Annotated in this window: 52 protein-coding genes (2 of these 52 cut by a window edge); 12 read left to right on the top strand and 40 right to left on the bottom strand. The window is 44.3% G+C overall.

The window, feature by feature from the left end:
- Positions 1 to 601, top strand: the 3' portion of a protein-coding gene (locus tag LEP1GSC050_RS01485) for an EAL domain-containing protein (RefSeq protein WP_010569297.1). It extends 614 nt beyond the left edge of the window; only the last 601 of its 1,215 coding nucleotides appear in the window; its start codon lies beyond the left edge, outside the window; its stop codon occupies positions 599 to 601.
- 82 nt (positions 602 to 683) lie between these two features.
- Entirely contained in the window at positions 684 to 905 is a 222-nt protein-coding gene (locus LEP1GSC050_RS01480; protein WP_020987024.1) for a hypothetical protein, read from the top strand.
- Positions 906 to 939: 34 nt separating this feature from the next.
- Here the strand turns inward: LEP1GSC050_RS01480 and LEP1GSC050_RS01475 are convergent, their stop codons facing one another.
- The 9 genes from LEP1GSC050_RS01475 to LEP1GSC050_RS01435 form a co-directional block, all read right to left on the bottom strand.
- The gene (locus LEP1GSC050_RS01475; protein ID WP_010569295.1) at positions 940 to 1,851 is read right to left on the bottom strand and encodes a DMT family transporter; all 912 of its coding nucleotides are present in this window, start codon (positions 1,849 to 1,851) and stop codon (positions 940 to 942) included.
- 124 nt (positions 1,852 to 1,975) lie between these two features.
- On the bottom strand, positions 1,976 to 2,665 hold the full coding sequence (locus LEP1GSC050_RS01470; RefSeq protein ID WP_010569294.1) for a hypothetical protein: 690 nt from the start codon (positions 2,663 to 2,665) through the stop codon (positions 1,976 to 1,978).
- A gap of 136 nt (positions 2,666 to 2,801) precedes the next feature.
- Entirely contained in the window at positions 2,802 to 3,014 is a 213-nt protein-coding gene (locus LEP1GSC050_RS01465) for a hypothetical protein (RefSeq protein WP_010569293.1), read from the bottom strand.
- A 62-nt stretch (positions 3,015 to 3,076) separates the two neighbouring features.
- The gene (locus LEP1GSC050_RS01460; protein WP_010569292.1) at positions 3,077 to 4,141 is read right to left on the bottom strand and encodes a bile acid:sodium symporter family protein; all 1,065 of its coding nucleotides are present in this window, start codon (positions 4,139 to 4,141) and stop codon (positions 3,077 to 3,079) included.
- A complete protein-coding gene (locus LEP1GSC050_RS01455; RefSeq protein WP_010569291.1) occupies positions 4,138 to 4,830 on the bottom strand; it encodes a hypothetical protein in 693 nt (230 codons plus the stop codon). Before LEP1GSC050_RS01455 ends, LEP1GSC050_RS01460 begins: the two co-directional genes overlap by 4 nt.
- 83 nt (positions 4,831 to 4,913) lie before the next feature.
- On the bottom strand, positions 4,914 to 5,555 hold the full coding sequence (gene plsY, locus LEP1GSC050_RS01450; RefSeq protein WP_010569290.1) for a glycerol-3-phosphate 1-O-acyltransferase PlsY: 642 nt from the start codon (positions 5,553 to 5,555) through the stop codon (positions 4,914 to 4,916).
- Positions 5,552 to 6,931 carry a ribosome biogenesis GTPase Der gene (der, locus tag LEP1GSC050_RS01445; RefSeq protein ID WP_010569289.1) on the bottom strand — a complete coding sequence of 460 codons (1,380 nt, stop codon included), beginning with the start codon at positions 6,929 to 6,931 and terminating at the stop codon, positions 5,552 to 5,554. The genes plsY and der overlap by 4 nt, the downstream gene beginning before the upstream one ends.
- A gap of 1 nt (position 6,932) precedes the next feature.
- Entirely contained in the window at positions 6,933 to 7,412 is a 480-nt protein-coding gene (gene smpB, locus LEP1GSC050_RS01440; protein WP_010569288.1) for an SsrA-binding protein, read from the bottom strand.
- 36 nt (positions 7,413 to 7,448) lie between these two features.
- Positions 7,449 to 10,481: an AAA family ATPase gene (locus LEP1GSC050_RS01435; RefSeq protein WP_040910835.1), complete on the bottom strand. Its 3,033-nt coding sequence runs from the start codon at positions 10,479 to 10,481 to the stop codon at positions 7,449 to 7,451.
- Positions 10,482 to 10,641: 160 nt separating this feature from the next.
- Here LEP1GSC050_RS01435 and LEP1GSC050_RS01430 point away from each other — a divergent pair, with 160 nt between their 5' ends.
- Genes LEP1GSC050_RS01430 through pdxH form a run of 3 tightly spaced genes read left to right on the top strand, consistent with a single transcriptional unit; the run spans position 10,642 to position 13,283 of the window.
- Positions 10,642 to 11,760 carry a pyridoxal phosphate-dependent aminotransferase gene (locus LEP1GSC050_RS01430; protein WP_010569287.1) on the top strand — a complete coding sequence of 373 codons (1,119 nt, stop codon included), beginning with the start codon at positions 10,642 to 10,644 and terminating at the stop codon, positions 11,758 to 11,760.
- 7 nt (positions 11,761 to 11,767) lie between these two features.
- Positions 11,768 to 12,634: a prepilin peptidase gene (locus LEP1GSC050_RS01425; RefSeq protein WP_010569286.1), complete on the top strand. Its 867-nt coding sequence runs from the start codon at positions 11,768 to 11,770 to the stop codon at positions 12,632 to 12,634.
- Between the two features lie 7 nt (positions 12,635 to 12,641).
- A complete protein-coding gene (pdxH, locus tag LEP1GSC050_RS01420) occupies positions 12,642 to 13,283 on the top strand; it encodes a pyridoxamine 5'-phosphate oxidase (protein ID WP_010569285.1) in 642 nt (213 codons plus the stop codon).
- A 15-nt stretch (positions 13,284 to 13,298) separates the two neighbouring features.
- On the opposite strand, the gene LEP1GSC050_RS01415 is transcribed toward pdxH, so the two are convergent.
- The 22 genes from LEP1GSC050_RS01415 to rimP all read right to left on the bottom strand — a co-directional run bounded on the left by LEP1GSC050_RS01415 (position 13,299) and on the right by rimP (position 39,117).
- Positions 13,299 to 14,504, bottom strand: a complete 1,206-nt coding sequence (locus tag LEP1GSC050_RS01415; RefSeq protein WP_010569284.1) for a bifunctional 3,4-dihydroxy-2-butanone-4-phosphate synthase/GTP cyclohydrolase II — start codon at positions 14,502 to 14,504, stop codon at positions 13,299 to 13,301.
- Positions 14,505 to 14,648: 144 nt separating this feature from the next.
- The gene (locus LEP1GSC050_RS01410) at positions 14,649 to 15,260 is read right to left on the bottom strand and encodes a riboflavin synthase (protein ID WP_010569283.1); all 612 of its coding nucleotides are present in this window, start codon (positions 15,258 to 15,260) and stop codon (positions 14,649 to 14,651) included.
- Positions 15,245 to 16,519, bottom strand: a complete 1,275-nt coding sequence (locus LEP1GSC050_RS01405; RefSeq protein ID WP_040910833.1) for a bifunctional diaminohydroxyphosphoribosylaminopyrimidine deaminase/5-amino-6-(5-phosphoribosylamino)uracil reductase RibD — start codon at positions 16,517 to 16,519, stop codon at positions 15,245 to 15,247. Before LEP1GSC050_RS01405 ends, LEP1GSC050_RS01410 begins: the two co-directional genes overlap by 16 nt.
- Entirely contained in the window at positions 16,516 to 17,454 is a 939-nt protein-coding gene (gene secF, locus LEP1GSC050_RS01400; protein ID WP_010569282.1) for a protein translocase subunit SecF, read from the bottom strand. Before secF ends, LEP1GSC050_RS01405 begins: the two co-directional genes overlap by 4 nt.
- Positions 17,447 to 19,396 (bottom strand): protein translocase subunit SecD, encoded by a 1,950-nt coding sequence (gene secD, locus LEP1GSC050_RS01395; protein WP_010569281.1) that lies wholly within the window; start codon positions 19,394 to 19,396, stop codon positions 17,447 to 17,449. The genes secF and secD overlap by 8 nt, the downstream gene beginning before the upstream one ends.
- A gap of 9 nt (positions 19,397 to 19,405) precedes the next feature.
- Positions 19,406 to 20,119 (bottom strand): SRP-less Sec system protein, encoded by a 714-nt coding sequence (locus LEP1GSC050_RS01390; RefSeq protein ID WP_010569280.1) that lies wholly within the window; start codon positions 20,117 to 20,119, stop codon positions 19,406 to 19,408.
- 45 nt (positions 20,120 to 20,164) lie between these two features.
- The gene (yajC, locus tag LEP1GSC050_RS01385; protein WP_010569279.1) at positions 20,165 to 20,512 is read right to left on the bottom strand and encodes a preprotein translocase subunit YajC; all 348 of its coding nucleotides are present in this window, start codon (positions 20,510 to 20,512) and stop codon (positions 20,165 to 20,167) included.
- A gap of 58 nt (positions 20,513 to 20,570) precedes the next feature.
- Positions 20,571 to 21,581, bottom strand: coding sequence for an anthranilate phosphoribosyltransferase (gene trpD, locus LEP1GSC050_RS01380; protein WP_010569278.1), 1,011 nt, complete (start codon positions 21,579 to 21,581; stop codon positions 20,571 to 20,573).
- The gene (pgsA, locus tag LEP1GSC050_RS01375; RefSeq protein ID WP_010569277.1) at positions 21,571 to 22,305 is read right to left on the bottom strand and encodes a CDP-diacylglycerol--glycerol-3-phosphate 3-phosphatidyltransferase; all 735 of its coding nucleotides are present in this window, start codon (positions 22,303 to 22,305) and stop codon (positions 21,571 to 21,573) included. The genes trpD and pgsA overlap by 11 nt, the downstream gene beginning before the upstream one ends.
- Positions 22,302 to 23,627: a 30S ribosomal protein S12 methylthiotransferase RimO gene (gene rimO, locus LEP1GSC050_RS01370; protein ID WP_040910831.1), complete on the bottom strand. Its 1,326-nt coding sequence runs from the start codon at positions 23,625 to 23,627 to the stop codon at positions 22,302 to 22,304. The genes pgsA and rimO overlap by 4 nt, the downstream gene beginning before the upstream one ends.
- Before the next feature lie 8 nt (positions 23,628 to 23,635).
- The gene (locus LEP1GSC050_RS01365; RefSeq protein ID WP_010569275.1) at positions 23,636 to 24,772 is read right to left on the bottom strand and encodes a helix-turn-helix domain-containing protein; all 1,137 of its coding nucleotides are present in this window, start codon (positions 24,770 to 24,772) and stop codon (positions 23,636 to 23,638) included.
- Positions 24,773 to 24,798: 26 nt separating this feature from the next.
- On the bottom strand, positions 24,799 to 25,533 hold the full coding sequence (locus LEP1GSC050_RS01360; protein WP_040910902.1) for a LolA family protein: 735 nt from the start codon (positions 25,531 to 25,533) through the stop codon (positions 24,799 to 24,801).
- A 110-nt stretch (positions 25,534 to 25,643) separates the two neighbouring features.
- On the bottom strand, positions 25,644 to 28,445 hold the full coding sequence (locus tag LEP1GSC050_RS01355; protein ID WP_010569273.1) for a DNA translocase FtsK: 2,802 nt from the start codon (positions 28,443 to 28,445) through the stop codon (positions 25,644 to 25,646).
- A 605-nt stretch (positions 28,446 to 29,050) separates the two neighbouring features.
- Complete coding sequence (gene dut, locus LEP1GSC050_RS01345) at positions 29,051 to 29,485, bottom strand: dUTP diphosphatase (RefSeq protein ID WP_010569271.1); 435 nt, start codon at positions 29,483 to 29,485, stop codon at positions 29,051 to 29,053.
- A gap of 8 nt (positions 29,486 to 29,493) precedes the next feature.
- Entirely contained in the window at positions 29,494 to 30,792 is a 1,299-nt protein-coding gene (locus tag LEP1GSC050_RS01340; RefSeq protein ID WP_020987015.1) for a M16 family metallopeptidase, read from the bottom strand.
- Between the two features lie 42 nt (positions 30,793 to 30,834).
- Complete coding sequence (pnp, locus tag LEP1GSC050_RS01335; protein WP_010569269.1) at positions 30,835 to 32,922, bottom strand: polyribonucleotide nucleotidyltransferase; 2,088 nt, start codon at positions 32,920 to 32,922, stop codon at positions 30,835 to 30,837.
- Between the two features lie 10 nt (positions 32,923 to 32,932).
- Positions 32,933 to 33,199, bottom strand: a complete 267-nt coding sequence (gene rpsO / locus LEP1GSC050_RS01330; RefSeq protein WP_010418154.1) for a 30S ribosomal protein S15 — start codon at positions 33,197 to 33,199, stop codon at positions 32,933 to 32,935.
- A gap of 52 nt (positions 33,200 to 33,251) precedes the next feature.
- Positions 33,252 to 34,178 (bottom strand): tRNA pseudouridine(55) synthase TruB, encoded by a 927-nt coding sequence (truB, locus tag LEP1GSC050_RS01325; protein WP_040910828.1) that lies wholly within the window; start codon positions 34,176 to 34,178, stop codon positions 33,252 to 33,254.
- Entirely contained in the window at positions 34,135 to 34,488 is a 354-nt protein-coding gene (gene rbfA, locus LEP1GSC050_RS01320; protein WP_010418149.1) for a 30S ribosome-binding factor RbfA, read from the bottom strand. The genes truB and rbfA overlap by 44 nt, the downstream gene beginning before the upstream one ends.
- 10 nt (positions 34,489 to 34,498) lie before the next feature.
- Positions 34,499 to 37,255: a translation initiation factor IF-2 gene (gene infB / locus LEP1GSC050_RS01315; RefSeq protein ID WP_020987010.1), complete on the bottom strand. Its 2,757-nt coding sequence runs from the start codon at positions 37,253 to 37,255 to the stop codon at positions 34,499 to 34,501.
- Between the two features lie 69 nt (positions 37,256 to 37,324).
- Positions 37,325 to 38,686 (bottom strand): transcription termination factor NusA, encoded by a 1,362-nt coding sequence (gene nusA, locus LEP1GSC050_RS01310; RefSeq protein ID WP_010569266.1) that lies wholly within the window; start codon positions 38,684 to 38,686, stop codon positions 37,325 to 37,327.
- A gap of 2 nt (positions 38,687 to 38,688) precedes the next feature.
- Positions 38,689 to 39,117 (bottom strand): ribosome maturation factor RimP, encoded by a 429-nt coding sequence (rimP, locus tag LEP1GSC050_RS01305; RefSeq protein WP_232225643.1) that lies wholly within the window; start codon positions 39,115 to 39,117, stop codon positions 38,689 to 38,691.
- 364 nt (positions 39,118 to 39,481) lie between these two features.
- On the opposite strand from rimP, the gene LEP1GSC050_RS01300 reads away from it, so the two are divergent.
- Genes LEP1GSC050_RS01300 through LEP1GSC050_RS01285 form a run of 4 tightly spaced genes read left to right on the top strand, consistent with a single transcriptional unit; the run spans position 39,482 to position 42,936 of the window.
- Positions 39,482 to 40,642: an LIC_12708 family protein gene (locus LEP1GSC050_RS01300; RefSeq protein ID WP_051184828.1), complete on the top strand. Its 1,161-nt coding sequence runs from the start codon at positions 39,482 to 39,484 to the stop codon at positions 40,640 to 40,642.
- Between the two features lie 6 nt (positions 40,643 to 40,648).
- Positions 40,649 to 42,103 (top strand): bifunctional ADP-dependent NAD(P)H-hydrate dehydratase/NAD(P)H-hydrate epimerase, encoded by a 1,455-nt coding sequence (locus LEP1GSC050_RS01295; protein WP_010569264.1) that lies wholly within the window; start codon positions 40,649 to 40,651, stop codon positions 42,101 to 42,103.
- Entirely contained in the window at positions 42,096 to 42,692 is a 597-nt protein-coding gene (locus LEP1GSC050_RS01290; protein ID WP_010569263.1) for a hypothetical protein, read from the top strand. The genes LEP1GSC050_RS01295 and LEP1GSC050_RS01290 overlap by 8 nt, the downstream gene beginning before the upstream one ends.
- Positions 42,693 to 42,699: 7 nt before the next feature.
- Positions 42,700 to 42,936 (top strand): hypothetical protein, encoded by a 237-nt coding sequence (locus tag LEP1GSC050_RS01285; RefSeq protein ID WP_010569262.1) that lies wholly within the window; start codon positions 42,700 to 42,702, stop codon positions 42,934 to 42,936.
- Positions 42,937 to 43,229: 293 nt separating this feature from the next.
- Here LEP1GSC050_RS01285 and LEP1GSC050_RS01280 read toward each other — a convergent pair whose 3' ends face one another.
- Positions 43,230 to 44,369 (bottom strand): DUF1343 domain-containing protein, encoded by a 1,140-nt coding sequence (locus LEP1GSC050_RS01280; RefSeq protein WP_020987017.1) that lies wholly within the window; start codon positions 44,367 to 44,369, stop codon positions 43,230 to 43,232.
- 210 nt (positions 44,370 to 44,579) lie between these two features.
- Here LEP1GSC050_RS01280 and LEP1GSC050_RS01275 point away from each other — a divergent pair, with 210 nt between their 5' ends.
- Entirely contained in the window at positions 44,580 to 47,111 is a 2,532-nt protein-coding gene (locus LEP1GSC050_RS01275; protein ID WP_010569260.1) for a Crp/Fnr family transcriptional regulator, read from the top strand.
- A 283-nt stretch (positions 47,112 to 47,394) separates the two neighbouring features.
- On the opposite strand, the gene LEP1GSC050_RS01270 is transcribed toward LEP1GSC050_RS01275, so the two are convergent.
- Entirely contained in the window at positions 47,395 to 48,081 is a 687-nt protein-coding gene (locus LEP1GSC050_RS01270) for a hypothetical protein (RefSeq protein ID WP_010418117.1), read from the bottom strand.
- A 167-nt stretch (positions 48,082 to 48,248) separates the two neighbouring features.
- Between LEP1GSC050_RS01270 and LEP1GSC050_RS01265 the strand changes: the two genes are divergently transcribed.
- Entirely contained in the window at positions 48,249 to 48,746 is a 498-nt protein-coding gene (locus LEP1GSC050_RS01265) for a hypothetical protein (RefSeq protein WP_010569259.1), read from the top strand.
- Positions 48,727 to 49,227: a hypothetical protein gene (locus tag LEP1GSC050_RS01260; protein ID WP_010569258.1), complete on the top strand. Its 501-nt coding sequence runs from the start codon at positions 48,727 to 48,729 to the stop codon at positions 49,225 to 49,227. Before LEP1GSC050_RS01265 ends, LEP1GSC050_RS01260 begins: the two co-directional genes overlap by 20 nt.
- Positions 49,228 to 49,305: 78 nt before the next feature.
- Here the strand turns inward: LEP1GSC050_RS01260 and LEP1GSC050_RS01255 are convergent, their stop codons facing one another.
- The 7 genes from LEP1GSC050_RS01255 to trpA all read right to left on the bottom strand — a co-directional run.
- Positions 49,306 to 50,364, bottom strand: coding sequence for an alcohol dehydrogenase (locus tag LEP1GSC050_RS01255; protein ID WP_010569257.1), 1,059 nt, complete (start codon positions 50,362 to 50,364; stop codon positions 49,306 to 49,308).
- Positions 50,361 to 51,341, bottom strand: coding sequence for an alpha/beta hydrolase (locus tag LEP1GSC050_RS01250; RefSeq protein ID WP_010569256.1), 981 nt, complete (start codon positions 51,339 to 51,341; stop codon positions 50,361 to 50,363). Before LEP1GSC050_RS01250 ends, LEP1GSC050_RS01255 begins: the two co-directional genes overlap by 4 nt.
- A 537-nt stretch (positions 51,342 to 51,878) precedes the next feature.
- Positions 51,879 to 52,352: a hypothetical protein gene (locus tag LEP1GSC050_RS01245; RefSeq protein ID WP_010569255.1), complete on the bottom strand. Its 474-nt coding sequence runs from the start codon at positions 52,350 to 52,352 to the stop codon at positions 51,879 to 51,881.
- Positions 52,353 to 52,522: 170 nt separating this feature from the next.
- Entirely contained in the window at positions 52,523 to 52,993 is a 471-nt protein-coding gene (locus LEP1GSC050_RS01240; protein WP_010569254.1) for a tetratricopeptide repeat protein, read from the bottom strand.
- A 46-nt stretch (positions 52,994 to 53,039) separates the two neighbouring features.
- Positions 53,040 to 54,953 (bottom strand): 1-deoxy-D-xylulose-5-phosphate synthase, encoded by a 1,914-nt coding sequence (gene dxs / locus LEP1GSC050_RS01235; RefSeq protein WP_010569253.1) that lies wholly within the window; start codon positions 54,951 to 54,953, stop codon positions 53,040 to 53,042.
- A gap of 22 nt (positions 54,954 to 54,975) precedes the next feature.
- On the bottom strand, positions 54,976 to 57,303 hold the full coding sequence (locus LEP1GSC050_RS01230) for an adenylate/guanylate cyclase domain-containing protein (RefSeq protein ID WP_010569252.1): 2,328 nt from the start codon (positions 57,301 to 57,303) through the stop codon (positions 54,976 to 54,978).
- A 205-nt stretch (positions 57,304 to 57,508) separates the two neighbouring features.
- On the bottom strand, positions 57,509 to 57,671 hold the final stretch of the coding sequence (trpA, locus tag LEP1GSC050_RS01225; RefSeq protein WP_010569251.1) for a tryptophan synthase subunit alpha. The gene runs 653 nt beyond the window's last position; only the last 163 of its 816 coding nucleotides appear in the window; its start codon lies beyond the right edge, outside the window; its stop codon occupies positions 57,509 to 57,511.

The raw sequence follows: 57,671 nt of genomic DNA, 5'->3' as shown, positions 1-57,671 counted from the left end.
CTCCGTCTTATACGAAGGTTTGGAAACTCGGGAAGAAATGTATTTTGCTTTGGAAGGAGGAGCTCGGTTTTTGCAAGGATATCTTTTACAAAAACCTTCGCCGGAACTTTCGAATAATAAAAACACTCCCTCCTTAATTAGGGAAATGGTCGATTTTTTTCATGAGAAAAAGACCGAGCAGATTTCGGCAGAAATCGCATTCGAAAAAAAGATACAAAATATACTTCGAGAAATTCTAAATCCGTTTCCGATAATTAAAATCGCAAGTAGGTATATTATCGACGCATATACTATCTTTATGACCTCGAAGGAGATCCACCGCGCATACGTTACTGACTCGAAAGGAACACAACTCTCTCCGTATTACGTTCGAACCGGAGAAAATTCATTTAGGGAAAATAGCCAAGGAATCGGAAAAAACTGGTCCTATCTGCCCTACTTTTATAAACAACTTAGGGACTCGTTCAGAAAACCGGAAGATTGGGGAGTTAGCGATCGTTATTACGATAATGAAGCGGTCAAAGATCTGATCGTTTTTAGCAAAGAAGTCGAACCGGGTGCCTACGTTTTCTTAGATATAACCGCCCCGAAAATTCATTAGATGCGAAAATAGTCTAACCTTCGGGTAAATATTGATTTGCGCACCTGCCTTGAAAAATTTGTCCCAGAAGGATCTCTCTTTTATGGACCCGTTATCCACGCAACTGCTACAAGATATATACTCCTCCACGCAAACCGGAGGATTTCTTACCATGCGAGAACTGGAAGTTGAAACCGCCGTATCTGAATGGAAGCTACGTCCTTTCTTAGAGGATTTGAAAGAAGGGCGATTTATTCATGAGCATCCCGAAGGATTTCAAGTCGCCCCGAAAGGCAGACAGTTCTATGAAAGTCGATGGGGATAATCTTATTCGATTAAACAATTGTTAAGCGAAATAGTCAGGATTCTGCCTGTATTTCCGTCTTTTTAGTCCGATTCCCGTTCAAAATCAAAACCGCGCTCACTGCGAGGCTACCTCCGAAGAGGGTCGTAAGACTCGGGACTTCTCCCAGGAAAATCCAACTACCCAGCACCGCCGTGGCAGGAACGAGGAAGATAAAGGAACTCGCAATGCGGGAACCTAGTTTAGTGGACGCGAAAAAATAGACGGTCGTTCCGAAAGTCGTGGAGATTACGGAAAGATAAAAGATCTGTCCCCAAAACATCCAATCCAGGGAAAATACGTTCGATAAACCGTAGGGAAGAGCGAATATAAAATCAAAAATCGTTCCTATAGTAAATACGTAAAAGCTATAAACCAGTGGAGAAATCTTTTGACCCGTGCTATGACTATTCATACTTAAAATGGCCCAACTAAATGCGCATAACAAAAAGAAAATATTTCCGGACTGAAAGACTCCCTCGGTCGGTTTGTCCCAGATATGCAATAATACGAGACCGCCCGATAAACCAAGCAGCAGGCCGAACGCATCCTTCTTTCCCGGATACTGCTTTTGCAACAAATGACCTAATATGTATGTAAAGATGGGATTCATCGTGGTTACGAGTACCCCTCCTGCACCCGCGAATCCGCTGCTTAAGCCCAGCAAAAAAAATTGGTTATACGCAGTATACAATACTCCACCGACGCATACTTGGAAAAAAGATTTTATATCCGGAAGTCGTAGGGACTCTTTTCTCCAAAGGAGAATCGGAAGTATCGAAATCGCAGTCGCTAAAAATCTCCAAAAGATAATCACATTCGGATTCTCCAATCCAACGATGCTCTTTGCAGAGGGCCAAGCGAAACCCCACGAAATCATTGCAATAACAAGAAGAATGTAAAATTTTACGGAAGAAGTAATTTGCATCGAGTTACGAGGACTCCGGATACCAGCTTTTATAATGAAATGGGTCGTTCAATCGAATTTGTCGAAAGCGAAAAAAGAGGCCCCGGTTCGAATCCTATCGATTCGGGTTTCGTCAAACTAAGCACTACAGTTTATTAGCAAGAATGTAATTCCTGAGCGATTCTAGATTAATTCGCTCCTTCTGAAATTGCAGACTATTTAACGTCAGCGACAGATTATTTTCCCGATCCTTGTAATTATTGATTTTCATAACCGGATTAATGATACTTAGTACGATATCCCTTTCTACCAATGCCCCGGCGACCGAAACATAAACGGAATTGTCTCCGTAAGTTTGCATATTCTTCGGTACTTCAAATCGATGAATCAGAGATTCCTTGCGCGAAGTTTTAAGAACTACGTAAAACGGATCGATCGGATACAGCAAACCGTTCTTTTCCTGGTATTCTTTTTGCCAGAGATAATGAAATCCTAGAATCATCTTAACCGAATTCTTCATTCCTTTTTCGGTTAAGAATTCGCTCTTTTTAGTGAAGACAAATTGCGTGGCCTTATCTCCGGTACTGAAAACATATTGTCCTTTAAAATCGTTAAAATTCTCAACTTTGCCGGCAAGAATCGTGATAAAGCTTAAATCCCCCCGATTGATTCCGAGTACGGTCAGCTTCTCATTCGTGGCGATCAAGATATTAGGGTCTAATTGTCCGTATTGAAAGACAGAATTCGGCGGTAAGGGAACTGTTGAATTACCAGAGCCGGAGGAGCAGCCTATTAAAAGTAATAAGCCGCAAATTAAGACAAATCTTTTTTTCATCGCGCCTCCGCAAAAGAACGAACGTCTTAAAAATCCGCTTTATAGTTCTTTCATATAGCTATCTCAATGAAGAGACGTTCCAGTCGATGCGCTTGGGAAAAGCCCGGGAAACCGCCGAGCATTCGGTCATCAAAATTTATGCATTTAGATCTATGAGATAGCCACGCCTGAGCATCTGATCGTCAGTGTTTACTCCAACCTTTGCGATCGATCTCGGTCCGGTAACGACGGAATCCATATTTGACAACGGGTGAAGGCGATCAGGCATATTTCGAATCGTGAATTCGGATTGGGAGAATTGGCGTGCCGCCCGATTATTGCTCCCGGCTGCGTTAATTTCTTGTAGCATTCTGCGAATTTCCTTTTTTTTCTAACTATATCCTTTCCGAAAAACCTTGTAAAGCTGGAAAATTAGGGATTAGTCAACTTCTTATCAACGTATCCCGCGACAATATGCTGAATCAAATTATAAAAAATAATCGGTAGCATTACCGAGGGGTGGTCTACTAAACTTAAAGAAGCTAGCACCAGACCGGTTCCGTTATTATTCATCCCAAGCCCGAAGACCAAAGAAGAACGTTCCGAATCGGAACTTTTAAATATCCGAGAAAGTACGAACCCCGTAAAAAAAGCGAAGGCACATAATCCGCCGGTAATTAAGACGATTATGAATAGAAAATCCCAGTCCGGCTCTCGGAATACGCCAGGCAGAACAACCGAGGCATTCGAATAATTCAAAATCAATAAATTAAGCAAATTCACGTCCTTGATCGGTTTCTTTGCGGCTTCGATAGAAGTCTTTGGTAGTAAAAAGTGAAGGCCGATACCTGCGACCGTCGGAACCAGAACGGATAGAAACAAAAAGGCGCCGATGCCATCGTCCGCAATTTCGTGCAAATCGTCGGAGTAATCTCCGGTCGTAATGAACCCGATCGAATGCAAACCGATAGGAGTAGTCACCGGACTTAGGATCGTTGAAAAAACGACAAGCCCTAAACTCAATGCAAGATTCCCGTTGGATTTTTGCGACCATGCCGTAGAAGACGCAGCTATCGGCATGGAAGCGATGAGCGCAAGTCCGACTAGAATGTTCTGCACTTCGTCCGGATTATGCCAGAATATCATCAACAAAGAAACGAAATACGTAAATGCGATCGGAATCGATAAATTGGAGAATAATCCGACGATCAGGAGAGTCGGCTTCTTAAATAAATTCATCAATTCCGATCTATGAATTCCTAATCCCGCATTAAAGAGCAGCAAGGAGAGAAGAACCAAAGATAATGAAACCTTAATGTTTCCTCCTCCAAATAGGTGAAATTGTCCGAAATCGGTATCTCGAATAAGCAATCCTAATTGCGGGAAAGCTCCTCCGACAAGATAAGAAAAGATGATACAATAAAAGAAATATTTGTGAATGAATTGAAAAAAAGATTCGATCGATTCTGAAATCCTATTCCGAAAGCCTTGATTCATAGAGCTTCTCCTTCCCACCGAGGATAAATAATTTCTTCGTCCTCGTTCGATTCGGCATGTTGCACCATCGGAACATCCTCCAATAAATGAAACCCTCGAGGCTCCTGTGCAAACTCCGGAAAATATTCGAAAAATAATTTGGTCGCCACGATTCTATAGGATGCGGGATAATAAACCTTAAACGAATCGGTAAAATCCAGCTCCGGGAGTTGATGGAATTGGATTTTATCTTCGAAGTTAATAAAATCCTGCTTTGAAAAACCGATACTCCTTGATACGATTTCGTCCTTGAGCATAATCCAGTCCAACTTAAATCGCATTCGATATCCTTGAAAAGCGGAAGAGCGTTGCATTAAATTAACGATTCGCATTAAAGGATATTCTAATTGGGAATACGGAGTCAGATATACCATCAAATACCTCTGACTAAAACCGAGGGGCTCCCAAACTCTCTCGGGTATCATTTTTAGTTTTGAATCCGCTTTTAGGCCTTCCAGCATGGAATGAAGAGTAGGGGCGTTTTTTTTCTCGGTGAAGAATTCCTGTATTGCGATCTCGCCGAATTCGCCGAAATACAGCCATTTATAAAAATCCTGAATTTCGAGACTCGGATGTCCAACCAGGAACTGGTTTATGCTAGATATCTTTTCTTCTCTAGTTCTATTTTCGTCGATTTCCCTGTGAATCATGCACGAGCGACCGGCCCAATCCTAACATTCGACTCCGGCGATTTCAACCTTAAAATTAAAGATGAAATCGTTTCAAACTTAGGTCAGTCTTCGGTCTGTTTTCTGTATTTTTCTTTGTCGGAAGAGAACTCGCTTCCCCTTATTAAACGAAGTAAGTTTGTACGATGCAATATCAAAATCGCGGTACTGATACTGCAAATCGCCCAAAAAGTGGGAGTATGGAAATCCAAACCTTCTATACGAGATAGTAAGACGTAGCTGATCGGTAAGGAAATCGCTCCACCTATCGAACCTAAGGAGACGAAACCGAAAACTTTCTTCAGAAATAAGAATACTACCAGGCTGAAAAAAACCGATCCCGGAGCCAAGACTAAGAAGACTCCGAAACTCGTCGCAACGCCCTTCCCTCCCTTCATTTTTAGAAACGGGGAAAAAACGTGGCCGGCTACGGCTGCAATTCCGCATAATAAAAGGGTTAACTCGGAATTTATATGTAGCGCGTATTTCGCAAATACTATCGGTAAAATGCCTTTAGAGATATCTAATAACAATACGGGTAATCCGACTTTCCAGCCTAATAGGCGAGTAACGTTTGTTGCCCCTATGTTTCCGCTACCTTTCTCGCGAATGTCCACCCCTCCGATATACTTCGCTATAAGAAATCCGAACGGAATCGAACCTAAAAAAAACGATCCGAAAGCAAGGAAAATAGAAGCAAGGTTCATTTTCGATCGGACCTCAACTCAAGTCGGATCGGAATTCCCTGAAGGGAGTATTTCTCGGTCAGTCTTTTTTTTAGAAAGCTCAGTAGGTTCGGTTTGAAATAATCTATATGGTTTACGAACAAAATTAGATGAAAGGGCGAGACGGAAACCTGCGTGCAATAAAGCATCTTAGGAGGTCGATTCGCGGAAAAGGAACGTCCAGCTTCCGACATCCAAGCTCTCAACGATTGGTTCAATTCTGACGTAGTGATTTTTCGTCTAGACCGTGCCGCTAAATCCACGGTCATTTCCATGAGTTTGTGAATTCGTTGCTTCTCTTTCGCACTCAAGGTGATAATTTGGATCTCTTTTAAGAGCGGAAAACGGGAATACAATTTATCCTTATAGATATCAAAGGATTTCGTATCCTTGTCTTCGACCGCGTCCCATTTATTTACCGCTAACAAAAAAGGTTTACCGGCTTCCTGCAATAATGAGACGATTTTTTTATCGAATTCCCCGAATCCTTTTAACGCATCCATCAAGTGAATTACGACGTCCGATGCCTCTATCGATCGTTTTGTCCTTTGATAAGAATAAAATTCCAAGGCTTCGGCTTTGTCGGCTTTTCGTCTAATGCCGGCCGTATCGGTAATTAATATCTGCTTCCCTTCGAATACGAGCGACGTATCGACTGAATCGCGTGTCGTTCCCGCAACTTCGCTTACCACTGCACGCTCATATCCGCATAGTGCATTCAATAAACTTGATTTTCCAGCATTCGGCTTTCCAACGATTGCCAAACGAAAATCGTAGGAAATATCCTTTGCGCCTTCTTCGGCTTCGATTTTGGCCACGTATCGTTTCGCGTCGGGAAGTAAAAATGCGATTTTTTCGAGTAACAGGCTGAGATTTCTACGTCCGATCGCGGAGATGGGAAGAATTTCGGATAATCCTAAACGATAAAATTGATCCAAGTCCTCCTCGTCTTCCGGATTATCCACTTTGTTTACGCAGTAAAGAACCGGAATTTGATTTAGCTCCGGATCTTTTCTGAATCTTTCTATGAGTCTTGAATCGTACGGAGTCATTTCTCTTAAATCCAGAAGAAACAGAATTAGATCCGATTGAGCCAACTGCCTAAACGCGTTTTCTAAAATGGCTTCGTCTAATCCGTCCGGCTTTTCGATGTCCAGACCCGGAGTATCGCAGAGATGAAAATCCAATCCTCTCTCGGGGTTTAGAACGCGAGCTTGTAGAACGTCCCTAGTCACTCCCGGATAATCTTCGGTGATCGCTAATTTCTTTTTAAGTAACGAATTGAATAAAGTCGACTTACCGACATTCTGGCGTCCGACGATGCTAACCATCGGTACATTACGTTTTTTTGATGCCATTTTATGAGTAGTTCTTAGCCTTAATAGCGCGAGCGATTTCCATTTTTGCGTCGCTCTTTTTCAAGTCTTCCCGTTTATCGTAAAGCTTCTTAGGTTTGGCCAAGGCAAGCTCCACTTTGGCCCAACGATTATCTTTGAAATAAACCTTTGTAGCGATGAGAACGAGCCCCTTCTCTTTCATTTGTCGATCCAGCTTATCGATCTCTTTTTTTTTGAGGAGAAGTTTACGAGGACGGATCTCCGGGTGATTTGCGTATCCGCCGTTTTTATACGGAGTGATGGAAAAACTATCTAGATAAACTTCTCCGTTTTTGATTTTTGCGAATGCATCGGTTAGATTCGCTTTCTTCTCGCGTAGACTCTTCACTTCGGATCCGGACAAAACGATCCCCGCTTCGATAAAAGAGATCAGTTCGAAGTTAAATCTGGCTTTTTTATTTACCAGCGGCTGCGGGCCGGATGTTTCCTTTTTCTTTCCCATTTCCAATCGTTTTGACGGCCGACGGCCGTCCCCAAATTAATTTCGGGTCGAATGGTGGGTGAGAATAATCCGTCCCAATTCCGCCCCGATTAAGTTGGGCATATTATAAAAGTTTTCCGAGGTTATCTGGATCGAGTCCGGAAAAATATGCTCGGCAATGTAGCGCCTTCCCAGACCGACTCCGAGGAAAACGTAGTTTTTATTCGAATGTTTCAAAATCTCGGCTTTAAGTCGGCGATTGTCCCGAGATTGAATTTCCTGCTCGATCTCCGCTTTTCCCCTTTGTCCACGAAAATCGGATATCATGACCAGGATCCTAGTTTGGGCTTCAGGCGAAAAGTAGGATTCGATCTTCTCGAGCAATTGATACTCTTCAATCGAGTCACCCTGCCAATCGCTCCTTAGAGAATCGAACATTTCCTCTTCTTTTTTTGCGTCGTACGGCTCTTCGATTCTCTTAATCTCTACTAAATCGATTCGATCCTTCCTATTTAATCGATCCGAATACGCCGTTACGGAAAAATTCACGTCGTGTTCGTCCAGAATATGAGCCGAAGAAAGCATGGCCGAAAGAGTAGCGACCGCATATTCGAAGTTGAAGATTCTCCTAGCCTTAGATACTAGAAAAGCGACTTCGACGCCCTTTAGTTTTTCCTCGTCCTTATCGATGGTAGTTTTATCGAAAACTTTGGAGTCGCCTTTTCCGGAAAGAAAAGAGATATATTTTCGAGTATCGATTCGATTTCCTTCGCTTCGATACATTCTATTGATATCGATCTCCGGATCAAAAAGCCTCTCTAAATTGAGTTCGACTTCTTCCAAGCTTCGCCCGAAGACTTCTTTAAATTCTTTCAGATTGGCTTGAACCGTATATTCCCAAAGGATACGTCGCTTTGCAAGGAAGGCCTTATAGAGTTCTTCCGTTCTGAAACCCCAGGCGCCTCCGCCTCCTGCAGGTTCGCCCTGGCCCATATTACCGCGGGTCTCTTGCCCATACCAAGCATCGGCGCCTTCTTTAACGGACCCGCCGGTAGGAGGCGTATTGATTTCCAATCCTTTACGAAGTTCCCCTCCCGAATTGAGAAGTTTAGCCTTTCCGGTAAGCGGCTCCCTTTTATGGAGTTCCGGATCCCACCAACGACTCTTTTCGATTGCGGTGGAAGGTGTCAGAGTTTTTTTTTTCTTGTCTTCGAGTTCCTTGAAGAACTCTGAGACGATCTCTACACCCGAAAGTTGCAATTCAAGAATTCTTTCCAATTCCTTACGCTCTCCCGGATCGGCGATCTGGTTGGAGTAGGCGATTTTTCCGCCTCGAAAGGCCACCTCTCGCAAGCCTTCCTTCCCTGCCTTTTTATCCGCATAGCGATGAATATGATCCTTCCACTGTAGTAAATTAGAAAGACCGAAAGTATAAGGCATTAAATTGGCCGAGCCGATCGTTCTTTTCTTGGATAGATCCTTGATCTTAGAATGGAAATCCGACATCTTATCGATCAAATCGCCTTCCGGCAGATAAAAGCTTAAGATTTCCTTAAGCGTTTCGATATCCTCTAAATCGGGAAACAATATGGAAGTGAATCGGTTTCTAAATGCCCTAGAAATCGTGGGAGTCGATTTGGTTTTACGATAAAGCTTCATCGCAAACACGCGCGAATCCTCTTTGAGTTCAACCGGTATAGTCTCTCCACTTTCCGGCGGTAAGACCAGGGAACGTGCATCGTCGGTCAGCATGTTCAGCTTTTCCACAAGCTCCGCGCCGGCGGCTTCCAAGTTGGTAATCAGAATATTTCCACCTTCGCGAATCCCTTTAGTCAAAGGCCCGTCCACCCAGCCTACTTCCGATCCTGTGGTTGGCTTCAACGCACCGATGATATCCGAAGTGTGAATTCCTTTACAAAGATGTACGGTTTCGAGCGGTAATCCGTTTGCTTCGGTGAACAGAGGTAGAATCAGTTGCGGATCCTGCTCCTCCGAATATTCGATTAGAATATTTTCCTTAAATTCCACGGCGGAATAGACTCTTTCGGCAAATTCCCGTAATTTTAGGGGCAAGGGAATGCTTGTGAGAATTTCCTTTGCCTTGGACTCATTCAAAACCGGAATTCGTTTATCATTACAGTATAAAAACCCCTTATGAACTTCGAACTTCGGTTCCGGCAATTGAGGAATCGCGGATAAACCGGTTTCCTTAAGGATAAGTTCGACTTGAGCCTGACGATCTTCGTTCTTACGAAACGGTTCTATATAAAAATTCCATAATTCTCTAAAGCGTAACTCCGGGCTATCCGCCTTGAGTCCTAAAATGCGGCTGCAAAGTTTCTTAAGATTTCGGATATTGAAATGGTATTTTTCCAGATCGCCTTTTCCTATCGCTCCCGAAACGACTCTGGTCTCCGTCTCGAGGGAAATCCGAATACAGGATTTAAGCAGTTCGCTTCCCATGTCCGGATATAATTTCTCTAATATAAACAGGATCTCATCGGGACTATGAGGGTCTACGTAGACGACGGAATAGTATCTAGTGATATCGAACGGAAGAGGCTTTCTACCTTCGAAACCTTCCGATGGATTTTGCGTACCGATAAAGTTGAATCCGTTCGACGCATGGATTCTGGCTCCGTTTCCTTCGATCAGTTCCAGGTAATTGGATTCGTAGATAGTGGAAAATCGCTTAATGATATGCGGGGGACAAAGGTTCATCTCATCGGCGACAAAGCTAGCCCCGGAACGAACCGCCGAAGTCAATGGTCCGTCGGCCCAAGCAAATCCTTTACCGTCCAGCAAAAGCCGATACGAACCGATTAAATCTTCCGGTAAAGTATCCTCGTTAAAGCTGAAACGAGCGGTCGGATGGTTTCGTTTGTGATTGATATAATAAATTAATGCGTTTTTTCCGACTCCTGCATCTCCGATCAATAATACCGGACGACCTTCTAATAAAGGATAAAGTATGTTCTGAAGATTGCGAACGGTCGAGTCCGTCTCTACAAGATCCGAACCGAGACTGCCCGAGTTGTTTCCGATTTTTGACACTGGGACTTTTAATCCTGCGATTTCAACGGCTTCCATGGCTCCAAAATGAAGGAGCCGGATCAAGAGGCAATCCGAATTCCCAAGCGAGAGTGGCAAGTATTGGTTGGGGTTGCCAACCGTTCCGGTCGAAAAATTTTCCGATCACTGATCGAATTTCCGTTTGTTACCCAAACCGCCTACCGAGTACCGTTCACTTATGAGCCAGTCGACACTCGAATACGCCCTCGCAAATAGAATTCGTGGTTTAAATTCCTCCGCTATTCGCAAGGCCTTTGAACTTGCAGGAACCTTGAAAGATCCGATTAATCTTTCCATCGGACAACCCCACTTTCCCTGTCCTGAAAATATCATCGAAGCGGGAGTCAAGGCGCTTCGAGACGGAAAGACTGCATATACTCTGACGGCAGGCATCCCCCAGCTACGGGAAGCCCTCTCTCTTAAATACAGAAAAGAGAACTCGATACCATATGCTACGCCGGAGCGGGTCTTAGTAACCTCGGGAATCAGCTCGGCCTTTTTGTTATTATTTAACGCTCTGTTAAACGAAGGAGATGAATGCTTAGTCGTTTCCCCGTATTTCCTTATGTATCCGGAATACATTAAGATTTACGGCGGCAAGATGCATACGATTTCCGAGAATTTCGGGCCGGACGACCTGAATCAGTTTCGGGATAAAAAACTGAAGATAATCATTTTCTCGTCTCCGTCCAATCCGACCGGAACAATTCTTAGCAAAGACCAACTAACGTCCTTAGCCGACTTAGCGGAGCGAACCGGCGCGTATTTAATTTCGGACGAAATCTACGAAAAGTTCGATTACGACAGGCAATTCCATTCGGTCGGTTCCTTTTATGAAAAAGCGATAACGTTATCGGGATTTTCAAAAACGTATAGTATGACCGGTCTTAGATTGGCCTCTATCTTAGCGCCGGAACCGATCATTAAAACTTTAACTACTTTACAGCAGTACACTTTAGTATGCGCACCCTCGGTCACCCAATGGATGGGAATTGAGGCGTTAAAAACCAATATGAGTTCGTACATCGCGGATTATCGCGAAAAGCGCGATTTTGTTTATGAAAATCTAAAAGACCATTATGAAGTCAAAAAAAGCCAAGGCGCTTTTTACTTCTTTTTAAAAATCAAAGATCGGGACGAAGACTTCATCGGACGCGCGGTAAAAGAAAAAGGACTCATCCTTGTACCCGGTTACATTTTCGTCGATTCTCCGAACTATATTCGAATCAGCTTCGCATCCGAATGGGATAATTTAAAGAGAGGCATAAAAGCTCTTAGAGAATTGGCAGGAGCATAAATAGAGATTGGATAATCATTTCAATTTTGAGTCCGAAATTCCGGGTCTCATTCCTATGATATGGGTCGGCGGATTTTTGATCTCTATTTCGCTCGGGAGTTTTTATTCCACCCTTGCTTATAGAATCCTGCGTTTCTTTTACGGATACGAACGAAAATCAGGAACATTCAGCCGGAGATTACTTCGTTTATTAACCGAACCATCCGCTTGCGAATCTTGCGGGGCCAAAATCCGAGGATTAGCGTTAGTACCGGTTTTAGGGTATTGGTTGGCGGGGAAAAAATGCGAGGCCTGCGGAGCAAAGATAAATCCGCTGTACTCGCTCTGCGAAGCCTCTTTCGGATTGCTATTTGCGCTCGCTTTTTTCCTTTCCGGAAAGTTCCTCGCATCGTTGGTATTCGTTGTTCTTTGCGGTCATTTGCTCGTATCCGCCGCGACGGATTGGAAAAAGTTTTCTTTAGATTACGAAAATCTGCCCTTCATTTTAGCGTGGGGAATTTTGCTAAACTTTCTAACCGACGGGAGTTTACCGACAAAATTAGATGCGATCGTGTTCGGTTGCTTTTTGGGAATCTTCTTTGCCGTCCATTTTTTGTTTCCTCATGGTATGGGGTTTGCCGACGCGATCTTTGCACCTTCCTTCGCGTTTCTTTCGGGTCATCCGTGGTGGATTCTTTTCGTAAACTCCTCCTATGTTCTTGCCCTTGCAATCACTATCGGGACTAGAAAGAAGGGGCAAAGTTTAAGGGGAGTTCCCATCCCGATGGGTGTTTATTTTTCTGCTTCGCTGGCATTGACATTTTTGGCTAAATTTGCCTGGAACTCCGGATTGCTTTCCGAGACGGGGATGAGATTCTTTCCCTACGGGGAATAATAAGCTTATGACGAAGAATATCAGCGATTTACGAAACGAGTATGCAAAAGCCGAACTGGACGAATCCCAAGTCGAAAAAAATCCGGTGGATTTTTTTTCCCGTTGGTTCGAGGAAGCCCTACACTCGGAAGTAAAGGAACCGAATGCGATGACCTTGGCGACCGTCGATGAGAAAAATCTTCCGAACGCTCGAATCGTTTTACTCAAGGGAATTTCAAACGGTAAATTTCGATTTTTTACGAACTATTCCAGTCGAAAGGGCGAAGAGTTGGAAAAGCATCCGATCGCATGCATCGTTTTCTTTTGGGCGGAATTGGAACGCCAGGTCCGTATCCGCGGAAATATCGCAAAAGTTTCCCGGGAAGTTTCGGAAAAGTATTTTAGAACCAGACCGTTTGCAAGTCAGATTGGTGCTCTCGCATCGGATCAAAGTAAATCAGTATCGGATCGGACCGAATTAGAAAAAAAATATAATGAATTGCTAATACATTACGAAGGAAAGGAAGTCCCTCTACCTCCGACTTGGGGAGGATACGAGCTAACTCCGACCGAATTCGAATTTTGGCAGGGAAGAAGGAACAGATTACACGACCGAGTGCAATTCCTGCTCCGAGGAGATATTTGGGAAAGGCTAAGATTGCAACCTTAGGTTGCTGACTGATTTTTAATTCAGCCCTAAAAGATGCCCCATTTTCATTTTTTTCGTAAAAAGATAATGATGATTGTTCCCGGTCGGTTTGATCTCTATCGGGACACGGTCTACGACTTCCAAACCGTAACCTTCAAGGCCTACGATCTTGCGCGGGTTATTGGTCAGTAATCTCATCTTTTCAATTCCGATATCTTTCAGAATTTGAGCGCCGACTCCGTATTCTCGCAGATCCGGGGCAAAACCCAATTTCTCATTCGCCTCAACAGTGTCCAGACCCTCGTCCTGCATGTTATAAGCTTTGAGTTTATTAATCAGTCCGATTCCGCGACCTTCCTGGCGCATGTATAAGAGTATTCCTTTTCCTTCCTGCGCAATCATCGAAAGCGCGGAATGCAATTGAGGACCGCAGTCGCATCTGCCGCTTCCGAAAATATCGCCCGTCAAGCATTCGGAATGAACCCTTACCATTACGGGATCATTCTTATGTATATCACCCTTAATTAAGGCCACGTGAATCTTATCATCGATTAAGGTCGAATATGCGCGAATTCTAAAATCGCCGTATTCGGTCGGAAGAGTGGTTTCCACTTCAAGACGAATCAGATTTTCCGTTTTTCTTCGATAACGAATCAAATCTTCGATCGTATAAATATTTAAACCGTGCTTGGCTGCAAAAATTTCCAGATCCGGCAATCGGGCCATACTTCCGTCGTCGTTCATAATTTCGCAGATTACGCCTGCAGGATAAAGTCCTGAGAGTTTACATAAATCGACGGAAGCTTCCGTATGCCCTGCACGACGGAGGACTCCACCGGCCACTGCCTGCAAAGGAAAAAGGTGACCCGGTTTCATTAAGTCGCCGGGAGTCGTTTTTGGATCTATAAGAACTTGAATCGTAGTCGCCCGGTCCTGAGCGGAAATTCCGGTGGTAGTTCCTTCCCTCGCATCGACGGAAACTGTAAACGCCGTCCCGTGCTTATCTCCAAGAGAATGATCGTCGACCATACGATTCAGACCGAGCTGACGGAGGCGGTCCCCTTCCATCGGAAAACAAATCAATCCTCGCCCGTAGGTGGCCATAAAATTGACCTTATCCTTGTCAGTAAACTGGGCGGCGCAAACTAGATCCCCTTCGTTTTCACGATCCTCGGAATCCACGAGAATAATCATTTTCCCCGATTTTATGTCTTCGATTGCTTGTTCGATGGGTCCGATCATAATTTAACTTCCACCTCATTTATTGGACTGGATTTTTACCAATCATAAATCCTAAACGGAACGAAAAACACTAAATCCGGTTTGGGCACCCAACCACCTGAACAGCTAAAGGCGAATTGCATTCGGTCGGCGAATGATATTCGGCTATTTCTGCTCCGATTTCAATAGCTGTTCCAAATACCTCGCGACCAGATCGATTTCCAAATTTACCGAGGCGCCGACTTTCCAAGAAACGCCCGCATTCGTTTTGGTCAGGGTTTCCGGAATTAAAACCAATTCAAATTCGCCCGGTTTCGAATCTACGATAGTAAGGGAGATCCCGTCGACGGTAATGCTTCCCCTTACAGCAAAATATTTAGTAAAAGCAGGATCGTGAGAAATCAAATACCGACGGACCTTACCATCGTCCCGATCTTCCGCTAAGGTGATTTTTCCGACCGCATCCACATGACCGGTTACAAAATGACCTCCCATTCTGGTATGAGGTTGAACTGATCTTTCAAGATTCACCTTGGTCCCGTTTCGAAAATCCCCGAAATTCGTGAGTTCAAGAGTTCGATAAGAGGAATAAAATTCGAAAGTGTTCCCTCGATTCTGGAAGGAAGTCACCGTATGACAGGCGCCGTTAACTGAAATCGAATCACCAAGTTTTAGATCCGGATCCTGCCAGTCCACTTTGAGGGAAAATATCTTACCTTCTCCGGTATCCTTAATGCTTTGAACTTCGCCGGTCGTTTCGATCAATCCTGTGAACATGCGGTAAAAACCTCCCATTTATCGGAGTCGATATCCCTTTCGAATTCTAGAGTCAGGTTCGTACCCCAATCCGGTGAATCTCCCTTCTCCAACGTAACTGTTTTCGATTGAATTCGTAAAATGGAATCCGAATTTTTCATTTCCTTTGAGAATTCACGATACAGTAGATTTCCCCCCTCGACCAAAGCGGTATTAATTCCCCAGTCAGCCAGATCCTTTAAAGTTCGACTGCCGAATGATTTCGATGAATACCGTTTCACCTTGCCGTCGGAAAGCTTCTCGATACGAAATAGCAGATCTTTTGAATACTCTTTTTCGCTTTCTAAAAAAAAGGCAGTGTTTCTTTTTTCTTGCCGACGGTTCAATTCTTCCTGAATCGTAAGAAACTCGGAAGGCAGTTTGATTTCGGCAGGAAGAAAAAAAACTCGAAGAGGTTGATAGAATTTTTCCATCTCTTGATGAATCCGCCTAACGCTTAGATCGGTAGAATAATGAAGGATTTCCGAAATGAGACCCGAGAATCCTTTTTTAACGACGGAAGAATCCGTAGAGATTTCCGGTTCTTGCAGCTTTTTTAAAGTATCCGAGTCGTCCTTCGGAGAACGAAAATCCAATTTGGGAGAATCTACTTCTATCGTCTTCGGTCCGACAAGAATCGCATCCATTTTAGATCTTAAATAAGAAAGAAAGAAATCGGACGTCTGCGAGGAAATTTTTTCTCTGAATTCTCCGCCGGAAGAATAAAATCCCTCGCGGCTTACGGATGATTTCAACAGCAACGCGGGTCTTCCTTTTTGGATTCTTTCCGCAAATCCGAAAAGAAAACTGGACGCTATGTCCCCGAGTTCGGGATTCTGAACGACTTGAATTCCTGCCCGTTGGAGTTCCTGTAAACTGTCCCGTTTCCGTACCAATGGATTCGGATCCTTCCAGCCATAAATCAATGCGAGCGGCTTCTCCTCTAAAAGTAGATCGAGGCAAGGAGGAGTTTTTCCAAAATGAGAGCAAGGTTCCAGTGTTACATACACTTTATGGGCAGGCAATGGTCCCATCTTATATTTTTCTCGTAGAGATTTGTACGCTTCACGCTCGGCGTGATTTCCACCGGTCATCTGTGTTCGGCCAGTTGCGAGAATTTCACCGGTAGATGCGGCGGTTAACACGCAAGCGACAGGAGGATTCGGAGAAGAATACCCCATGGACAAAAAGGACAGGCGGAGGAGTTCCTCCCGAATTTCTTTCGGGAGGTGCAAGCTCAAGACTTTTTGAACCTCTTATATACGGAATCATATATATCGATCAACGGAGCCGCGATAAAAATAGAAGAGAAAGTCCCAAGGATGATTCCGAACGTCAGAACGTAGGCAAAATCATATAGTTCTACCGCTCCGCCGATAATGATCGCGACGACTGAAATCAAAGTAGCGAAAGAGGTATTAATCGTTCTACTTAAAGTTTGATTGATGGAAATATTAATTACGTTTGAGAAAACATCCTTCATATTACCCGCGTTCTCTCGTATCCTGTCAAAGACCACGATCGTATCGTTGATGGAATATCCCAACAAAGTTAAAAGCGCGGCGATAATCGGAACGCTCGGTTTGATTTGAAAAAAACCGATAAAAGCGATCGTAATGATCAAATCGTGAATCAAGGCGAGACTTGCGCCCAGAGCGAACTTGAACTGGAAACGAAAACTTAAGTATCCTAAAATAATCAAGAGAGTTAAACCGAGAAGGGTAATTCCGGTAGTCGTCAATTCGGCTCCCACTACCGATCCCACTTGGTTTGCGGACAAGATCGCCTTCTTATCCAATTTAAAATCTTCCGTTAAGAGACCTATCAAAGCGTCGATCGCCGAAATCTGCTTTGCTTCGGGCGTAGACGTTCCTTTTTTTTGTAGATAAAGTTCCTTAATTCTGTCGGCAGATCCCAGACCGATATCGATTTGATAATGGTTCTTCTCTTTGTCCATGTGAACCAATACGGCTTCCAATCCTTTGGAGGAAAAATATTCCTCCAAAGTCTTACGTTCCACGGACTTATCGAATTCCACGACGGTTCTCAGACCTCCGTCAAAATCCAAGGACGTAGCAAATCCTCCGTATTTTCCGAAGGTAACTCCAAAACCGATAATAATTAAAATCGTAGAAACTACTATAGAAACGTATTTGTACTTTATAAAATCAAACATTCTTGGACTCCAGCCTCTTGAATCCGATTTGGAGTTTGGAGACTCCTAATTTATTAACTAGAATATCCATAATCATTCTACTTAGGAATAGCGAAGTAAACAGAGATGTGATAATCCCCCAACATAATGTTATCGCGAATCCTTTGATCGGTCCGTTCCCAAGTTTGATCATCAAAATTCCGGAAATCAACGTGGTCACGTTACTATCCACGATCGTCCAAAAGGCGTTATCAAACCCCTGAGCAACTGCGGAAGTTACGTGTTTACCCGCGCGGAGTTCCTCTTTTATCCTTTCATAGATAATGACATTCGCATCGACGGCCATACCGACTGTTAGAATAATTCCCGCAAATCCGGGAAGTGTCAGCGTAAAGCCCATTAAGGAAAGCAAAGCCATCAACACGATCACGTTCACTAATAAAGCGATATCGGCGACCAATCCTGACAGTCGGTAAACTAACAGCATGAAAATGATAACCAAACCGAAACCTAATAGAACGGCTTTCAAACCGACCTCAATGGATTCGATTCCCAAAGTGGGCCCGATAAATCTCATTTCCAGTACGCTTAACGGAATTGGGAGCGCGCCTTCGCTTATCACGTTGGATAAATCTACGGCTTCTTCCCGACTAAAATCTCCGTCTATTTGGGCGTTTCCTCCGGCAATCGGTCCTTTAATAACCGGGGCCGAGATTACTTTATCACCCCAAACGATAGCGAGCTGACGACCTACGTTTTTGGAAGTGATTTCAAAGAATTTTTCCGCGCCCGCCGAAGTAAGAGTAAAGGATACGAAATATCCAAGTCGGTTATTATCGTAAGAAGGTCTTGCATCCCTCATATCTTTTCCGTCCAGAGCGATAGCTCTTTCCAAAACGATGAATTCGCGAGGCAGCAGAGGCGCTTTAGGATTGGCGCCGCGAGCCCAGAGCGCGTATAATTTATACTTTTCCGGAATATTATATTTCTTTTCTAGGGAATTTAGGAATTTATCCTGCTCGTCCTTTCCGAGTTTTTGTTTTACGATATTCTGAAATTTGACGATGTCCGTGTCTTCTCGCCTTTCTTCGGCGACCAATCGATTTTCTTCCGTATCGATTTGAGTCTGGTAAATTCCGCGGTTGTCATTTTGACTCTTTGGATCGCGGGCAGGCTCTTTCAATCTGTATTCCACGGTCTCCGTATTTCGGATAATGTCCAAAATTTGCGAAGAGTTGCTGACCCCGGGAAGGGAGACCTCGATCGAATCCTGATCTTTCTGAATCCTAACCTGAGGTTCGGTCAAGTTTTGATTCGTAAGTCGGTTGTCTATGATCAGTTTCGCTTTTTCCAACTCGATCAGTTTGCGAGACGGGTTGAGGGAAAAATAACTTTCGATTTCGGTAAGCCGATCGCGGGCTTCCTTCTTTTCCTTATCGGAAAGTTTTGGATCTTCCGACTTCTTGGTAAGATTCTCGATTTCCTTGGCATAACTGTCCCTCAGTTTGGATGCGTAGTCCTCGAAGTCGCCTTTTAGAACGACTCGCATTCCACCTTGTAAGTCCAAACCGAGTTTGATCGTCAGAGGTCGTTCTCCAAAGACATATTCCTCGACCCAGGTAGGCCGAAGCTTGTTCTTAGGTTCTAGAATTAATTCTTGGTTTTCTTGCGAAAGCTGATTGATCTTTGCGGAAGTGATGAATCTCCCGCGAACTAGATAATAATCCTTTTCCGGTAAAACGGAAGGATCGGGTTCGATCGACCAAGCTGCCGTGGGATTATAATCTTTTTTCCAGCGTTCTGCGAATGTTTCGAGGGCTTTCTTCTTCTTTTCTTCCGGTAGTTCCCGAAATTCTTTTCGAATGGCAAGCTCCAATTCGCGAACAGCAAAGTTGGGATAAAGTAGCGTCAGCGAAGCGGCTACGACGAGTATGGGTACAATGATCCACTGAACCGATTTCAATTTTGGCTCCTAGTCTCTTCTCACTTTATTAATTGTCACCGGAGAACGCCGGGTGATACGGGGACCTCCCGCCCTTAGGCGATAGAGGGCAAATAGAACAATAAGTCCGAGTATAATAATCGGCTTTTTGTATTCGGAAAAGAAGGAGACAATCGTGCTCTGATCTTTTTGTTCGGCTGCCTTCCGTTTTTCTTCCTCTTTCTTTTTGTCTTGACCCATCTTTAAGATGTCGCCTAACTTATCTTTGAAAGAGATATCTTCCTTTGGCAAGGCGGCAGAAGTCTCTGCGTAACCCGGAAGATGTCGCGGAGTCAGAGCGGTTTCTTCATTTACCCAATACGGTTTTTGCAGATCCCCAGGCTCTTCTTTTTTTAAAGCTTTCTCCGAAGAAGCATTTTCAGAATTTTTAGAGTGTCCGTCGTCGCCCGGATGAGAATCGTTTTTAGCATCATCAGGAATTCCAGTGGCCTCGACTTTTTTCTTAGTCTCACCTTCTTTCTGCTCGACGCCGTCTTGACGAACTTCGCTTGACTTACGTTTCTTCGAGCCTTTCTTCGATTTCTTCTTTTTGGGAACCTTCGCGGCTTGAGCCTTCTTACTTGCAGAAGTCGTCGCCTTCTTAGGTTCTCCAACCTTGTCTAGAAAATCGATTTCTTCTCCATCCTGGCTAAAAACCGGGAAGGAGATTAAAAATGAGAGGAGGAGGCATAGGATCTTGTTCATAATCTCACCGTATTCACTACTATACCTATCGGAAGGACTGCGCTTTTACCCTTCCTTCTTCTTTATAATGGTGCTTGCATTAAAGGTCACGTTCGTATCTTTTGCGATAGCGAGAACGACAACCTCGTTGTTATCCTTAAACTCTACCACTTTACCGTGAATTCCGGAAGAAGTCACCACTGTGTCGCCTTTTTGTAGGCTTTCAATCATAGCTTTCCGTTTTTTTTCCTCGTTTCTTTGAGGGCGAATTACGAGGAAATACATGATCACGAACATTACCGCGATCATTCCATATGGGGACGTTAATAACGAAAGAGGATTGCTCGCGGAAGGTGCGGCTCCTCCATCTGCGGCTTGAGCTAGTATAAAAAGTGTGTTTAAGTCGAATTGCATAGTTATAACCCTAAATAAGATCTTTTTCTATTCGGTTTGGGACCAGTATTTTCCCAACCTACTGTTTGGTAATTAAATTTTGAAAGAACTGCTTGGTTTTTCCGCTAACAAGCTGTTCTAACGCGATTTTATATCCTTCTTCGATAGTGGGAACCTTGCCCATCACGAATAATCCGGCTCCTGCGTTCAGAGCTACTGCATAAGTTCCCGCTATTTTCTGACCATCCAGAATTTTACGCGCTAAATCTTCCGCCTGATCGGGACCGGCCGTAAAGACCTCCGCAGGGTTCAACTGCCCGAGGCCCAACGTTTTGGGATCAAAATCCTTCCGAGAAATTACCCCGTCTTCTAACAAAGTATAATCCGTGGTTTCAAAAATGGAGAACTCGTCGAGCCCGTCCCTGGAATGGCAAACGAGAGCTTTTCGTAAGCCCAATCCTTGAAGAACACGGATTAAAGTCTCCATAAGTTCCGGTTCATACACTCCTATGATTTGATACTGCGGAGAGAAAGGATTACTAAGCGGTCCGATCATATTAAATAAAGTACGAAAGCCTAGTTCTTTTCGTACCGGACCGGCGAATTTCATAGAAGGGTGCCACATGGGCGCAAATAGAAAAGTAAACCCGCTGGAAACCAGATGAGATTCCACTTCTTCCTGTGTCTTTTCGGTATTATAACCCAAGCGAGTCAGGATATCGCTGGAACCTGTATGAGAGGAAACGGATCGATTTCCGTGCTTTGCAACCTTCAATCCGAGGGAAGCCAAAACAATGGCGGATAAAGTGGAAATATTAACGGTCCCTTTTCCATCACCGCCGGTCCCGCAAGTATCCAGCATATCGAATGGAAAAACGGTTTTCGGTTTTAATGCGTTCTTGCGAAGGGCTAAGGAAAAACCCAAAAGCTCGTCCACGGTCTCGCCCTTTGAACGAATCGCCGTTAAAAACGATGCTAATAAAATTTCCGATACCTGACCTTTCATGACTTCGTTCATCACGATTTCAGCTTCTTGAACAGTCAGGGATTTGCGATCCAGAACTTTGAGTATTGCTTTTCTAATTTCCATTCTTGCCGAATGCCCTCCGGATTGCGCTAGGTCGTAGAACTTCCCTATTCGATACTAAATAACGAAGTCCGGATAAAACCGTAATCAATGTCGTAATCAGCATCCCGAAATAAGGAACGAATCCACCGAGACCGAAAACCAAATCACCCCAATTGGGAACACCTTGCTCCTTCCAACTGGCAAAAAATGCGGAGGCGTTCTCTGACGCGATTCCAAAGACGGTAAATCCGGCTTCCTTACCGCTATGATAAACTTCGTTGATCAAAATTCTTTTTTTGGAAGATACTAAAATAAAGAAAATCAATATTAGAATAATTGCACCCATTTGGAACGCCGTCTTGACTTTACCGAGCATAGTCGTGCGGATGGAACTACCTTGACGAATCGCCAAATAGCGAAGAGTGGTAATCAGCATGTCCCTACCTACGATTAGGAGAACCATCCACAATTCGATCTGTTCATGCAAAAAAATGAAAGTAGTAAAACATCCTACAACGATGATTTTGTCCGCAAGAGGATCCAAAAATTTGCCGAATTCGGTTTCCTGTTTCCATTTTCGCGCAAGATACCCGTCTATAAAATCGGTTACGGAGGCCGCGGCAAACAACAAAAGCGCTGCGACATGAAATACCGGTTCTTTCTGATATAAAAACCAGATAAAAAACGGTAGGGAAACCACTCGAAGTACCGTTAAAGTATTGGGAATATTAATATTAGAGTTCAAGCGTTCAACCAGGTTCCCATCATGTCGTATTCGTAAAAGGATTCGATTTTCACTTTTCCTATCGCGCCTATTTTGAGACTTTCATCTTCCACGTATACGATTTCGTCTATTTCCGGTGCGTCTTGCAATCGTCGAACGATTGCAGAACCGTCTTCGATTCCGTCGACGATCGCAGGATAGATTTTACCGATTCGAGACTCGTGAATCTCCTGCAAAATCTTTAGATGAGTTTCGCGAACCATATTGATTCGTTTTGCCTTTTCTTTTTCTGATACAGTTTGCTGTAATTCGGCTCCTTTGGTTCCTTCCTGAGGCGAATAAGAAAACAAATTCACTTTTTCAGGACGAGTTTCCTCGATGAATCTTAAAATTTCATCCACGTCTTCGCCGGTTTCTCCCGGATAGCCGAGAATGAAAGAGGTCCGAATTTCCAGATCCGGTCTAATTTCTCGAGCTAAAGAATACAAGTCTCTAAATGAGGAATAGTTCCCGCTTCGATTCATCGTTTTCAAGACACGCTCGGAAACATGTTGCAAAGGCGATTCCAAGTACGGAGCAATCTTAGGAATTTCACCCATCAGTCTTACGATTTTTTCCGTCTTCTTATCCGGATAGAGATACAGTAGTCTCAATATTTCCAAACCTTCCACTTCGGAAACGTTTCGGATCATCTCCAGAAGAAGGTCGCTGTCCTTTCCGTAGTAGACAGTATCCTGCGATACGAGACAAATCTCCTTCGCTCCGGCGGCGATCGCGCGTCTTGTGTCTCGGAGGATATCCTCCATCGGAGAATCCTGAAACTTTCCGCGTAGAGAAGGAATAATGCAAAACCCGCAACCGCGATTGCATCCGTCGGAAACTTTTACGTACGCATAGGGCTTGGAGTAGTTTTCGATATTGGGAGAAAGTTTCATTCTCTCGATAAGCTCTGCGTTAAATTCCGTATTCGGAACCGCATTAAGTTCCCTACGAAATGCCTCTCGAATGATCTTACCGGCTTGAGAATACTTTCCCGTCCCGAAGACAAGATCGACCTCGGGAATTTCTGCCGAAATATCTTTGGGGTATCTTTCGGCGAAGCATCCGACTACTACGAGTTTTTGACCTTCATGTTTCTTCGCGTGGGCTGCGCCTAAAATAGTTTGGATCGTTTCTTCGGTCGCCGATCGAATGAAAGTACAAGTATTGATCAAATGAAAATCGGATTCTTCCGGTTTTGCAGCCGGAACGAATCCTTCTTCCAAAAGAGAATGATGCATGCTCATGGAGTCCACGGTATTCTTTGGACACCCGAGCGTAGTGATGTAAAACTTCTTATCCAACAGGCCTACTACTCGCCCAGCTCCTTGATGATAAATTGAGTGCTATCGTAAGGATTTGGGGTTTTAACAAAAACTTTCTTTACCAATTTCCCGGGACGTCCTAAGACGACTTTCGTCTTTCCGTTTTGGATCATTTCCACTGCGGATCCGTCTCCGACTTTCAATTCTAATCGGTCTTTCGCTTCCAGAGATCTGGTTTCCCCATTTTGAACCAATCCTCTAAAACCCATTTGCCCATCGATGATGAACTCCGCGTAGCTAGGTTTGGAGAAAAATAACGTTACCTGTATCGGAACGTCCCCCAACGTTTTGGTGGAATTCGAATCTTCCGCTCCGGTTTTTTGAGATGTTCCGTTTCCGGGACGTTCCTCTTCATTGAGGGAAACCAACACTTTTGCCGAACTTCCAGTCACACTTTGCGCAGTGATTCTGATACTACGGCGTAAAGATGAAATTTCCGGAATGGAATAGCTTAGCACTTTTTCCTGGCCTTCGGCAAGTTTAAATTTATGAACGCTTAACTCCGGGTATACGTTAAACCCCAGTAAGGCAGTATTCGAGTCGTTACCTTGTTCGACTCCGGTGATAAACAATTTACATTGTTGATTCGATACGCTAAAGCTTACGCCCTGATTCGTGGTTAAAATAAAACTCTCGGGACGAGTTTCCGGCACCGAGCGATTCACAAAGTCGATATTTTCGGGAATTTCTAGTTTACGACGACCGTCTTCGGACACTTCATCGTCGCCAGATGAACCGTCAAAAACGAACGTAAACAATAGAAAACCTGCAATTACCAACATCAAAGCCGAAACCGCGGTTATGATCTTATTTTTATCTATATTAAAATCATAATAAAACGAGGAGGTAGGACGAGTTAACTCTTCCAAAGGGGCCTGAGACTCTTCGATTTTTTCCCCTCTATATAAGTTCACGAGCATTCCGGTGTCCAACTTAAGATAACTACCGTAGTTCTTTAAGAAGCCGATCGTAAACGTTTCACCTGGAAACTGAGCATAGTCTTCGGTTTCCAATGCAAGGATGTATTTAACCGAGATATTCGTATCCTTAGACACGTCCTTTACTGTAAGTTTTTTTTCCTCCCTAGCCTCCCTAAGGATCTGCCCTACACGCTTCTGATTCAATTCCGCTCTCCTTTTCCGGGGAAGTTTTATTCTTCCGACACCAAGGGGTTATTTACGATTTTTGCATTTCCATCCGGACGAAAATTGAACTGGCCGTCTTCAACGTCAGCGTTTCTATCCCAACCGGAAAATTCCACGGTGGTCGTCTTGCCTCTACCGTCGCTTGCTACAGCTCTCTTGATCAGAAAATTCTCCTCATCAACGTAGAGAGTCATCGTTTCGTATCCGCCGATTTTTTCCCGTTGCTCGAGAGCCAAGACGAAATATTTCCGATTGTCTTTGGGAGAAATCTGAGGTTGTTCGATCGAATCGAACTTATAATGGTACTTCCTAAAAATACGAGACAATCCTTCTTCCGTTACCGAAGCAAAAATCGGTCCCGACTTATTGGATTTATTCAGGGTTAAATCCTGTTTTCCGACCGCGTTTAAGCGCTTAATAAAAATCCATAAGGTTTTTCCGTCCGAAACGATTTCATCGCCTGCCGGATCGGAAAACTCATAACGGATCTTGCCGCCCTTCTTATAATAACAGACGCCCTTCATCGAACGGGTCTTTTTGTTAGATTCCGTTTGGATAACAAAATCGGCTTTATAGGATTTGATTTCAGAAAAGGTTTTCCGAACCTTCTTCACCACTTCCGAAGGAGAATTCCAACCGTGCTTGGCGGAAGATTGTGCCCCGAGTCCCCAAGCAGTCAGGAGCAAGGCAAGTCCCAAAACTGAAACGTTAAGAACTTGGAAAATTGTACGATCTTTCATTTTCAAGAAAAAAGCCGAGATTTTTTTTCCAGGATGGAGAGTATCGGCCCGCCTGTCACTTGGTTTCTTTTTTCCCGGGGAAAAACCCGGAAGCCTAAAATCCACTCAATCTATCTCAGAATTTCACGGCCTTTTGAGCCGAGGATAGGCGTAACATATCCCCGTTCTTCCATCAATTCCATGATTCTGGCTGCCCGGTTATATCCGATTTTTAACTTTCTCTGAAGATAGCTTGCGCTTGCTTTTCGTTCGATTCGAACGATATCCCAGGCTTTCCCGAACAACTCCTCGTCCATTTCGTCGGCGGAATCCGTTTCAGTTTCTTCCCCGAAATCCAATTCCACATATGTGGGTGAACCATATCTCTTCGCTTCTTCGACGATCTTTTCTATCTCTTCTTCGGAAATATAAGGCGCTTGGATTCTTGCCAAATCCGCCGAAGTCGGCGATTTATACAGCATATCCCCTTTTCCCAGAAGAGATTCGGCTCCGTTCATATCTAAAATAATTTTAGAATCAGTCTTTTGAGCCACATGAAAAGCGATTCGAGCAGGACAGTTAGCCTTAATTAAACCTGTTATGACGTCGACGGACGGCCTCTGAGTCGCCATCACTAAATGAATGCCTACTGCTCTGGATTTTTGGCTGATCCGCGTGATTGCATCCTCCAAGTCCTTCCCGGATACCATCATCAAGTCGGCCAACTCGTCTATGAATACGACTATGTAAGGCATTTTTGAATAGCCTTCTTTATGATAATAATCCTCCACTTTTTCGTTATAAGATCTAAAATCACGGCACTTCAATTGGGAGACCGCTTCATAGCGAGATTCCATTTCTTGGATTACCCAAGCCAATGCTTTTGTCGCCTTTCTCGCGTCTTTAATGACCGGCATTAATAGATGCGGAATATCTTCAAAGAGGGTTAACTCCACCATCTTGGGGTCTACCATGATAAAACGAACTTCCTCGGGAGAAAGATTCAATACAAGGGAGGCGATCATAGAGTTCAAACAAACCGATTTACCGGAGCCGGTCGTTCCTGCTACAAGGAGGTGCGGGAGTTTATTCAAATCGATAGAGACTAACTTACCTGAAATATCCTTTCCGATGATGATATTCAAATCCTTCTTCGCTTTTGGAACCAAAGAAGAGCGTAAAATATCCCCTAACAAAACGTCCTCGCGATGTTTATTCGGAACTTCGATCCCGATCGTGGATTTTCCTGGTATAGGCGCCACGATTCGAACATTCTTGACCGCAAGGTACATTCTGAGTTCATCCGTTAAGGACGTGATTCTACCTAGCTTCACCCCAGGTGGAGGAGTCAGTTCGTAGCGGGTAATAATCGGTCCTCTTTCCCAAGCGACGACTTTGGTTTCATATCCGTAAACTTTCAGAGCGTTCACAATTTCGAAAGCCACTTTCTCCGATTCGACTTTGAATAGAGCCTCATGGACTTTCGTCGGATTCGTATGTAATCTGTTTAAAGGAATGTGATATACGGATCTTTTCGAGCGAAATATCGGGACCATAGAAACGGGTGTAAACGGAAGCTCAGCCTGCTTAGGTTTACTAACGATGACTTCGGGAAGAAAAACTTTTTCCTTAACTACGGCGGGAATCACCTCTATCGGAGGAGCTACAGTAGAAGGTTCTGATATACTTGAATCGTTTTCTGCTTCTTCCTCGAAATCTTGGTCACCGTCATCTTCCAAGATATGTTCTTCGGAAAGATCTTCATCCTCCTCCCATTCCGTTTCAGACTCGGTAAAATCGGGAGGTTCCGACATATCGGAAGAAGCGGTCATCGTCGCGGGATTAGACTCGGTGACTTTCGACGGTTCTACCGAATCGGGCTCCACATCCTCGACTTCAGCCGGCACATTCGTCCTGAGATCAAGAAGTTCCCATCTGCCTCTATCACGGGATTCATCCTTTACCGGAGACCCATAAACTTTTTCTAATAAATCTGGGGAAGCGCTTCTGAACTGAAATACTTTTCTATCTTCCTCGAAAAATCCGTCCAAAAGACCCGAGTTTTTGTAACGAATTTTGGAATCGTAGGTAGATACCGAAGCGGTAGCTTCTCTTTGCAGTAAGGAATTCGCGCTTTTTCTTTCGGATGTTTCCGGGGAACGAGGAATGGAATATAAGGAGTTTCCGTTAGGAGAAACCGTTTCCCGTTTAAACCAAGGAGGGACTTCCGATTCAGAAAATTCGGAGCTCGGCCTTTTCCAGGTCTTCATGAGCTTAGTGATATTTTCCGCGATCGGGGACGAGGGGGCTTCCGGAAAGAGTCGTGTATAAGGTTCTCTTTCTTCCCCCAACGGTTGGCGATAACCCGCCAACCATTGCTTTTTCCAATCAGAGAGAGAAAATCCCCCCTGAGCCATGATTCTACCTAGAAAATGAATAGGAGATTCATTCAAATAAACGAGAATCCCGTAGAAATAAATAACGAAATGAATCAACAATCGTCCGGTCGCGCCAAGAATATACTCTAAGGCTACCGCAAGTGCTTGGCCGAGAACACCACCGTTAGCTGCGAAAGGAATCGTAGAAGGATTTCCGAAAACATTTAGGCTAACCGAAACCGCGAGCAGGAAGAGAGGAATCGTAAGAAGCTTTGTAGTCGCATCTTGGTTAGGCTGTACGAGAAGGATTCCTCCCGTCAAAATCAGCATGATTCCCGGTACGAAAGCCGCATTTCCAAATAAATACAGGATTCCCCAAGACAAATAATGTCCGGTTCGACCGAAGAGATTGGATTGAACACCGTTGTCGGCAATCGTGAATGAACCAAGCGAAAGGGTTAAGAAAATTCCCGTAAATAGCAACAGGTAAGGCAAAGCGGCTCGCCCCCTCTCCCAAATAATAATATTGCGGTCCATTCCTGCTTTTGGTTCCATACCACTTAAAAATCGGCATCTTAGTAAGAAAGGAAAAGAGACTTAATCATGGGGAATCGGTAGTTTTTTCAGGAAGGGAGAAGCGATTCCAATTTTGGGAGGACGTCGGTGGACTAAGCAGGAGTTTGGAGAGTGGAATTGGCTTAATGCACCCCACCCTTCCTGGGCGGGGGCCGGAGCGAAGCGGTGGAAAATTCCTTACCACAAAACTATTCCTCTGGCAAGAAGTTTTCAAAGGTGAATTCTGTGGGAGCTCATACAGAATTCGGAATCTGGAGTGGAGAGTGGAATTGGCTTAATGCACCCCACCCTTCCTGGGCGGGGGCCGGAGCGAAGCGGTGGAAAATTCCCTACCACAAAACTATTCCTCTGGCAAGAAGTTTTCAAACGTAAATTCTGTGGGAGCTCCTACAGAATTCGGAATCTGGAGTGGAGAGTGGAATTGGCTTAATGCACCCCACCCTTCCTGGGCGGGGGCCGGAGCGAAGCGGTGGAAAATTCCTTACCACAAAACTATTCCTCTGGCAAGAAGTTTTCAAACGTGGATTCTGTGGGAGCTCATACAGAATTCGGAATCTACAAATAGATTTGATTGAGCGCTAGATTTATAATCCAGTACTACCGAAGCCCCCGGCTCCTCTTGCAGTTTCGGGTAACTCTTCGACAATTTCCCAATCAGTAAGCCAGGTTCTGCGAATCAACAACTGAGCGATTCGAACCCCGTCTTCCAAAAGATAAGGAGTCATTCCTAGGTTCAGCAAAGGCACCATGAGCTCACCGCGATAATCTGAATCGATCGTTCCGGGAGAATTCGGAACCAAAATGGTGAATTTTGTGGAAAATCCCGATCTCGGGCGGATTTCAAAATGGAACCCGTCCGGGATTGCAAAAGCCAAACCTGTTCGCACCAACTTCACTTCTCCGACTGGGAGTTCCAACGGAGATTCCAAACAAGAATACAAATCATACCCGGCCGAACCCGACGTCTTAATTTCGGGTAATTTAGCATTGGTATGCAGTTTTTTCACAGCAATCTTCATGCGGTCCTTCACTCCGGATATGAAAACGATTCGAAGATCTTTTTAAGTTTCTCTTCTTCCTTAGCGTTCATTTTTGCCAAGACGGATAAATGCAATTTAGGAAGCGCGAAAATTTTCTTCGCCAAAGAATTCAATTCATCCAAAGTTACGGAATGAATTTCTCGGATTCGTTCCTCTAAAGTGTAATACTTCCCATAGTACATCTCTTGAAAGGCTATATTATTCATCCTACTTTCGGTGTGCTCGTATCCGATCGATAAACTTCCTTCGTGATTCGTTTTTGCGTCCGAGAGTTCCGCTGATGTGATTCCTAGATCCAAGAAGATTCGTAATTCTTCCAGAATCAATGTTATAGACTCTAAAAACCTCTCTTTCGAAGAAGAACAAACGATCGAAGTAATTCCCATATCGCTATAAGAAGAAGGGTAACTCGTAATGTTATAGCAGAGCCCCTTCTCTTCTCTAATTTTCTGGAAAAGCCGAGAAGACATTCCTCCGCCTAAAATGTGAGTCAGAAGAGAAAGACGAGTTGCATCGTAAAAACTTCTCGGACGCCCTTCTCCTCCAAGGATAAAGTATGCTTGTTCAGTTTCTTTATTTCCTTTGCGGAAATATCCGAATACCTTTCGGGGAGTTTCAAAATGGGCGGTCAGCCTTCGATTCGTTTTTACGGAAAAATATTTTTCTACTGTTTTGAGAATCCATTCCGGTTCATAATCGCCGGAAATAGAAAGAATCATGTTTGCCGAGTGGTAGTATTTCTCGTAAAATTTCCTTAGCGATTTTGAAGTAACTGCTTTGATGCTTTTTTCCGTTCCGATAATATCCCGTCCTAAAGCATTTTCAGGAAAGAAATTATTATAGTAAAAATCATGTACTCCGTCTTCGGGAGAATCTTCATAGCCTTTCATCTCCTCCAAAACCACTTCGGCTTCCGTCTTTATATCCTGATCTCGAAGCAAAGGAAGAAACATCATTTCCGAAAGTAGTTCCAATCCGAGTTCGAGGTCTCGAGATGCTAAAGTCGCATAAAAATTGGTATATTCCCGAGAAGTAGCAGCATTCGAATAGGCGCCTACTCTTTCCCAATCTTCGGCTTGCTGTTTTGCCGTTCTCTTTTGGGTGTCCTTGAACAACATATGTTCAAGGAAATGGCAGTAACCTGCTTCTTCCGGACTTTCCGATCTGGATCCTATTCTTATATAAACGCCGAGGGAAACGCTAACCGTATAGGGTGCACGCTGGAATAGAACGGTGATGCCGTTCGGTAGCTCTATCTTATGGGTTTGTTCTTCTTTTAAAGTCAATGTGAGAGGAATAGCCGGCGATGATTTCGCCGGCAAATGAGATTAAACTTCGAGTGCGTCTCTACGAGAAAGATCTATTTTTCCGGTCTTATCTACGTTCAAAACTCGGACCTTAATGATTTCGCCTTCGCGGACAACGTCCTTAACCGAATTCACTCGTTTAGAGTCCAATTTGGAGATGTGGCAAAGGCCTTCTTTGCCGGGGAGAATTTCAACAAAGGCTCCGAAGTCCGTGATTCTCTTCACTTTTCCTTCGTAAATCTTTCCGACTTCGACTTCCGCAAAAAAACCTTCGACCATTCCGGCCGCTTTTTCCGCGGATTCCATATTGGCGCCCGCAATCGTTACTCGACCGTCATCGTCGATATTGATATCCGCGCCGGAAGCTTCGATAATGGCACGTATATTCTTACCACCCGGACCGATCAACTCACCGATTCGATCTTTCGGGATATGTTTGATGATGATACGAGGAGCCTTCCTAGAAACCGTTGCCTCGGCCTTGGAAATATGTTTTTCCATAATATCCAAGATATGAAAGCGCGCCTTTTGAGCCTGGTTAAAGACCGATTCAAGAACGTCGAACGCAACGCCTGTGACTTTTAAGTCCATTTGGAAGGCGGTGATTCCTTTACGCGTTCCCGCGATTTTACAATCCATATCTCCGAAATGATCTTCCAAGCCGGCGATATCCGAAAGAACCGCAAAGCGGCCCTTATCGTCCGAGAAAAGTCCCATCGCAATTCCTGAAACGGAAGATTTGATAGGAACTCCTGCAGCCATCAAAGCGAGCGAACCGGAACAAACCGAAGCCATAGAGGAGGAACCGTTTGATTCCAAAATTTCCGAAACCACTCGGATTACATACGGAAAATCATCCAGTTTCGGCAGAACAAGTTTGAGGGCTCTTTCCGCCAAATTTCCATGCCCGATCTCTCTCCTACCAGGACCGGATGATCTTCGTACTTCTCCGACAGAAAACGCAGGGAAATTATAATGCAGCATGAAGTTCTTTTCCTTCTGCCCTTCCAACGTTTCGTACCGTTGGTTATCGGAAGCGGTTCCCAATGTCACAGTCCCTAAGGACTGAGTTTGTCCACGGGTAAACACTGCGGAACCGTGCACACCCGGGAGAGGGCTCATCTCGACACTAATATTCCTGATCTCATCCAGTTTACGACCGTCAAAACGAACACCGTCCTTTAAAACTTGTTCGCGAACGATCTCGTATTCGAGTTCATGTAAGAAATTTTTAATGTCTTTGATTTTCTCCGCTTCCGTAACGGTAGCCTTGAAATATTCGACGACTTCCTTGTTAGCGTTGGAAATTTCTTTGGTGCGGGACAGCTTATCCGATGTACGATTTGCAGCAGAAAGTTTATCGAATGCATATTTACGCACTTCGGTTAACAAAGCTTCGTCTTTTTGCTTGAGCTTGACTTCTTTCTTGGCAATCGCCAATTCTTTGACCCAGTTTTCTTGAAGTTCCACGAACTTAGAGATATGGGATTGCGCGAATTTCAAGGCGGCCAACATTTCCTCATTGGAAAGTTCTTTCGCTTCCCCTTCGATCATTACGATATGAGTTTTTGTTCCGGCTACGATCAAATCCAAATCGGAATTTACGATTTCCTTATTTGTAGGATTGATGATTAGCTCGCCGTTAATTCTGCCGATACGAGCTCCAGCGATCGGACCGTTAAACGGAATATTGGAAATAGAAAGAGCCGCAGACGCGGCATTCAAGGCATGCCCCGCGGTAGAAACTTCCGTATCTGCGGAGAGCACTTGAACTAATAGCTGAACTTCGCAAAAATATCCTTCCGGAAATAGAGGACGGATGGGACGATCTATGATTCTAGAATTAAGTACTTCGTGCTCGTATGGTTTCGATTCCCGTTTAAAATATCCGCCGGGAAAGCGTCCAACGGAATAGATCTTTTCGGAATATTCGCAGGTTAAAGGAAAAAAATCCTGACCTTCTTTCGGCTCGTCGGCAGCGCAGACGGTTGCAAGAAGGACCAAATTTCCGGTTTTATAAACTACGGATCCATGAGCCTGTTTTGCCCAGTCTCCCGTTTCGAGAGTGATTGCATCCCGACCGAATTGGCCGGTAATAGATTTTGCCATGAGACGGACCTTACTTACGTAGTCCGAGAGTTTCGATCAGCTTCTTGTAACGATCTAGATCTTTGCGTTTTAGGTATTCCAATAATTTCTTACGTTTGCTTACGAGCTTAAGTAAACCCGTTTTAGAATGAAAATCTTTCTTGTGACCTTTAAAATGCTCGTTTAAACCCTTAATGCGAGCGTCCAGAAGCGCAACTTGAACCTCAGTGGATCCAGTGTCTGCGCTTCCTTTTGCAAATGCGGATATAATTTGCTTCTTTGCTTCCGTAGTTATCATAGCTTTGAATGTACCTGTGCCAATTTTCGGGGGCTAGGGCAGGGCGTCCAAGCTAATTTTTAGGGAAGACCTTTAAATATTTATAGGTTAAACTACCCGGCAAACCGTCCCGTCTACACCAAGCCAAGATCTCTCCTTCGGGAGAAGTAAGAAGAAATTCCTGAGCAGGAATCCATTCCAATTTGATCTTCTTCCCATGAAAAACGTCTTTTACTTCGGTTCCCGGAATTTCTAAGGTCGGAATGTCCAAGATTTCTTCAGGAGGATGGATTTTCGCAGTTTTTGATTCTAAGGAGTCGAAGGCATCGGCCTGCTCCAACATCAGTTTTCCCACCTTCGTACGAATCAAGGATTTGAGACTCATCGGAAGCCCGCATGCCTCCCCAATATCCATTACAAGCTTTCGAATGTAAGTACCGCCCGAAACCTTCGTTCGAATCGTGAGTCCCGTTTCTTCAAAATTACGAACTTCGAATTCGTAAATTTTAATCTTCCTAACGCTTGACGGAACTTCCACGCCCTCCCGAAAAAGCTGGGCCCGTCTTTTTCCGCCGACTTTTAAGGCGGAGATCTCTGGCGCGGTTTGCTCTTCCCACTCGGGAACATTTCGTAAAACCGCATCTAATTTAGGACGATTCTCTATGAGCCAGGCCTTGGTCTTCTCGATTTCCCAATCTTCCAAAACCAAACCTTCCCTGTCACCCGAATCGGTAGAGAATCCGAACTGAACTTCTGCGATGTATTCCTTTTCTTTGGTCAAGAACAAGGAAGAGAAGCTAGTAGAAGAGCCGATTGGAAGAAGCATCAAGCCCGAGGCCGCCTTATCCAGGGTGCCGGTATGTCCTACTTTCCGCAGGCCGAGAGATTTCTTTGCCTTCAAGACCAAGTCCGAGGAAGTCATTCCCACAGGTTTGTCCAGAAGTAAGAATCCGATTTCAGTTCGGGTTGGTGGGTTTTCTCGTAAGTCGAAGGGATTCATCTAAGCCTTGGATGTATTCGTCATCCCATACAAAGGAAATCTTCGGAGTCATTCGAAGATTCAACTTCGTCGATAAAGTCGCTGCAAATTTTCCCGCGGCGCTATTCAATCCCGCCAACAGTTTTTCCTTCTTTTTATCCGTCACGATAGAGGTAACGTACACTTTCAAGAATCTAGCGTCGTCTGATAACTCCGAACGGTGAACGGAAACCATATGCACTCTGGGATCCTTCACCTTTCCGGTAAGAATCATCATGGCGACGGTTCTCACCGTCTCCACTTCGATCTTCCTTTTACGGATAGGATTCAAAATCGACCTCTTAGTCTAGCTTCCGTTTGATCACCGTGACTGTATACGCTTCAATCGAATCTCCGACTTTGAAATCGTTGAATCCTTCCAACTGAATACCGCATTCGAAGTTGTTTAGAACTTCGTTTACTTCGTCTTTGAATCGTCTCAGTGATTTTAATTTTCCGTCGAAAACGATCACTCCTTCGCTGATCACGCGAACGCCGGAGGCTTTCGTAATCTTTCCGGAAGTAACCATACAGCCCGCGATATTTCCGATTTTCGATACTTTGAAAACCTCGCGGATTTCGGCGGTCCCGATGACTTCTTCGATCTTCTCCGGTTCGAGAAGTCCTTCCATAGCCATCTTGATCTCGTCTACAACCTGATAAATGATGCTGTAGTATTTGATCTGAACGCCTTCTTTTTCCGCCAGCGCGATCGTCTTTGGATTCGCCCTTACGTGGAATCCAACTATGATAGCGTTCGAGGCCGAAGCTAACATAACGTCCATATCTACGATGGCTCCTGCGCCGGACTGAATCACGTTCAATTTCACGTCCGGAGTGGAAAGTTTTTCCAAAGCCTCTTTTATCGCCTCCGCAGAACCGCGGACGTCCGCTTTGATGATAACTTTCAGTTCCTTTAATGCGCCTTGTTTAATGAACTCGTTCATATTTTCCAAGGTCACTTTGGAACCGGTCGCTCCGGCGTTACCGATACGTTCGAACTCGATTCTGTGCTGGGAAATATTTCTGGCTTCTTTTTCATCCGCCATCGAATCGAACGGAGCGCCCGCGTCGGGAACTCCATCCAAGCCGGTTACCTGAACAGGGAAGGCCGGTCCGGCTTCCTTGATCAAATGTCCATAGTCATCATACATGGCTCGAACACGTCCGGAAAAGACTCCCGCGACAAACGGATCGCCCACTCTGAGTGTTCCGTTTTGAATTAGGACGGTTGCTACGGCACCACGACCCGGATCCAATTTTGCTTCTACAATAGTTCCTTTCGCTCTACGTTTCGGATTCGCCTTAAGGTCCAGAACTTCGGCTTGTAAAAGCACCGCTTCCAAGAGTTTATCGATTCCTATATTCTCTTTTGCGGAAATTTTGCAATACATGGTATCGCCACCCCACTCTTCCGATTGAAGTCCATGATTGGCGAGTTCTTGCATAATCTTCTCTGGATTTGCGGTAGGAAGATCGACTTTGTTGATTGCCACAATGATCGGAACCTTCGCATCTTTCGCATGCGATACCGCTTCCAACGTTTGAGGCATTACTCCGTCGTCGGCTGCGACCACAAGAATCACGATATCCGTAATTTTCGCACCACGAGCCCTCATCGAAGTGAATGCCTCATGACCCGGAGTATCTAAGAAGGTAATTTCCCCTCTCGGCGTCTTTACTTGGTAAGCTCCGATATGCTGCGTAATTCCACCCGATTCGGTATCAATAACTGAGGATTTACGGATAGTATCCAACAACCTGGTCTTACCATGGTCGACGTGCCCCATAATAGTAACGACTGGCGGTCTATGGATATAATCTTCCGGATTATCCTTTTCCTCTCCGATTAAAGTTTCCTCATAAAGAGAAACGACCTTAACTTTGCAGCCGTACTCGTCCGCAAGTATCGATGCTGTTTCTGCATCGATAATATTATTGATCGTGACCATCATCCCCATCTTCATGAGTTTTCCGATCACGTCGCCGGGCTTGAGATTCATTTTCTTGGCAAGCTCGCCGACTTGAACATTTTCTAATATTGTAATCTCTTTCGGAACGGAAACCCCGGTAGGTCCGCCGCTTTTATGTTTACGATATGATTGTTTAAAGAACTTCGAATTTTCCGCGCCAAAAGAGGATTCCGATCGACCTGACTTTTCCTTTTCTCCACCGCGTTTTTTTCCGGAAGGTCCGAGCACACCTCTGCCTTCTCCACCAGGAGGCCCTGCAACTCCGGAGCCGGGTCCGCCTGGACCGCGGAAACCTGCGCCGCCGCCGCTACCCGGACCTCCACGATATCCACCGCCACCGCCTGGACCACCTTGGCCTCCACGGTAACCTCCGCCTTGTCCGCCCTGGCCTCCGCGATATCCGCCGCCGCCACCTTGACCGCCTTGGTAACCTCCGCCTTGACCACCCTGGCCTCCGCGATATCCGCCGCCGCCACCTTGACCGCCTTGGTAACCTCCGCCTTGACCGCCCTGGCCTCCGCGGTATCCGCCGCCGCCACCTTGACCGCCTTGGTAACCTCCGCCTTGACCACCCTGGCCTCCGCGATATCCGCCGCCGCCACCTTGGCCGCCTTGATATCCTCCGCCTTGTCCGCCCTGGCCTCCGCGATATCCGCCGCCGCCACCTTGGCTGTCGGAAGAAGAATCCCTACTACTGGGTCCGGAATACGTCTGTCTTTGATTCGGACGAGATACTATAATATTATTGTCTTCTCTCTGAAAGGGAGATTTTTTTCCAGAGGTATCGTCATCCAATAACGGTTGGCTTCTCGGAGTAGGGGGTTCCGGACGATCTTGTCTAGTTTCTGAGTATTGCTGTTCTTTAGGATGGGAAGAAGACTGTTGCCTTGTGTTCGATCCGCCACCGGTTCCGGAAGCGGATTGTCTAGGAGCAGCTTGCTGTTCACCCGAGGTTTCTTTTCGGAAACCGGAGGCGGGAGAGGAGTTTTTCTCGTCCGGCTTCTTTTTAATTACCAGCTTCTTCTTCTTACCGGCATCGGCAGAACCTTGGAGCTTTTCCTTGATTGTCTTATTCTTATCTTCCATATAATTTCCTGGTCTTGCGAAGGCGGTTCCTTCCGGTTTCCCACCCGATATTCGGGTGATTGAAGAGATTTAACCCTCTTCCACCCACTCCACTGATTCAGCCAAAATTTTGAGAATTTGCGTCGCGGTAGTCGGGCCGATTCCTGGGAGTTTGGCCAAATCATCCTGACTGATCTCGATCAAGGTTTCTACGTCGTTGATACCGGCGCTCCGCAAAAGACCGATTAGGCGAGCAGAAAGACCGGGAAGGTCTTCCAGGGGAGTCGCGCCATCGTCTTCCTCCTCTTCGGCAGGAGGACTAAATAATTTCTCAAGTCTCTCCCGCGCTTCCGGGGAGGAAAATTCTTCGTTATACTGTGCAATTGTTTTAATATCGATCCGAAAGCCCGTCAATTGGGAGGCTAACTTTACGTTGGACCCGTTAATTCCGATTGCAAGAGAAAGCTGTTCTTCTGGAACAATCACCATTGCCTCTCTTCCTTGAGTGTCCACCTTTACATCGAACGGTTTCGCCGGAGAAATCGCATTCGCGATAAACTCTGTCGGGTCGCTGGAATATTGGACGATATCAATTCTCTCATTTCCGAGTTCACGCACGATGGATTGAATCCGGACACCTTTCATCCCAACGCAAGCTCCCACAGGATCGATATCTCCGCGAGTCGCGTGCACGACCACTTTTGTTCGTATGGAAGGTTGCCTTGCAACGTTGACAATCTCCACGAGGCCGTCGTAGATCTCGGGAATTTCCATTTCAAATAATTTCTTAACAAAATCGGCGGAAGCTCTAGAAAGAGTGATTACGGGAATCGGCTCACGAGGTCTTAATTCCACCCTTTGAATGATCGCTTTTAAACGGTCGCCGCTGTGGTATTTTTCTCCGGGATTCTGCTCCCGTTTAGGCATGACGCCTTCCACTTTTCCGAGGTCGATCGACATAGCGTCCTTTTTCCAACGTTGGAAATAACCGTGAGTTAGTTCTCCTTCCTTCGCTTTATATTCTTCGTATAAAAGCTCTTTCTCCATATCTCGGAGACGTTGGAAGACCATTTGTTTTGCTTGACTGGAGATAATTCTGGACAACTCCATCGGCTTTTCTTTAAATTCTAATATTTCGTCGATCCTGGCTTCCGGATGAGTGACTTTCGCGTCCGCGAGAGAAATTTCCAAACCGTCTTTCGGTTCTCCATCGACGACCTTCCGTGGAACAATGATGACAACGTTATCGCCTTCGTTATTCGAGGCGAATTCGACCTTAATCGGATTTTCCGTATCATCCAAACCGTCGAGTCCGGACTTTTTCTTATAGGCCGTAATTAAAGAGTCCCGTATGACTCCCATAACCGCTTCCCGGTCCAGGGATTTATCGGCGCAAAATTGTTGAATTGCTTCCAACAGATTGCCTTCGGCTTCTTTCTTCTTTACTGCCATAATCAAATACTTACGTACAAATTTCCTTTCAGTATATCCTTCAATTCCAAGAAGGCTTCCTTTTTTTTCCCGCTTCCTTTCTTCCGTTTGGAAAACGGTTCCAAAATAAAACGGTCACCCTGCCTATCCAGGATCCTGAAGATCCCCTCTTTCTCACCCGACTCACCTTCAACCCTGTACACGAGGCGCACTGGAATTCCACGGAACCGATCCAGGTCCTCCGGAAGCACCAGTTTCCGTTCCGCTCCAGCAGAAGAAACTTTAAGAGTGTAGTTCAGATCCGGGAAGATCCGCTCCAACTCTTCATTCAGTTTTCTGGAAACTTGCTCACATTCCAGAAGGCTGACGGAACCGTACGGGTGTTCGAGGTGATCCAACTCTACCTCGATCAGCGTATGGTTGGGCCTTTGGCTAACCATGAGTGCGTACAACTTAACGGGTGCGAGCAGGATACCATCTAAGATAGAAGAGATCGTTTCCTTACTGACTGTCAAGTGCCGGCCTTACAGAGAGTCTCTGAACCGCCTCTCTCGCCTGTGAGAGCGAGATGTTTCCCGTCAAAGTCGACACTTTTATGTCGAACTTAGACTTGTTACTACCCATACTATGGGGTGGTTCCCGATATCCTTTCAAATTATTTGGGACAAGCCCTAGTGTAAAGTAAAAAATCCACCGCATCCGAGGACACGATTTCTTAGATTGGTCGAAATTGCTTGTTTTCTGATGGAATACTCGGGATGGTACCGTTTACGTCCAAATCGGCGGAATTCCCGCGCTTCGGATTCATTTCGAATTATGCATCTATTTAAACCCAGTAAAAACGAAAAAACAATCTTCCGTTTCCCCTTAATTTTCCTCATCGCAATCGGGATTATCCATTTGGCTTGCTCTAAATTCCGCGTAGATGATTACAATCCGTATCTTTACGGAAGAGTAAAGTTAGGAAAGGATATCAAAGAGCTTCAAGTTAGCATAGTCAATAGAGTTCCGACGAACGTACCGAACCAAATTGCGATCGCTTCGGGCTTAATGTATATCCCTGATTTCGAACAATCCCTTGTGAAAGCATTCACAACCGAGGGCGAACTCAAGTTCGTAATCGGAAATCCCAAAGAAAAGACTTTGGATAAGGCAAAAATTTACAACGTGAAACTGGGTCGAATCGGCCTTGTTTCGGTTTCCCGAAACGACGATGTCTTCATTCAATCCCGAATTTCGAAAGAAGACGTAAAACAGGACAAAGCTCCCGAAAATATTTTTGCAAAGAAATCAGGAGAATTTCGAACCGATGCGGAAGAGGCTCTACCTTCGGTCATTCTTAAAGTCAATGACTCGGGGAAGTTAGTTCAAACGATTTACTCTGATGGAGTCGGCGGATCGATTCCATTCGGCTATGTGGAACGAATTGAAGCAGGTCGCAATGATTTACTCTTTGTATTTCATCGCTCTAATGGAGAGATGCGCTTAAGCGTATTCGACGAGGCGGGAAAAGTTAAGCAAAGATTGGATTCCAACGATTTCAAGGACATTGTACATTCCGCATCGGACGGGAATACATGGTATATCGATACGATTCTTCCTCATTCCGAAGGAGAATATGCGTTGGCCGCTTTTAGTTTCTATGAAGCGAAATCGGGACGATTTAAATCTCGCAGAATCTATCGCTATGATTGGGAAGGCAAGCGGGTCACTCCGATCAAGGAAATACAGGATCCGTCTGAGACCCTATTCTGGGTATTGAATGATGATAATTTTTTCATTTGGGAAACCGAAGCCGAGGAAGGAAACTCCATTCGTCTTCAAGTCCATGACGACGACGGCAATCATGTAAACAATATCCGCCTCAACTACCCGCCTCCACGAGGGCTCTGGAGAGAAACCTGGATGGATGCCAACGACGAAATTTATTCAGTAAGAATTCGTTCGGGTTATCTCGAAGTGCATAAATGGAAATGAATTAAAGTGAAAAGCGAAGTCCTTTTTACCTACGAGGAAAGTGTAGAATTAGATAAACTTTCCATCAACGAAAGAGGGACATCCTCTCAATTGCTGATGGGCTTCGCAGCCGTTTCTATTTTTCAAACATGGAGAACCAAATTCAAAAAAACCGGCGGGGCGCTTTTTCTTTGCGGCTCCGGAAATAACGGCGGAGACGGTTTCGCTCTGGCTCATTTTCTTTCGGCTGAGGGAATTCCTTGCCGAGTTTTCTGCAAAGACGGAAAACTTTCGGAAGAGACCTTATTTTACAAAAATCTCTGCGTCGGCTCAGGGGCTAAATTATACCCGCTCCAAGAATTCCATTCTCAATCCTGGAATGATAGCGAGATCATAGTGGATGCCTTGCTCGGTACGGGATTTCTCCCGCCGCTCTCCGATGAACTGTTACGCGTCGCCTCTGAAATTAAGATACTTAAGGAAAAATTCGGTTCGGATTGTTTTGTACTTAGTATAGATACGCTTTCCGGTTTTCATCCGGACCGTCCTCTCACTTTTCCGATCGATGGATTGGCGGAAATCGGATCTCATAAACTGACGAATCTGTTTCATTCCGATCTTGAAGTGGAAAAAACATTTCACCCGATCGGGTTTCTCCGTCATAAGTTTTCCACGAATCAAAGAGTCTGGATTAAGGCCAACAGGAAAGAATTAAAGAAACGGATGCTGAGGGAACGCGGTTCGCATAAATATTCCAACGGTTCGGCTTTGTTTCTAGGCGGTTCGGACGGGATGGCGGGCGCTATTCTGTCATCCGTTCTTTCGTTTCATGAAATGGGCGGAGGCATCTCTCTCGTCTTAACGCCATCCGCAAGTACCATTCAAAAAGTGCTTAAAAAGGATTCCTCCCTAATGGTAAAACTCTTCGCCTCCGATCAAAATCCTTTTTTAGGAAGTTTTGCGGGAAAGACGAAAGCATTCGCTATCGGCCCCGGGCTTTCACCGGAAGACTGCCCTACTTCGTTTCTTCCGGAGAAAACCCCGGTCATTTTGGATGCAGGAGCAATTTTACCTTATTCGGTTACTAAACTGGGTCCGAATGTTCTACTGACTCCGCATATCGGAGAATGGTCCAGAGTTACCGGAAAAACATATGCCGGATTTTTAGAGGCCTGGCAGGACGCAAAGGAATGGGCGATCGAAAGAAATTGCCATATCCTTTTAAAAGGCAACGTTTCCGTTTTATGCACCCCTAAGGAAGGTTCGTTCTTTTGGCCATACCAGGAGCCGAAACTTGCAGTAATGGGAACGGGTGATCTTTTGGTAGGAATGCTTGCTTTCTTTCTTTCGAGAGGTCATGATATGATAGAAGCAGTCCGCTTAGCCCTTAGCCTTTTCGTTTCTTCCGCAGAAATGTCAGAAGGTTATCCGAGCGCAGGTAGGATTCGCAAAAATATTCGCAAGGTAATTTCCCATGGGTAAAGGTTATCACTCTCGTTCTCCGGAAGAATTTAGAGACTTCTTAAAACAAATCCAAACCAAGGGAAAAGAAAAGTCTCGCACAAAGTTAATTTTGTTGTTCGATCTTATTCTTCTCTTATTTATTTTCGCCGTAGTTGCAAGAATCGTAAACCCGTTAGCCTTTACCGGAAAAAAAGAATCGAATCAAATAACCGTATCGGGAGTGCAGCTACGAGTCTCGGAGAGTCGAGATGGCGGACATCAGCTTCCTGTTTTTTTCTTGTTCATGACAAATTCCGGTTCCATCGATGTAAAATATCCGAGCATAGGCACGAAATTGACGGGCAAGATATCTACGAATACCGGTTTATCCTGCCTTCAGGAAGAATGGCAGGTCCCGTCTAGGATTATCGCTGCCGGAAAGACGGAATTTTTTCGCTACGAACCGAATGCAGATCGAGTAGGCAAACTTCCCGACGAGTGCAAAGTAGTAAAACCGAATTTCTGGACTAATATCACCCGCCATTTTAAGACCGCGGTGGAACGGAATTTCGAACTGGAAATTCTCGATCAGAAATCCATAATGCGATTGAGCATCGAAAAAATATGAGGCAATTATGAGCGAAGCGATCAACACGTTAAACCAAATCACGTCGATCGTAGACGAAAAAGCTACGATCTTCCGGGAAGAATGGAGCAAAATGCCCAAGGTTCGCGCAGTAACGGAACGCAAATTAATACTCGATTTAATAGAGACCGCTTTACAAGCGGCAGCGACAATCCACCCGTCTCCAGTCGACCTAGTCCGAGATCTGAAACGTCTTTCTGATGAATTAAGACGATTGCCGGTTTAAGAAGGCAAACTGCTGGTGGAGTGCCGTTGGTTGATGTTGGCGATCCCCGCCCTTCCTGGGCGGGGGCCGGTGCGGTGGTACCCCCGAAGTGGGTCTTTATCAGGATCTGGAGTTTTGGAGAAAGTTTTTTATGAGTTTTTTTCTGTTGGAGCTCCCACATAGATTTGCTGGGATTTTTTCTTGACACTTATTCATTTTACGATCCGGGGTCATTTCTTAATCCTGAAAGGCGCCTCGAAAATTTAAGGCTATCGAAATGATTTGAATTTTACGAATGGAACGTTAAGCGAAATCTATATATATGCGATTATCTCCTTCTTCCAATTCAATTCCGCCTCGGAAAGATATTCCTCCACTTCAAGATACGAAGATTTTCCCTCCAAATATTTCAATAGAAATTGATCCCCTACCAATAGCTCAATTGCAGGTCTATCGGATCTAAATTCGTACGGACCTTGCAAATAAGAAAAATCTCGAGGATAGGTTTCTTGAACGGTTTTTAGCAGGTGCAAACCGAAAAGGAGACTATGAAATTTTGAAGGTTTTTCCAATAAAATCTGATAACCTCCGCAAACTTCGCCTACATATTTGTGAAACGTCGGTATAAATCTCAACGGCCTCAGACGAAAGACTCCTCTCTGCGGTTCCTCCAATTTTCTTCTGAGGCTTTCATTACTATAATCGATATAAGGAGCGCCGAAAGTTTCAAATGGACGTGTAGTACCTCTTCCTTCCGAAATATTCGTGCCCTCAAGTAAACATAAACCGGCATAGACATAGCACGTAGTAATTGCAGGAATGTTCGGGGATGGAGGAATCCATAAGAATGGGTCGTATTGATCCGGATAAACTTTGTTAATAGAATAGAATTCTAGATCTAATTTGAATTTATCCTTATAAAATTTTAATAGTCCTGCCGAGGTGAGTCCATGTCTGTGCGGAACTCCTTCAACTCCAACGAATGAAGCATATTCCGATTGCAGAGGACTTCCTTCGATTCCCGTTCCTGCCGGATTGGGGGAATCAAAAACGACTATCTTAATTTTTTCGGAGCCATTTCGATTTCGAAGATCTACCGCCTGCATCAAATACAGGGCGGAAGTCAAAAAAGTGTAGTACCTTGTCCCTACGTCTCGAATATCGATTAAAATCGTATCTAATCCTTCCAGCGAATCCTGAGAAGGAATCAAACTATCTTCGGAATCCCCGTACAAATTTAAAATTACCGTGTCTTCTAAATCATATTCGAGCGAGGACCCCGAAATTTGATCCTGCAATTCGGCAAAGAGTCCATGCTCAGGTAAGAAAAGTTTTTTTAACCCGTATTTCTTACGAACGGTTCGAAAGTGATACTCGTATTCCCAACCATAGGCACTCTGATTCGTAAGCATCCCGATTCTCGATCCGGATAATAAGGAGTCCATTTTCTTCATTTCGCTTAGGAGTTTTCTTAGGAGAATGAAATCAGTCAAGCAGTAGAGAAATCTTCCCTTCAAAGAAGCCTAGAATGAATGCCCATAAAAGTCAGTTTGGTAAGCGGGTCACCTCTCGACTGCCGGGTTTTTAAAGCCGATCTTAGAAAAAGAGTTTCCCGGATCGATGAAGGATTGTTTTCTTCTTAATTTGCTCTCTTTAGCGAACGTATGGCCTTAGATACAAGTATTCCAAACCAAAAAGTAACTATTCCGGCAGGGACCACTCTCTTTCCAGAGGGATCGGCGGTAAATTCCCTCAATGTTTTACATAGCGGCGCTTTACGATACGTAATCGACGGTCCGAAGGGTAGGAAATTAGAGCTTTTCAAACTGTCCGGAGCCAATCTTACCCCAGGCGCGACCGCCTTATTTGCCGGTGGAAGATATCCGCATACGATCATTGCCGAGCAGGAATGCGTTTTATCCACATATGTTATGTCGCCGTCGACCGTTGCTCGTTCCCTCGCGGCACGCTCCTCGCTTGGAATTATGGTCGGCAGATCATTACTAAGAGAGATCACCGAACTTTTTAAACGGGCCAATCAACTTAGAAAAATTACATCGGATCTCGGAAAATCTAACGATAATTTTTCCCTTCTTTATTATCAATTTAATCCGGGAGTTTTTCCGGATATTAAACCGGGGCAGCCCATCAACGAGCCCGGCTCAGAGATTGTGGATCCAATCCTTAGGTTGGCTCGAGAAAATTTAAAGAACTACTTCGAAAACGGCGGTTTGTTACCGGAACGACCGACCCCCACCTACATTGACGAGGATCATTCTCAGCAATTGTTAAAATATTATCCGGAAGAAATCGAATTTCAAGATTCAGAATTTAATTTCCTTCGAAAGTTAATTCTTGCGGATCCGAACCTATTGGCACAACTTTTTACGCCCGATCCCTCGATGGTATCTTATATTTGTGAAAAGTTGGGAAAGGTTCAAAACGATTTAACTGGAAGCACGAAAATCGTATTAGAAGAATTGGAAGAAGCATTTCGATTCCTGTTAGGAGGAGATGAAAGCATTGCCGAAAAATTCTATTTAATTTTAGATATGACCGTAAACGGTTATTCCACTGCTCCTCCCGAATTCGTCGTTCCGGTTCTCCAAACGTTATCTCAAAAAATCGAAAAAGCGATAGCAGGGCATCAGTCTCTCTTTGGCGCCGGGATGCCAAATCCCTCGCCTAATTTAAGAGGCTTCCTCGAAAAAACTGCCGGACTTTCTAAGAAATATGAAGCTTTGCCTCAAACCCAATCGGCTTCTACAAATGGTTCGATCGGTGTGGATTCGTCAGCGGATGCGACAGCAATACGAAAAGAGCTTCAAAATTCCGCATCCACAATCATCCAGTATTCGGGACTGGGCGGAGACGCGATTAAGGAGTTCTCGGCTCTCATGGTAAAACTAAAGTCCATGAAAAATCCATTAGATTCCGATAATGACACCAGAAAACTACGAAGATCCATTACGAAAATCTATTTTGATATCTATGCAGGATGCTTTCAAAAATATTTAAATACGAATAAGAATGTTCCTAAGCCGGTTGATCTAATGCTCAAATACGGTTTTTTTGACGAGACTCTTTTGGACGATTCTCAACTCGTATTTATGTCCACGTTCAAGGATGCAATCACGTCCGTTTCGGATATACCGATTCATTACGGAACCGAATGGTTAGAAAGAATTTATAAACGGGAAACTCCGACATCCCTAGATGAATTGGGGCAAAATTTCTTCGATAAAGTGAAAATGGATAATAGAAATGCCGTTTTCAAAAAAGAATCCGATCTCCCTCCCGATATCGATAATCCCGAAGCGCGACTAAAATTCGAATTCGGTGCGATGTACGAAGCCAATGTTAGGTTAACGACAGGATCTCTCGCTACCTACTTACCGATTCTGACTAAATTCCATTCTCAAATTCCTCTCGGGAAAGCTTACGTTACTAAAAAGATGCTAACGGACGCCGTACATGACGTCATGGGCATCGATTTCTCCGTATTTAATCGGGAAGTAATCTATAATAATCCGGAAATGGGCATTAATAAAGAATTCGTCCAAAAAGCGGTGGTTCCCGATTTCGTTATAGTCCCTTCGATCGGAAGCAAAATTATGATGTGGCAGGAGCTATCAGTCCATAGGGGATCCGGTTCGAAAGAAAGCCGCGGTCGCATCGTTTTACCGGTATTCGTGCAAGGAGATTTAAAATCGCTTCTCATCGATGCATTTGCCGCGTTCCGATGGGAGCTCTGCAAAAGTATCTTAGGTCCGGAATGGAATAACGTAGGAAATCCTTCCATTACAGCCGATTATATGGACTACGTTCAATTCTACAAAAAGAACAAGGATCTCTCCATAGAAGTGAAAGAAAAGCTGGCCGCGGAATTTAAGCGTTTCAGGAATGAACGGGATATTTTTGCAAATGATTATCAGCTATGGATCAAGTACGAGTCGGAAAGCGTACAGCGATTGAACCGAGTAGTGCGCAGTATTTTCTACAGACATATTCCGTTTTCACGGCCGATTCGGGAAAAAGTTTCCAAGATGCCTGCGTTTAGCGAGATTAATAACAGGTTCATTAACATTCGGACTCGTAAGTTTACGGAACTCGAAAATCGCTATAAAAAATATATTAACGCACTAGGATCGCTACCCGATCCATTACGTGAAAACCTCGAATTTTACAGAGTTTAAGAACGAATATATCTGGTCTCTTGTCGTTTCTTTAAATTTGGAGACGAGATCTCTTAGTTAGGCCTGCTCGAATTTGTGGGAGCTCATACAGATAAAATATTTGTATGTCGTTTGACAGAATCTCGATAAAATGATATAGGGGAAGGACGCTTCTCCCACCAACCCGCCTCCTCCACCCAAGTTCAGGGTGGGGCTCCGTCATTCAACTCGTGCGTAGGAACTCCAACAGACAAACTAACCGTGTTCAGGAATATTCTAAATTGAGACGGGTGCTTATTGCGAATTAAACGTCTTCGAGTAAGTAAGGGCGAGTGTATTCTCGAACTATTTCAACGACAAAACGTCCCCAAGATTTAGGATCTTCCGGGGAAATTTCGATTTGGCGTACTTTCGGAAAATATGGAGTGGGCTTAAAGGCAGTATGAGTTAATTCCATTGCACGCAAATAATTGTCCACTCGCTTCACTCGGACAAAATTTAATAGTTCCCCTTGTATTTTCTCGGTTGGAATGTATCCGATGATAATCAAACGCGGAAATAATGATTTTTTCAATAAGTTGATAAAATCGCCGAAACTATCCACTCTATCTATGAATCCTTCATAGGCCCCGCCTCCTAGATTCATAATCTGAGTAACGATATCCATGGTGAAGGATACTCCCTCGGCCGAAGTCATGTCGGAGATGATAACGATTCCCTCATCGGGTTGAAACGTCTTAAATTCTACGGAACCCTTAAAATGCCGACGGAGTAATTTTGCAGTTGAAATATCTATCTCTGCCGCTTTCGGTACAAGAATTTTTCCCGTAGTATCAGCAATAGGTTCCCTAGTGATAAGATATCTTTTTTTAGCGGCGTTCTGGTTCATTACCCGGAATGCTTTAACTTTCTCCTCGAGCTCGTCTAGGTTACAGTAGCCTATTTTAAGGACATTTTCCCTCGCTCGTTTTTTAAGTTCTATATCTTCCATATAAATGGCGTTGCAGGATACGCCGTGAGGAACCAGGATACGGATGCTTCAGAATTCCGCGATAACTTACCGGCTATCCAGGCATAGTATACTAAAAAAACGATTCTGAAAAGCCTAGTTTTTGACCCCGCAAAAACGGCTTGTCCTCCCGGAAAACGATTTCCTGAATGGAAAAGATGGGCAACCTCGGGAAACCACCCTTAGACCGGTTCAAAAGGTTTTTATTTTTCGGGGTTAGTCGGTTCCCGTTTGTACTCTTTTTTCTGTATTCCTGTCAATCCGTTGAATTCATTCCAGATATTGTCTATCGAGAAGATTTAATACGGACCCATAAACAGTCGTGGAAAGATATCGAAATACTCAAAGAAGCTCCCAGACGGCGAGAATACGAGGTTTATGGAAGAATTCTCATTCGTAATTTCGGAGACGGTAAGACCGACAAATACTATTACGATCAAATAAAGAAAGAATTGTTCGATCGTGGGATGGACGGAATGTTTCTGGCGGCAAAAGGGATAGTTTCGATGCCTCCGACTATTTTTCAAAGTGGGACCGCAAATGGATATTCCGCAAACTTCGCGGAGCTACCTCAAGAGGCCCGCGTTTTAGAAGGCATTGCATTTCGTTATAAGGAACCGGACGACGATGGCAAGACGTCTCGATAGCGAAATCAAAGTTCTTTCCAATGGCGATTGGATATTTCGAGGGACGAAAATAGAGCAAACGGACGTCCTCGCATATTTTCGCAAAAACCTCAAAGAAGCGCCCGACGGCGTTTATATCGATAATCAATACGGCGACCTTTCCGAAAACGGTTACGTTCACCTTGAAGGATATCCGATAAATTTGATACGAGTATCGGAGATTGCCGGCAGTCTAACTTTTCTAACTGACGGTGGAGACGAGTTAAGACTTTCCGAACTGGAATTATCAGCGGATCGAAACGGAATTTTGATCGCGAAAAAAAAGGGGGATAGGCTCCTAAAATTTAGGATCGCGAGAAACGTATCGACCGAACTTTCAGAATATATCGAAGAGACGGAAACAGGCCTTCTACTTCGGACCGCGACGGAAAAAAGAGAATTAAAGGAAACCAGCGAGGGTCCGGAAGTTCAACTTCCTCACGAATTTCGAAACGAAAATTAAAGCCGATTTATTGTTTAAATTTCCGATCGCAAAATTGCAGTCGTAAGTTTTGGATCGACTTTAGAATATGATGTTATATTAACTCGTTGGAATCAAAACGGTTCTTCCTAACCCTTTTCCTCCTGCCATAGAATCTAAGATCGAATTCGCATCGTTTAATGAGGCTAAATGAATGGGAACCGGAAGTAATCGGTTACTAGATACTAAGTTCAACAATTCCATAAGTTCTATTGGGGACCCGGTATAACTGCCTTGTATTTTCAGATTTTTGAGGGCGATGATCGGGGTTTGTAAAATGACTTCGCCGCCAAATAACCCTACACAAATTTGTTTTCCATTTTTACTTAATAACGAAAATGCCAAGGCGGCGGTCTCGGAGTTATTTACAAAATCAACGACGGACTTCGCACCGGATGTTCCAGTACACTTACGAATCTCGGCCTCACCCACACTCGAATTCATCGTTTGAAACGACGAATCAAACTCCCCAATCTTTTTCAATCGATCCGAATCTACATCCAAGAAAATAATATTGGCATTCGTTAGACATCTAACAATTTGTGCGGCAAAGAATCCTAAGCCTCCGGCGCCAATAATGACTAACGTTTCCTTTTCCGATAAAGGCAATGCTTTCTTTAAAGCGCTGAATGCCGTTAATCCAGCGCAAGCATAGGAGCATGCAACTTCCGGTTTCAAGTTTCCGATCGGAATCAACCATTTTTGGTCGGGAACTAAAATGCGATCCGAGTATCCCCCATCCTGATAGACTCCTAAGGATTTTGGCGACGCGCAAAGATGCGGTAAATCTGCCTGACATTCCGAACAGGCGTTACACCCTATCCACGGATAAACTAAAAAACGTTCACCAACGGAAACGCCTACGACTTTCGATCCTATTTTCAGTATTCTTCCGACGACCTCATGACCGGGCGTTAAAGGAAGCGAAACCCCTCGATCTTTCACCCACATTTTTTTACCCGATCCCAATTCGTAATAACCTTCCCGAATATGCAGATCGGAATGGCAAACTCCGCAAGCAAGAACTTCGAGCAAGACTTCGCTATCTTTCGGATCTGGATCCGATGCTGTATTCAAAACAAGAGGTTTTCCAAAATCGATTAATTGAGCTCGCTTCAAAATTTTTCACCCGTTTTATGATGGATTTTCCGACTTAATGAAAGGCGTTCATTTGCCTCACCCTGAATAATTCCTTCAATTACATTTGAAATTTCTCGAATTCCTTCCTCCGGCGCGGACAAGATATTTACTTTAGTAAAGAAGCCGTGAGTATAACCGTCGAAACGTTTAAAATAAGTCGGCACGCCTTCAGAGGCCAATCGATCCGCATATAATTCTCCATCGTCTCTTAACGGATCCAAACCGGCCGTAAAGATAATCGTCGGCGGAAGGTCCCGTAAATTTTCGGCTTGTAGAGGCGATGCCCGAGGGTCGTTTCTTTTACTCTTGTCGGGAATATACTGATTCCAAAACCATTCCATATCCCTTCGAGTAAGTCCGGGTCCTTGTTCAAAGGTTTTGTAGGAGGCAGTTTCGAAATTTGCATCAGTTACCGGATAAATTAAAACTTGCAGATCGATCTTCGGCCACTTTTTATCTCTAGCTTCTCTCACTATTACTGAAGCAAGATTTCCGCCCGCGCTGTCGCCCGCCACTACCAAGGAATATTTTTCCCAATCTTTCCGAGTGGCAATCCATTCCAATGCGAGAGTTGCATCATCGATTGCCGCAGGGAATGGAAACTCAGGAGCTAGTCGATAATCGACAAGAGAAACTGAACTTGAAGTTCCATTAGCTAAAGTCCTTGCAAAAGGATCGAAATCATTCAAATTTCCAACAACCCAGCCGCCTCCGTGGAAATAAAGAATGCGGGAATGGATTTCTTTTTTCGGAATATAATTTCTTACGACTAGGTTTCCATTCGAAGTTGAAATCGACGTATCGAAAATATCGACCATCTCCGGCCCTTCTCCTAAAAGGGAACGAATCGCAGAATATCCTTCCCTTCTCTGATGAGGAGTTCCTTCGCTAAATCCTTTTAGCCCCAAGGACAAAATCTTTTGCACGTACTCAGCCATCTCCGGAGCTAATTCCATATTACAATTCTCACCGAACTAAATTTCATTCAAGATTGGATATCTGAAGCGAATCAAAGATAAACTCAAAATTTGCTCTCGTCGTTCCAATTTATCATTCGGTTCGAAGGAATTAGAAAATTTGCATGAAAATCTTATCTTATTAGAAGGAAATCCTAGTTTGCAGTTATATTTAAGAAAAAATCGATAGTGGCAAGTTGAACTCGTCGAAATCGGTGTTGGAGCTCCTGCAAAGACTTTTTTTGAAAAAGCCTTGATAAGAGCCGGAGCCTATGATAAGCCGACGCTACGAAACCACCGATCCGGCCCCCGCCCAGGAAGGGCGGGGAATCCCTCCCCAACGAAAAACTCCTCCTCCGGAATTTTTATAAACTAGTAAAAAAGACTGTTCTCGGATTCCGTATAAAAATGATCCGGAACCACTCCAAATGGACCGGCAAATTTTCGCGATTCGACGATTTTGAAACCTAATTTAGAATAGAGAGCCTGAGCGACCTAATTAGCGATCGAAACGTCCAAAGCAGCTTTCGAGAACGTCTAATTTCGTTTAACAGCGTGTCGTATTGAGGAAGCTGCATTTCCCTTCTTTCTCCATTTATCGGCAACGGCAATATGTCCAAGGTAAAGTCTTTCGGCTTTAGGGGGTCGGATCATTCCTTCAATGGTCAGCCCTCGAAGAGCTACCTTGACTTCATCCAATTTGTACTCCCGAAAAATATTCAATGCAGTACCTGCAGTTAGGAGAAGAAATTTAGGTTGGAAATAAACGACTATAGTACCTACGATTTCCTCTCCGACGGAAACTACAAAATGATTCTTATGACTGATCGTATTTCGAACACCATGAAAAGCTTTAGTTAAAAATTGTTCCGGATGAATTTTACCCTGTTTGTATACGAAATCCCATGCTGCACATGCGGCAAGGCCCGAACTATAGATTAACGGCGGCTTATTAAGCATCCGTCGGAAATGCTGGCCGAATCGATAAATTTTCCATTCTCTTCTTATCATCTGTTTTTAGATCCGGCAGCACTTGTCGGATCGTTTACAATTTTAAGACCCGATAATTACTTCAGGATTAGGATGGATCACAGGCAAAAATACACAAGAATTTCTTAAACTAATCCTGTGAAAATAAGCGTTACTCGCAGAATTAGTTATTCGTCGAAATTTTAACGGGATCAGAACGCCGAGTTCAACTCTTCTCGCAAACGTTTTGCCTCTTCGAAATCGGGCTTGATCACGATCGCCTTATGGAGGTATTGAAGGGAACGTTCCGGACGATTCCAAATTTTATACAATGTCGCCAAGTTGAAAAGTGAAATGTGAGGGGCGTCGTTTAATCGACAACGTAGGGATTTTTTCAGCCAATAAACCGACTCCCTTTCTCTTCCTAATCGAAGGAGCAGAATACCTATCTCATTACACGGATTACCGTATTCCGAATTCGTTTCCACCGAACGATAAAAATAATAGAGGCCTTTTTGCCAGTTCGACCTCTGGTTTTCGATCAATCCCAAGAAAAAATATGCTTCATGATCTTCCGTTTGTTCTAAGAATGTTTTTAGTAGAAATTCGGAACGATCCAGATCTCCGATTTTATAAAAGAATTTTGAGGCTTCAAGTTTATCTTCAGGTGTCAGACTTTCCAATTATCTACCCGTTTTTCTTTTATTTTCGGCCACTCTAGCCAGGAGCTTAATTGTGTTTTCCGTGTATGACTTCCTTCTTTACTAAGCCTAACAAAGCTCTAGCAATACCGGTCCCATCTAGACCATATTCGGCAAAGATTTCTTTTCTTTCTCCATGATGGATCGGTTCCGGTGGAAAGCCGAATGTTTTCAAGAATCGGGAAAGATATTCCGGTGAAATTCTGTTAAGAAGATAGCCGGATGCTCCGCCATCGATATAACTTTCATCCAAAATGGTAAAGTATCGGACTTTCGAAAGTTCCTCGTCCAACGCTTCTTTTCCGAGCGGTCGTAACCATGCCAAATCGATGAGCGTAACGGAAAGACCTTCGTGCTCTAAAAATGCTGCAGCCTTTTTAGCCTCGTCTAGCATGGAGCCGATCGAGAGGATTGCTATGTCCGATCCCCGAGATAATACTCTGAACGAGCCCGGATTTAGCTCGAAGTTCGAAGTAAAATCCAAACCGGAAATATCCACCGAAGCTTTCGGGAATCGGATTGAAATCGGAGATTTATCGTACGTCTCCATGAAGCGAAGCGAATCCACTAAATCTTGTCCGGAAGAAGGGACAAAAACATCCATATTCGGCAAAGATAAAAGATAATTCAAATCGAATAGCCCTTGATGGGTTTCTCCGTCCGGTCCTACGCAGCCTGCACGATCAATCACGAAACGCACCGGCAAATTCATGAGCGAAACGTCTTCAACTAACTGATCCATGGCCCTCGTTAAGAAGGTAGAGTAAATGCACATATAAGGAATGACATCCCCGTTTGTCATGGCTCCGGCAAACGCAACCGAATGTTGCTCGGCAATTCCGACATCGAAAACGTGATTCGGGAATTTGGCTACATATTCTCCGAGTCCCGATCCTTCGATCATCGCAGGAGTAATCGCGGCTATCTTCGGATTTTTTTCCGTTAATTGAGTTAATACTTTTCCCACAATCTTGGAATAAGAAATTTTGGAATCATCTCCCAAATCCATAGCTCCATCTTCTTTTCGAAATGGAGTCACTCCATGATATTTAATCGGATCCTTCTCTGCCGGGCTATATCCTTTCCCTTTTTGTGTGATAACGTGAAATAATATAGGCCCTTTCATCGCTTTAAGTTTACGAAGCATAGTAACGAGTCGAATCACATCGTGACCGTCTTCGGGGCCTATATATCCGAAACCTAAGTCTTCGAATAAACCACCGGGCGTAAAAACGTCCTTGAAACCCTTTTCGACCTTTTTGAAAAAACTTTCCATTGCCGGTCCGACAATCGGAAACCACTTTAAAAAAGTATAAAATATTCTTTTCCAGTTCAAATAAAAATGAGAACTTATAATATTATTTAAATAACTCGAAATGGATCCGACATTCTTAGAAATCGACATATAATTGTCGTTCAAAATGACAAGGAGGTCCCTCTTTAGATGGCCAGCATGATTTAAGGCTTCCAGAGCCATACCCGTAGCAATCGAAGCATCTCCGATAATCGCTACAACGTTATAACCTTTGCCGGTTAGATCTCTTGCAACCGCTTCACCTAATGCCTGAGAAATCGACGTGCCGGCATGACCCGTATTATACAAATCGTATACGGATTCCTCCCGTTTCGGAAAACCGGATAAGCCTTTAAACTTTCGAACGGTAGAAAGTTTATCTTTCCTACCTGTTAGAATTTTATGCGGATAAGTTTGGTGACCGACATCCCAAATCAAACGATCGTTCGGCGTATCAAAAACGTAATGCAATGCTACGGTAAGCTCGACTACTCCGAGATTGCTGGCAAAATGACCGCCGATTCCCGAAAGGGTATCTATAATATAGTTTCGAACCTCGGCACAGAGCCGGGGCAACTCCTCCAATGGAAGTTTTCTGAGGTCCGCAGGAATACGGATGCCGTCGAGATTCGGTTGTTGCTGTTGCATGAATTCCGTCGTCTAGCGGTCATTAGGACTGCTCCGCAGCGTGAAGAGGTCTCCGTAATATTTTGAGATCTTCTTCGTTTACTAAATCGATCAGTTCATAGATTCGTACAGGCTTCGTTTTTCCCTTCACCTTGACCAAATCCAATTCTCTGGCAATTATACGGTCCTTGACCTTTTCATATGTATATTCTGAAATAATGATATTGGTGGCATATTCCTTATTCGATCCCTCCAAGCGCGAGCCCAGGTTGATCGTATCCCCCATACAGGTGTAATCCATGCGGTGAGAACTCCCCATATTTCCAACTACGGCGGGTCCGGAATTCAATCCAATACCGATATCCATCACGGGAAGATCCCGGCTTTTCCACTCCTCTTTCAAGACGGCTAACCTTCGCATTTGAGCGAGGGCCGCCGCGCAAGCGTAATAGGCGTGGTCTTCTAAAGGAACCGGAGCCCCCCAGAAAGCCATGATCGCATCCCCCATGTATTTATCAATCGTTCCCTTAAATTCGATTATGATCTCCGTCATTTCGGAAAGATACTGGTTCAAAAATTGAACAAGCTCCTCAGGTCCCATTTTTTCGGACATTGTCGTGAATCCGCGGATATCCGAGAAGAAGATTGTGATATCTCTTTTCGACCCTCCCAGATTCAAATTCTCCGGATTTTTGAGAAGTTCGTCCACGACATCCTTTGATACGAATTTCGAGAATGTGCTTCTGATATATTTTACGTTCTCTTCTTCCGTTAAAATCTTGTATCCGATGATTCCTACGAAAATGAAGAGTTGTTCAACGATCACAGATGGAAAGATATGCACCAAATTGAATTCGGAAAAATCCAATAGCGTCACAACACTATATAGAAAAGCCAGAACTATGATAAATAGAAATCCCCAAGAAGTTTTCAAACGAGGAAGTACTAAACCTACCAGAAAAGCCATACTCAAATAGATCAGAAAATTTCCCCACTCCGGAACTTCGTGAAGGAAATCCTGATTTAAGATTGTGTTGATTGCGTGCGCGTGGTGTTCGATTCCCGACATATCCCCGAACGGCGATAAGTGCGTATCCTTTGCTGCCCCCCGCCCGGTAGCATAATACATCGCGACCAGGAAAATATTATTTTCCACCTGGGCCGCCGCGTTCTCGTCCCACATCTGAACGACTTCGAAGAGTTCGGTATTTCGGAAAGAATACAATCCGCCCGCAAAGTTAATTTGCATTTGTCCGTATTCGTCTATTGGAATAATGACTTCGCGGGTATCGTTAGGCTTCGCCATGATATCCTTGGTTTCCCGCTTCATGGTTTTAAAATCGAAATTCGTCACCGTTCGATTCGGAATATTTTTGATCTTAACGTATTTACCCATGACAACGTCGGTATCTTTACGCACGTCCACGCCGTAATAGTTGCAGGCGATAATCAAATCTATTGAAGGGAAATATTCCGTTTCCTTAAAAGGTCCGGAGTTTACCAATTTGGCGACCAAAGGCATTCTGCGATTCAAGCCGCTTTCATCTTTCTTAATATTCGCAAAGCCTAAACCGGCCGATCTGGAACCGATCTGTTCGATGGGAGGTTGCGGAAATTTAAGCCAAGGCTGCCCGATATCGTCGGGATCTTGAACGTTCTCGAGTTTATATTTTCTTAAAACCTCGATCCGTTTTTCCAAATTAAGAATCGCTTCCTTGGATTCCAAACTGGTTTCCATCGGGTAGTCGAACATTACCCTTGGATTTCCGTCCAATGCTTTGGACATTTCATCCATTTGCCCGGGCTTATAATCCACGAAGAAAATATCGAACATTAGTAGGTTCGAAGTGTTCTTAAATTTATCGATTATGCTTGCATAGTTCTTCCAAGGAAGGGGCCAAACTCCTTCGAGTCTTTCCAAAGTATTGGTGGTAATTCCTATAATTTGGATGTCTCTTCGAGCTCCGGCAGGTGGGTTGTATTTGATGTATTCTATCGTGCCTTCGTCCGATTCTTTTTCACTTTTGGTAATTCCGCCTTTAACAAGATTAAATCTCCACGAAACTGAGGATTCTTCCAAATCCGAAAATGGGGTAAACACCACATACAAATCGAAGACAAAGAATGAAACTATGATGGCTAACCATAAACTACCGATCGCCTGCTTATTGGTCACAAGCTTTTCTAATAGTTTGTAAAAGAAATAGGCGGAAGAAAGCAATAAGACTGCCCCGACCAGCAGCGCTTTGAAAGCAATTGGAGAATTGGATAAGAACGCGTAATAAAGATGGGCAATAATCCCTATCACAGTCAGTGTTCCGAACACTATGTCCAGTACCGATAGTTTTAAGGGGGTTTTAGACTCGCTCATTCTTTCCTCCGAGTGGAAACTGGAAGGATTTTGACCGTTGATCCGGATTCGTCAATTTTCTTCCGGTTCTTGGGAAAGAAAATATCAACAATCTCGTCTCTAAGAGGTTGCAATCGTAATCAAGAAAAGCGGCCATTCGGGAAAAGATTTATTTTTGGCTTTTCCCTACGAAGAACTAAATTCAATACGCCGATTCGACTTCGATTTAGGTTTCCGAGACCCCGTGACCGCGAAGCGCATTCGAAATAGAGCAAGCGTAATTGTACAATTTTTCTTTGCAAACTTCCGAATTTGTTCCGTTCTCTTCGATGATCCTTTGCACAGCCGAGCCGATGATAATTCCGTCCGAATATGCCGAAATTTCTTTA

Source organism: Leptospira broomii serovar Hurstbridge str. 5399 (assembly GCF_000243715.2).
GTDB classification, from domain to species: Bacteria; Spirochaetota; Leptospiria; order Leptospirales; family Leptospiraceae; genus Leptospira_B; species Leptospira_B broomii.
This window is presented reverse-complemented; position numbering and strand designations above follow the sequence as displayed.

What these genes read in the sequence shown, in the direction of transcription:
- LEP1GSC050_RS01410 (WP_010569283.1), bottom strand. Translation starts at nt 15,260, where the DNA reads ATGTTCACAGGATTGATCGAAACGACCGGCGAAGTTCAAAGCATTAAG.
- LEP1GSC050_RS01470 (WP_010569294.1), bottom strand. Translation starts at nt 2,665, where the DNA reads ATGAAAAAAAGATTTGTCTTAATTTGCGGCTTATTACTTTTAATAGGC.
- LEP1GSC050_RS01390 (WP_010569280.1), bottom strand. Translation starts at nt 20,119, where the DNA reads ATGAACAAGATCCTATGCCTCCTCCTCTCATTTTTAATCTCCTTCCCG.
- LEP1GSC050_RS01430 (WP_010569287.1), top strand. Translation starts at nt 10,642, where the DNA reads ATGAGCCAGTCGACACTCGAATACGCCCTCGCAAATAGAATTCGTGGT.
- truB (WP_040910828.1), bottom strand. Translation starts at nt 34,178, where the DNA reads ATGAATCCCTTCGACTTACGAGAAAACCCACCAACCCGAACTGAAATC.
- LEP1GSC050_RS01290 (WP_010569263.1), top strand. Translation starts at nt 42,096, where the DNA reads ATGGGTAAAGGTTATCACTCTCGTTCTCCGGAAGAATTTAGAGACTTC.
- LEP1GSC050_RS01280 (WP_020987017.1), bottom strand. Translation starts at nt 44,369, where the DNA reads ATGAAGAAAATGGACTCCTTATTATCCGGATCGAGAATCGGGATGCTT.
- LEP1GSC050_RS01415 (WP_010569284.1), bottom strand. Translation starts at nt 14,504, where the DNA reads ATGATCGGACCCATCGAACAAGCAATCGAAGACATAAAATCGGGGAAA.
- der (WP_010569289.1), bottom strand. Translation starts at nt 6,931, where the DNA reads ATGGCATCAAAAAAACGTAATGTACCGATGGTTAGCATCGTCGGACGC.
- LEP1GSC050_RS01270 (WP_010418117.1), bottom strand. Translation starts at nt 48,081, where the DNA reads ATGGAAGATATAGAACTTAAAAAACGAGCGAGGGAAAATGTCCTTAAA.
- yajC (WP_010569279.1), bottom strand. Translation starts at nt 20,512, where the DNA reads ATGCAATTCGACTTAAACACACTTTTTATACTAGCTCAAGCCGCAGAT.
- LEP1GSC050_RS01230 (WP_010569252.1), bottom strand. Translation starts at nt 57,303, where the DNA reads ATGAGCGAGTCTAAAACCCCCTTAAAACTATCGGTACTGGACATAGTG.
- LEP1GSC050_RS01245 (WP_010569255.1), bottom strand. Translation starts at nt 52,352, where the DNA reads ATGATAAGAAGAGAATGGAAAATTTATCGATTCGGCCAGCATTTCCGA.
- LEP1GSC050_RS01250 (WP_010569256.1), bottom strand. Translation starts at nt 51,341, where the DNA reads ATGGAATTAGCTCCGGAGATGGCTGAGTACGTGCAAAAGATTTTGTCC.
- rpsO (WP_010418154.1), bottom strand. Translation starts at nt 33,199, where the DNA reads ATGATAACTACGGAAGCAAAGAAGCAAATTATATCCGCATTTGCAAAA.
- dxs (WP_010569253.1), bottom strand. Translation starts at nt 54,953, where the DNA reads ATGCAACAGCAACAACCGAATCTCGACGGCATCCGTATTCCTGCGGAC.
- LEP1GSC050_RS01455 (WP_010569291.1), bottom strand. Translation starts at nt 4,830, where the DNA reads ATGATTCACAGGGAAATCGACGAAAATAGAACTAGAGAAGAAAAGATA.
- pdxH (WP_010569285.1), top strand. Translation starts at nt 12,642, where the DNA reads ATGACGAAGAATATCAGCGATTTACGAAACGAGTATGCAAAAGCCGAA.
- infB (WP_020987010.1), bottom strand. Translation starts at nt 37,255, where the DNA reads ATGGAAGATAAGAATAAGACAATCAAGGAAAAGCTCCAAGGTTCTGCC.
- dut (WP_010569271.1), bottom strand. Translation starts at nt 29,485, where the DNA reads ATGAAGATTGCTGTGAAAAAACTGCATACCAATGCTAAATTACCCGAA.
- LEP1GSC050_RS01475 (WP_010569295.1), bottom strand. Translation starts at nt 1,851, where the DNA reads ATGCAAATTACTTCTTCCGTAAAATTTTACATTCTTCTTGTTATTGCA.
- secF (WP_010569282.1), bottom strand. Translation starts at nt 17,454, where the DNA reads ATGTTTGATTTTATAAAGTACAAATACGTTTCTATAGTAGTTTCTACG.
- LEP1GSC050_RS01260 (WP_010569258.1), top strand. Translation starts at nt 48,727, where the DNA reads ATGGCAAGACGTCTCGATAGCGAAATCAAAGTTCTTTCCAATGGCGAT.
- trpD (WP_010569278.1), bottom strand. Translation starts at nt 21,581, where the DNA reads ATGGAAATTAGAAAAGCAATACTCAAAGTTCTGGATCGCAAATCCCTG.
- LEP1GSC050_RS01285 (WP_010569262.1), top strand. Translation starts at nt 42,700, where the DNA reads ATGAGCGAAGCGATCAACACGTTAAACCAAATCACGTCGATCGTAGAC.
- LEP1GSC050_RS01265 (WP_010569259.1), top strand. Translation starts at nt 48,249, where the DNA reads ATGGAAAAGATGGGCAACCTCGGGAAACCACCCTTAGACCGGTTCAAA.
- LEP1GSC050_RS01460 (WP_010569292.1), bottom strand. Translation starts at nt 4,141, where the DNA reads ATGAATCAAGGCTTTCGGAATAGGATTTCAGAATCGATCGAATCTTTT.
- LEP1GSC050_RS01300 (WP_051184828.1), top strand. Translation starts at nt 39,482, where the DNA reads ATGCATCTATTTAAACCCAGTAAAAACGAAAAAACAATCTTCCGTTTC.
- LEP1GSC050_RS01275 (WP_010569260.1), top strand. Translation starts at nt 44,580, where the DNA reads ATGGCCTTAGATACAAGTATTCCAAACCAAAAAGTAACTATTCCGGCA.
- LEP1GSC050_RS01435 (WP_040910835.1), bottom strand. Translation starts at nt 10,481, where the DNA reads ATGGAAGCCGTTGAAATCGCAGGATTAAAAGTCCCAGTGTCAAAAATC.
- LEP1GSC050_RS01480 (WP_020987024.1), top strand. Translation starts at nt 684, where the DNA reads ATGGACCCGTTATCCACGCAACTGCTACAAGATATATACTCCTCCACG.
- plsY (WP_010569290.1), bottom strand. Translation starts at nt 5,555, where the DNA reads ATGAACCTTGCTTCTATTTTCCTTGCTTTCGGATCGTTTTTTTTAGGT.
- LEP1GSC050_RS01355 (WP_010569273.1), bottom strand. Translation starts at nt 28,445, where the DNA reads ATGGAACCAAAAGCAGGAATGGACCGCAATATTATTATTTGGGAGAGG.
- smpB (WP_010569288.1), bottom strand. Translation starts at nt 7,412, where the DNA reads ATGGGAAAGAAAAAGGAAACATCCGGCCCGCAGCCGCTGGTAAATAAA.
- pnp (WP_010569269.1), bottom strand. Translation starts at nt 32,922, where the DNA reads ATGGCAAAATCTATTACCGGCCAATTCGGTCGGGATGCAATCACTCTC.
- LEP1GSC050_RS01465 (WP_010569293.1), bottom strand. Translation starts at nt 3,014, where the DNA reads ATGCTACAAGAAATTAACGCAGCCGGGAGCAATAATCGGGCGGCACGC.
- LEP1GSC050_RS01360 (WP_040910902.1), bottom strand. Translation starts at nt 25,533, where the DNA reads ATGAAAGATCGTACAATTTTCCAAGTTCTTAACGTTTCAGTTTTGGGA.
- nusA (WP_010569266.1), bottom strand. Translation starts at nt 38,686, where the DNA reads ATGGCAGTAAAGAAGAAAGAAGCCGAAGGCAATCTGTTGGAAGCAATT.